Below are 56,862 nucleotides of genomic sequence, written 5' to 3'. Positions count from 1 at the left end.
CCCAGGTGCGCTTCGCCGGCACGGCGAGGGTGCGCATCCATGAACTGGGGCAGCAGCGCGCCATCCTCAGCCTGAAGAACCGTCGGCCGGTGCAGAACCACATAAAAGGTATCCATGCCGCGGCGATGGCCTTGCTCGCCGAGTCGGCCAGCGGCTTCCTGGTCGGAATGAACGTACCGGACGACAAGCTGCCGCTGATCAAGACCATGAAGATCGACTATCTCAAGCGCGCCCAGGGCGACCTGACCGCCATCGCGACGCTGGAGGCCGGACAGATCGAGCAGATCCGGCAACAGGACAAGGGCGAGGTCCGCGTGGCGGTGTTGGTCAGCGACGAGAACGGCAACCAGCCGATCGCCTGCGAAATGGTCTGGGCCTGGGTCGGCAAGAAACCCCGGGTCGCTACCGCAGCCCCCAGGTAGCGCACCTCCGGAGCGACTACATCTACGCTGCGAAGCGAACCGCCGCAAACCTTGCCCAGCGCCTTCGCATCCGTCACGAAGAACCGCGGGCGCAGCCCCAGGCGGCGCCGCAGCCGGGTTGCCATGGTGCGGAAAGAAGAAAAACCGCCATGCGCCCGGCCCGGAGAATATTCCCGGTTTAATGCAATAACGGATTGGGCGAGAGTAATTACCAATAAAAGGGTAAACAATAGTAACGCGGCGAAGAATATATGTAGCGAAGTTATACGGATGCGACATTGCAAACGATATTCATTATCGTTTGAAGCCTTGCAAAGAGCCCTCCACCACGCTTCGCGGCAATACGACCAAAAGCCAGCCAGGCCGCGCCATTTCTCGCAAAGACAGCATTCACGAGGGTTTCGGGGATTAACCAAAGCGCTGGAAAAAGCAGAGAAGCGTCTGTTTGTGTTAGAAAAATTTACTTGTCCGGCGCTTTGGGCATAAAATCGGAAAGATACATACAACCCTTAGCTCACTACGCAGCGGGTTGCACAAGAAGTCGGGCATTGCGCCCAGAACCCACGATCTTATATATCCGGTACAGAAGGAGTATCAGCATGCCAAACCCAGCTGAACTTGCAGCTCATCACTGGGGATTCGCTGCCTTCCTTCTAGGGGTCGTTGGCCTTCTCGCCTTCATGCTAGGGGTTTCGTCCCTGCTTGGCAGCAAGGCATTTGGTCGCAGCAAGAACGAACCCTTCGAATCCGGGATCGTCCCCACCGGAGGCGCACGCCTGCGTCTCTCGGCAAAATTCTATCTGGTCGCGATGCTCTTCGTGATCTTCGACGTCGAAGCCCTCTTCCTCTTCGCCTGGTCGGTGTCGGTTCGCGAAAGCGGCTGGGCCGGCCTGATCGAGGCAACCATTTTCATAGCAATTCTGTTGGCGGGTCTTGTCTATCTTTGGCGGATCGGTGCGCTCGATTGGGCTCCCGAAAGCCGTCGCAAGCGGCAGGCGAAGCTAAAACAATGAGGCTTTGGCGATGCAATACAAACTTACCCGGATCGATCCCGATGCGGCCAACGACCAATACCCGATAGGCGAACGGGAAACCGTAGCCGACCCGCTGGTCGAGGGCCAGGTTCACAAGAACATCTTCATGGGCAAGCTCGAGGATGTGCTGAACTCCACCGTCAACTGGGGTCGCAAGAACTCGCTCTGGCCCTATAACTTCGGGCTGTCGTGCTGCTACGTGGAGATGACCACCGCCTTCACCGCGCCGCACGATATCGCCCGCTTCGGCGCCGAAGTGATCCGGGCGTCGCCGCGCCAGGCCGACTTCATGGTCATCGCCGGCACCTGCTTCATCAAGATGGCCCCGGTCATCCAGCGCCTCTACGAGCAGATGCTCGAACCCAAGTGGGTCATCTCCATGGGCTCGTGCGCCAATTCCGGCGGCATGTACGACATCTATTCGGTGGTCCAGGGGGTCGACAAGTTCCTCCCCGTGGACGTCTACATCCCCGGCTGCCCGCCCCGTCCGGAGGCGTTCCTGCAAGGCCTGATGCTGTTGCAGGAATCCATCGGCCAGGAGCGCCGCCCGCTGTCCTGGGTCGTTGGTGACCAGGGGGTCTACCGCGCCGAAATGCCGGCCCAGAAAGACCTGAAACGCGAGCAGCGCATCCAGGTGACCAACCTGCGCAGCCCCGACGAAGTGTGATCCGGAACTCCCGGCCAGCCCCGCTGGCCGGCCGAGACCAGCCGCGTTCACCCCACCGTTGACCGAAAGCGACCGAGACCATGACTGCAGACTCCGCTCTGTACATCCCGCCTTACAAGGCAGACGACCAGGATATCGTCGTCGAACTGAATTCCCGCTTTGGCGCCGAGACCTTCACCGTCCAGCCCACCCGTACCGGCATGCCGGTGCTCTGGGTTCCGCGCGAAAGACTGATCGAAGTCCTGACCTTCCTCCGTCAGGTACCCAAGCCCTACGTGATGCTCTACGACCTGCACGGCGTCGACGAGCGGCTGCGCACCCATCGCCGCGGCCTGCCGAGCGCCGACTTCAGCGTGTTCTACCACCTGATGTCGCTGGAGCGTAATAGTGACGTGATGATCAAGGTCGCCTTGTCCGAGCGCGACCTCAACCTGCCCACCGCCACCCGTATCTGGCCCAACGCCAACTGGTACGAGCGCGAAGTGTGGGACATGTACGGCATCACCTTCACCGGCCACCCGCACCTGACCCGCATGCTGATGCCGCCGACCTGGCAGGGCCATCCGCTGCGCAAGGACTACCCGGCGCGCGCCACCGAGTTCGATCCCTACTCCCTGTCCGCCGCCAAGCAGGACCTGGAGCAGGAAGCCCTGCGCTTCAAGCCGGAAGACTGGGGCATGAAGCGCCACGGCGAGAACGAGGACTACATGTTCCTCAACCTCGGCCCGAACCACCCGTCCGCCCACGGCGCGTTCCGCATCATCCTGCAACTGGACGGCGAGGAGATCATCGACTGCGTCCCGGAGATCGGCTACCACCACCGCGGCGCCGAGAAGATGGCCGAGCGCCAGTCCTGGCACAGTTTCATCCCCTACACCGACCGCATCGACTACCTCGGCGGGGTGATGAACAACCTGCCCTACGTACTCTCGGTGGAGAAGCTCGCCGGGATCAAGGTGCCCCAGCGGGTCGACGTGATCCGGATCATGATGGCGGAGTTCTTCCGTATCCTGAACCACCTGCTGTACCTGGGCACCTATATCCAGGACGTCGGCGCCATGACCCCGGTGTTCTTCACCTTCACCGACCGCCAGCGCGCCTACAAGGTGGTCGAGGCCATCACCGGCTTCCGCCTGCACCCGGCCTGGTACCGCATCGGCGGCGTCGCCCACGACCTGCCGCGCGGCTGGGACAAGCTGGTCCGCGAGTTCCTCGACTGGATGCCCAAGCGCCTCGACGAGTACGAGACCGCGGCCCTGAAGAACAGCATCCTGCGCGGCCGGACCATCGGCGTCGCCCAGTACAACACCAAGGAAGCCCTCGAGTGGGGCACCACCGGCGCCGGCCTGCGCGCCACCGGTTGCGACTTCGACCTGCGCAAGGCCCGCCCCTACTCCGGCTACGAGAACTTCGAGTTCGAGGTACCGCTGGCCCACAACGGCGACGCCTACGACCGCTGCATGGTCAAGATGGGCGAGATGCGCCAGAGCCTGCGGATCATCGAACAGTGCCTGAAGAACATGCCGGAAGGCCCGTACAAGGCCGACCATCCGCTGACCACGCCGCCGCCGAAAGAACGCACGCTGCAACACATCGAAACCCTGATCACCCACTTCCTGCAGGTTTCCTGGGGCCCGGTCATGCCGGCCAACGAAGCCTTCCAGATGATCGAGGCGACCAAGGGTATCAACAGCTACTACCTGACCAGCGACGGCAGCACCATGAGCTACCGCACGCGTATCCGGACGCCCAGCTTCGCGCACCTGCAACAGATCCCCTCGGTGATCAACGGCAGCATGATCGCGGACCTGATCGCCTACCTGGGTAGCATCGATTTCGTTATGGCTGACGTGGACCGCTGACATGAGCCAGAGCAACCTGATTCAGACCGACCGTTTCGTCCTCAGCGAAACCGAGCGCTCGTCCATCGAGCATGAAATGCATCACTACGAGGACCCGCGCGCGGCGTCCATCGAAGCCCTGAAGATCGTCCAGAAACAGCGCGGCTGGGTGCCGGACGGCGCCATCCCGGCGATCGGCGAGGTGCTGGGGATCCCGGCCAGCGACGTCGAAGGCGTCGCCACCTTCTATAGTCAGATATTCCGCCAGCCGGTGGGCCGCCACATCATCCGCGTCTGCGACAGCATGGTCTGCTACATCGGCGGCCACGAGTCGGTGGTCGGCGAGATCCAGAAGCAACTCGGCATCGGTCTCGGCCAGACTACCGCCGACGGACGCTTCACCCTGCTCCCGGTCTGCTGCCTGGGCAACTGCGACAAGGCCCCGGCGCTGATGATCGACGACGACACCCATGGCGACGTGCGTCCCGACGGTGTCGCCAAACTGCTGGAGGCCTACGTATGACCCTTACCTCCATTGGTCCGGCCAACCGCATGGCGCGTTCGGCGGAAACCCATCCGCTGACCTGGCGCCTGCGCGAAGACGCCCAGCCCGTCTGGCTCGAGGAATACCAGAGCAAGGACGGCTATGCCGCGGCGCGCAAGGCGCTGACCCAGATGGCCCAGGACGACATCGTCCAGACCGTCAAGGACTCCGGCCTCAAGGGCCGCGGCGGCGCGGGCTTCCCCACCGGCGTGAAGTGGGGCCTGATGCCGAAGGACGAGTCGCTGAACATCCGCTACCTGCTGTGCAACGCGGACGAGATGGAGCCGAACACCTGGAAGGACCGCATGCTCATGGAGCAGCTGCCGCACCTGCTGGTGGAAGGCATGCTGATTTCCGCGCGCGCGCTGAAGGCCTACCGCGGCTACATCTTCCTCCGCGGCGAATACGTCGACGCGGCGCGCAACCTCAACCGCGCCATCGACGAAGCCAAGGCCGCCGGCCTGCTCGGCAAGAACATCCTCGGCAGCGGCTTCGATTTCGAGCTGTTCGTCCACACCGGTGCCGGCCGCTACATCTGCGGCGAAGAGACCGCGCTGATCAACTCGCTGGAAGGCCGCCGCGCCAACCCGCGTTCCAAACCGCCCTTCCCTGCCGCCGTCGGCGTCTGGGGCAAGCCGACCTGCGTGAACAACGTGGAGACGCTGTGCAACGTGCCGGCCATCGTCGGCAACGGCGTGGACTGGTACAAGACCCTGGCCCGCCCCGGCAGCGAAGACATGGGCACCAAGCTGATGGGCTTCTCCGGCAAGGTGAAGAACCCCGGCCTGTGGGAACTGCCGTTCGGCGTCAGCGCCCGCGAGCTGTTCGAGGACTACGCCGGCGGCATGCGCGACGGCTTCCAGCTCAAGGCCTGGCAGCCCGGCGGCGCCGGTACCGGCTTCCTGCTCCCGGAGCACCTGGATGCGCAGATGTTCGCCGGCGGCATCGCCAAGGTCGGCACCCGGATGGGCACCGGCCTGGCCATGGCGGTGGACGACAGCATCAACATGGTTTCCCTGCTGCGCAACATGGAAGAGTTCTTCGCCCGCGAGTCCTGCGGCTGGTGCACCCCCTGCCGCGATGGCCTGCCGTGGAGCGTGAAGCTGCTGCGTGCCCTGGAGCGGGGCGAAGGCCAGCCCGGCGACCTCGAGACCCTCGAGCAGCTGGTCAACTTCCTCGGCCCAGGCAAGACCTTCTGCGCCCACGCGCCGGGAGCCGTCGAGCCGCTGGGCAGCGCCCTCAAGTATTTCCGTGCCGAATTCGAGGCGGGCATCTCCCGCCAGCCTTCGGCCGCGCCGCGCCCGGCAACGGTCGGCGCCTGATGCTTTGCAGCCGGACGGCCAGCCGTCCGGCGATGTTTCGTCGTCGTGCCGCGGCCCGGCCGCAGGCCCGACGGAACCGTGAGTTTCTATTAGCCACGCCCGCTGACAACGGGCCAACGAAGACTTGAACCATGGCCACTATCCACGTAGACGGCAAGACGCTCGAAGTCGATGGTGCAGACAACCTCCTGCAGGCCTGTCTGTCCCTCGGTCTCGACATTCCCTACTTCTGCTGGCACCCGGCGCTCGGTAGCGTCGGCGCCTGCCGCCAGTGCGCGGTGAAGCAGTACACCGACGAGAACGACAAGCGTGGTCGCCTCGTCATGTCCTGCATGACCCCCGCCACCGACAACACCTGGATCTCCATCGAAGACGAAGAGGCCAAGCAGTTCCGCGCCAGCGTCGTCGAATGGCTGATGACCAACCACCCGCACGACTGCCCGGTGTGCGAGGAAGGCGGTCACTGCCACCTGCAGGACATGACGGTGATGACCGGCCACAACGAGCGCCGGTACCGCTTCACCAAGCGCACCCACCAGAACCAGGAACTCGGCCCGTTCATCGCCCATGAGATGAACCGCTGCATCGCCTGCTACCGCTGCGTGCGCTACTACAAGGACTACGCCGGCGGCACCGACCTCGGCGTCTACGGCGCCCACGACAACGTCTACTTCGGACGGGTCGAGGACGGCGTGCTGGAAAGCGAGTTCTCCGGCAACCTCACCGAGGTCTGCCCCACCGGCGTGTTCACCGACAAGACCCACTCCGAGCGCTACAACCGCAAGTGGGACATGCAGTTCGCCCCGAGCATCTGCCACGGCTGCTCCAGCGGCTGCAACATCAGCCCCGGCGAGCGCTACGGCGAGATCCGCCGCATCGAGAACCGCTACAACGGCTCGGTCAACCACTACTTCCTCTGCGACCGCGGTCGCTTCGGCTACGGCTACGTCAACCGCGAAGACCGTCCGCGCCAGCCGCTGCTGGTGCTGAGCAAGCAGAAGCTGAGCCTGGACGGCGCCCTCGACCAGGCCGCCGCCCTGCTGAAGGAGCGCAAGGTGGTCGGCATCGGTTCGCCGCGCGCCAGCCTGGAAAGCAACTTCGCCCTGCGCGAGCTGGTTGGCGAAGGCAACTTCTACAGCGGCATCAACGAAGGCGAGCTCGACCGCCTGCGCCTGATCCTGCAGGTCATGCAGGAAGGCCCGCTGCCGGTGCCGAGCATCCGCGACATCGAGGACCACGACGCGGTCTTCGTCCTCGGCGAGGACCTGACCCAGACCGCCGCCCGCATCGCCCTGGCCCTGCGCCAGTCGGTGAAGGGCAAGGCCGTCGAGATGGCTGCCGACATGAAGGTCCAGCCGTGGCTCGACGCCGCGGTGAAGAACATCGCCCAGCATGCGCAGAACCCGCTGTTCATCGCCAGCGTCAGCGCGACCCGCCTCGACGACGTGGCCGAGGAAACCGTTCACGCCGCGCCGGACGATCTCGCTCGCCTCGGCTTCGCCGTGGCCCACGCGATCGACCCAAGCGCCCCGTCCGTGGCCGACCTCGACCCTCAGGCCCAGGCCTTCGCCCAGCGCATCGCCGATGCCCTGCTGGCGGCCAAGCGTCCGCTGGTAGTGTCCGGCAACTCGCTGGGCAACAAGGCATTGATCGAAGCCGCGGCGAACATCGCCAAGGCCCTCAAGCAGCGCGAGAAGAACGGTTCCATCAGCCTGGTGGTCGGCGAAGCCAACAGCCTCGGCCTGGCGCTCTTCGGCGGCGACTCCGTGGAAGCCGCGCTCGAGCGACTGACCTCCGGACAGGCCGACGCCGTGGTGGTGCTGGAGAACGATCTCTATCGCCGCACCGACGCCGCCCGTGTCGACGCGGCCCTGGCGGCGGCCAAGGTGGTGATTGTCGCCGATCACCAGCAGACCGCCACCACCGCCAAGGCGCACCTGGTGCTGCCGGCGGCCAGCTTCGCCGAAGGCGACGGCACCCTGGTCAGCCAGGAAGGCCGCGCCCAGCGCTTCTTCCAGGTGTTCGACCCGACCTACTACGACGCCAGGAACATGGTCCGCGAGGGCTGGCGCTGGCTGCATGCGATCCACAGCACCCTGCAAGGCAAGCGCGTCGACTGGACCCAGTTGGACCACGTCACCGAAGCCGTGGCCGAGGCCAAGCCGATCCTGGCCGGCATCCGCGACGCCGCACCGGCCGCCTCGTTCCGCATCAAGGGCCTCAAGCTGGCCCGCGAACCGCACCGCTACAGCGGGCGTACCGCCATGCGCGCCAATATCAGCGTGCACGAGCCGCGCACCCCGCAGGACATCGACTCGGCGTTCGCCTTCTCCATGGAAGGCTACTCCGGCAGCCAGGAAGACCGTCAGCAGATCCCGTTCGCCTGGTCGCCGGGCTGGAACTCGCCGCAGGCCTGGAACAAGTTCCAGGACGAGGTCGGCGGCCACCTGCGCGCCGGCGACCCCGGCGTGCGCCTGATCGAACCGAAGGGCGAAGGCCTCGACTGGTTCCAGGCCGTGCCGGTGCCGTTCAGCGCCAAGGCCGACAGCTGGAAGGTAGTGCCGCTGTACCACCTGTTCGGCAGCGAGGAAAACAGCTCGCGGGCCGCGCCGATCCAGCAGCGCATCCCGGAGACCTACGTCGCCCTGTCCAAGGAAGACGCGGACCGCCTCGGCGTCAACGACGGCGCGACCCTCGGCTTCCAGCTCAAGGGCCAGGCCCTGCGCCTGCCGCTGCGTATCGATGAACAACTCGGCGCCGGCCTGATCGGCCTGCCGGTCGGCTTCGCCGGCATCCCGGCGGCGATCGCCGGCTGCTCCGTGGAAGGTCTGCAGGAGGCTGCACAATGAGTTGGCTGACTCCCGCTCTGGTCACCATCATCCTCACCGTGGTCAAGGCCATCGTGGTGCTGCTCGCCGTGGTCATCTGCGGCGCCCTGCTAAGCTGGGTCGAGCGCCGCCTGCTCGGCCTCTGGCAGGACCGCTACGGCCCCAACCGGGTCGGTCCGTTCGGTGCGTTCCAGCTCGGCGCGGACATGGTCAAGATGTTCTTCAAGGAGGACTGGACCCCGCCGTTCGCCGACAAGATGATCTTCACCCTGGCCCCGGTGATCGCGATGGGCGCCCTGCTCGTCGCCTTCGCCATCGTGCCGATCACCCCCACCTGGGGCGTGGCGGACCTGAACATCGGCATCCTGTTCTTCTTCGCCATGGCCGGCCTGACGGTGTACGCCGTGCTGTTCGCCGGCTGGTCGAGCAACAACAAGTTCGCCCTGCTCGGCAGCCTGCGCGCCTCGGCCCAGACCATCTCCTACGAGGTGTTCCTGGCCCTGTCGCTGATGGGCATCGTCGCCCAGGTCGGCTCGTTCAACATGCGCGACATCGTCCAGTACCAGATCGACAACGTCTGGTTCATCATTCCGCAGTTCTTCGGCTTCTGCACCTTCATCATCGCCGGCGTCGCCGTGACCCACCGTCACCCGTTCGACCAGCCGGAAGCGGAGCAGGAACTGGCGGACGGCTACCACATCGAGTACGCCGGGATGAAATGGGGCATGTTCTTCGTCGGCGAGTACATCGGCATCGTACTGGTCTCGGCGCTGCTGGCGACCCTGTTCTTCGGCGGCTGGCACGGTCCGTTCCTGGACACCCTGCCCTGGCTGTCGTTCTTCTACTTCGCCGCCAAGACCGGCTTCTTCATCATGCTCTTCATCCTGATCCGCGCCTCGCTGCCGCGTCCGCGCTATGACCAGGTGATGGCGTTCAGCTGGAAGGTGTGCCTGCCGCTGACCCTGATCAACCTGCTGGTGACCGGCGCGCTCGTGCTGGCCGCGGCCCAGTAAGGAGAACCACCGTGATCAAAGAAATCATCAACGTCGTGCATGGCACCTTCACCCAGCTTCGCAGCCTGGTGATGATCTTCGGCCATGCCTTCCGCAAGCGCGACACCCTGCAATACCCCGAAGAGCCGGTCTACCTGCCGCCGCGCTATCGTGGCCGGATCGTCCTGACCCGCGACCCCGACGGCGAGGAACGCTGCGTAGCCTGCAACCTGTGCGCCGTGGCCTGTCCGGTTGGCTGCATCTCCCTGCAGAAGGCCGAGACCGAGGACGGTCGCTGGTATCCGGAGTTCTTCCGCATCAACTTCTCGCGCTGCATCTTCTGCGGCCTGTGCGAGGAAGCCTGCCCGACCACCGCGATCCAGCTCACCCCGGACTTCGAGATGGGCGAGTTCAAGCGCCAGGACCTGGTCTACGAGAAGCACGACCTGCTGATCTCCGGGCCGGGCAAGAACCCGGACTACAACTACTACCGCGTTGCGGGGATGGCGATCGCCGGCAAGCCGAAAGGCGCCGCGCAGAACGAAGCCGAACCGATCAACGTGAAAAGCCTGCTGCCATAAGGAGACGTCGCGTGGAATTCGCTTTCTATTTCGCTGCCGGCGTCGCCGTACTGGCCACGCTGCGGGTCATCACCAACAGCAACCCAGTGCATGCCCTGCTCTACCTGATCATTTCCCTGCTGGCCATCTCGATGACCTTCTTCAGCCTCGGCGCACCCTTCGCCGGTGCCCTGGAGATCATCGTCTACGCTGGCGCCATCATGGTTCTGTTCGTCTTCGTGGTGATGATGCTCAACCTCGGCCCGGCCGTGGTCGAGCAGGAGCGCAAGTGGCTCACGCCCGGCATCTGGGTCGGGCCTTCGGCCCTGGCCCTGGTCCTGCTGGTGGAACTGCTGGTGGTCCTCGCCCGCACCCCGAGCGGTGCCGGCATCGGCCATACCACGGTAGACGCCAAGGCGGTCGGCATCAGCCTCTACGGCCCGTACCTGCTGGTGGTCGAACTGGCCTCCATGCTGTTGCTCGCGGCCCTGGTCGCTGCCTATCACCTGGGTCGTCAAGACGCCAAACAATAAAGGTTCGGCGGGCGCCCTGCGCCCGCCCCAAGGGAACGTAACGCTATGAACGCAATACCACTGGAACACGGCCTGGCCCTCGCCAGCGTCCTGTTCGCCCTCGGACTGGTCGGCTTGATGGTGCGACGCAACATCCTGTTCGTACTGATGAGCCTGGAAGTGATGATGAACGCCGCCGCCCTCGCCTTCGTGGTCGCCGGCAGCCGCTGGGGCCAACCCGACGGCCAGGTGATGTTCATCCTGGTGCTGAGCCTCGCGGCCGCCGAAGCGAGCATCGGCCTGGCGATCCTGCTGCAACTGTATCGCCGCTTCCACACCCTCGATATCGACGCTGCCAGCGAGATGCGCGGATGAACCTTCTACCTCTTACCTTCCTGTTCCCCCTGGTCGGCTTCCTGCTGCTGTCGTTCTCCCGCGGCAGGTGGTCGGAAAACCTTTCGGCGCTGGTCGGCGTCGGCTCGGTCGGCCTCTCCGCCCTGAGCGCGGCCTGGGCCATCTTCAGCTTCCACAGCAGTCCGCCGGAAGGCGGCGCCTACAGCCTGGTGCTGTGGCAGTGGATGGCGGCCGGCGACTTCAGCACCAACTTCACCCTGTACCTGGACGGCCTCTCGGTAACCATGCTCGGCGTGGTTACCGGCGTCGGCTTCCTGATCCACCTGTTCGCCTCCTGGTACATGCGTGGCGAAACCGGCTATTCGCGCTTCTTCGCCTACACCAACCTGTTCATCGCCAGCATGCTGTTCCTGGTGCTGGGCGACAACCTGCTGTTCCTCTACTTCGGCTGGGAAGGCGTGGGCCTGTGCAGCTACCTGCTGATCGGCTTCTACTACAGCAATCGCAACAACGGTAACGCGGCGCTCAAGGCATTCATCGTCACCCGCGTCGGCGACGTGTTCATGGCTTTCGGCCTGTTCATCCTGTTCCAGCAGTTCGGCACCCTGAACATCCAGGAGCTGCTGGTGCTGGCGCCGCAGAAGTTCCCGGAAGGCAACCTCTGGCTGACCCTGGCGACCCTGGCCCTGCTCGGCGGCGCGGTCGGCAAGTCCGCCCAGCTGCCGCTGCAGACCTGGCTGGCCGACGCCATGGCCGGCCCGACCCCGGTCTCCGCGCTGATCCACGCCGCCACCATGGTGACCGCCGGCGTCTACCTGATCGCCCGTTGCCACGGCCTGTTCACCCTGGCCCCGGACATCCTCGAACTGGTCGGCATCGTCGGCGCGGTGACCTTGGTCCTGGCCGGCTTCGCCGCCCTGGTACAGACCGATATCAAGCGCATCCTCGCCTACTCGACCATGAGCCAGATCGGCTACATGTTCCTCGCCCTCGGCGTCGGCGCCTGGGACGCGGCGATCTTCCACCTGATGACCCACGCCTTCTTCAAGGCCCTGCTGTTCCTTGCCTCGGGCGCGGTGATCGTCGCCTGCCATCACGAGCAGAACATCTTCAAGATGGGCGGCTTGTGGAAGAAGCTGCCGCTGGCCTACGCCAGCTTCGTGGTCGGCGGTGCGGCGCTGGCCGCCCTGCCCTTCCTCACCGCGGGCTTCTACTCCAAGGACGAGATCCTCTGGGAGGCCTTCGCCAGCGGCCATCGCGAACTGCTGATCGCCGGCCTGGTGGGTGCGTTCCTGACCTCGATCTACACCTTCCGCCTGATCTTCGTCGCCTTCCACGGCGAGCCGAAGACCGAAGCCCACGCCGGCCACGGGATTTCCCACTGGTTGCCGCTCAGCGTGCTGATCGTCCTGTCGACCTTCGTCGGCGCCCTGATCACCCCGCCGCTGGCTGGCGTCCTGCCGGAAAGCGTCGGCCACGCAGGTGGCGAAGCCAAGCACAGCCTGGAACTGGCCTCGGGTGCCATCGCCATCGCCGGTATCCTGCTGGCCGCCCTGCTCTTCCTCGGCCAGCGCCGCTTCGTCAGCGCCCTGGCGAAGAGCGCCTCGGGTCGCTTCTTCGGTACCTGGTGGTACCACGCCTGGGGCTTCGACTGGCTGTACGACAAGCTGTTCGTGAAACCCTACCTGCTGCTCTGCCAATTGCTGGGGCGCGACCCCATCGACCGTACCCTGGGCGTCGTTCCGTTCAGCGTGCGCGGCGGACACAACCTCCTCAGCCTCACCGAGAACGGCCGCCTGCGCTGGTACGCCGCTTCCCTGGTGGGTGGAGCCGCCATCCTGCTCGGCGCGCTGCTGCTGGCCTAACGAATTCACGGAGAGACTGAGCCTGTCATGATTCTGCCCTGGCTAATCCTGATCCCCTTCATCGGCGGTTTCCTCTGCTGGATCGCCGAACACAGCAGCAAGACCCTGCCCCGCTGGATCGCGCTGCTTTCGATGACCCTGGTCCTGATCCTGAGCCTTTGGATCTGGGCCACCGGCGACTTCCAGCTGGCGCCCGCGCCCGGCGGCGAGCCGGAATGGACCCTGCAATTCAAGGTGCTGTGGATCGAGCGTCTCGGCATCAGCATCCACCTGGCGATGGATGGCCTGTCGCTGCTGATGGTCGCCCTCACCGGCCTGCTCGGCGTGCTCTCGGTCCTCTGCTCCTGGAACGAGATCCAGCGCCGCATCGGCTTCTTCCATCTGAACCTGCTGTGGATCCTGGGCGGTGTGATCGGCGTGTTCCTCGCCATCGACCTGTTCCTGTTCTTCTTCTTCTGGGAAATGATGCTGGTGCCGATGTACTTCCTCATCGCGCTGTGGGGACACAGTTCCGATGACGGCAAGAAGACCCGCATCTACGCCGCCACCAAGTTCTTCATCTTCACCCAGGCCAGCGGCCTGGTGATGCTGGTGGCGATCCTCGGCCTGGTGTTCGTCAACTTCAATGCCACCGGCGTGATCACCTTCGACTACGCCACCCTGCTGAAGACCCAGCTGAGCCCCCACGTGGAATGGCTGCTGATGCTCGGCTTCTTCGTCGCCTTCGCGGTGAAGATGCCGGTGGTGCCGGTGCATTCCTGGCTGCCGGACGCCCACGCCCAGGCGCCCACCGCCGGCTCCGTGGACCTCGCCGGCATCCTCCTGAAGACCGCCGCCTACGGCCTGATCCGCTTCGCCCTGCCGCTGTTCCCCAACGCCTCGGCGGAATTCGCGCCGATCGCCATGTGGCTCGGCATCATCGGCATCTTCTACGGTGCCCTGCTGTCCTTCGCGCAGACCGACATCAAGCGCCTGGTCGCCTACTCCAGCGTTTCGCACATGGGCTTCGTGATGATCGGCATCTACTCCGGCAGCCAGGTCGCGCTGCAGGGCGTGGTGGTGCAGATGATCGCCCACGGCCTCTCCGCCGCGGCGCTGTTCATCCTCTGCGGCCAGCTCTACGAGCGCCTGCATACCCGCGACATGCGCAAGATGGGCGGCCTGTGGTCGCGCATGCCCTACCTGCCGGCGATCAGCCTGTTCTTCGCCTCGGCGTCGCTGGGCCTGCCCGGCACCGGCAACTTCGTCGGGGAGTTCCTGATCCTGATCGGCGCCTTCAAGGTGGTCCCGGTGATCATCGTGATCGCCACCTTCGGCCTGGTCTTCGCCTCGGTCTACTCGCTGATCATGATCCACCGCGCCTACTTCGGCCCCAGCCAGTCCGACGAGCCGATCCTCGGCCTCGATGCCCGCGAACTGAGCATGGTGCTCGGCCTGGCGGTCCTGCTGGTCCTGCTCGGGGTCTACCCGCAGCCAGTGCTGGACATCTCCGCGGCCAGCATGCACGGCGTGCAGCAATGGCTGGGCGCAGCCCTTTCCACCCTTGCAGGACGGTAGTCGCGAAATGACCTTTACGATCCAACACTTCATCGCGCTCCTGCCACTGCTGATCACCAGCGCCACCCTGGTGGTGGTGATGCTGGCGGTAGCCTGGAAACGCAATCACTCGTTCACCGCCACCCTCTCGGTGATCGGCCTCAACCTGGCCCTGCTGTCGCTGCTGCCGGTCCTCGGCGTCACCCCGATCGAGGTGACACCGCTGGTGCTGGTGGACAACTACGCCTGCTTCTACATGGCCCTGGTGCTGGTCTCCGCCCTGGCCTGCGTGACCCTCGCCCACGCCTACATGGAAAGCTATCCGGGTAACCGCGAAGAGCTGTACCTGCTCCTGCTGCTGGCCACCGCCGGCGGCCTGGTGCTGGTCAGCGCGCAGCACCTGGCCAGCCTGTTCATCGGCCTGGAGCTGCTCTCGGTCCCGGTCTACGGGATGGTCGCCTACGCCTTCTTCAACAAGCGCTCGCTGGAAGCCGGCATCAAGTACACCGTGCTCTCGGCCGCCGGCTCCGCCTTCCTGCTGTTCGGCATGGCCCTGCTCTACGCCGAGTCCGGTACCCTGGGCTTCGCCGGCCTTGGCGCCAAGGTCGCCGAGCACGTGCTGAGCGGTCCGCTGGTCAGCGTTGGCGTAGGCATGATGCTGGTCGGCCTGGGCTTCAAGCTGTCGCTGGTGCCCTTCCACCTGTGGACCCCGGATGTCTACGAAGGCGCCCCGGCGCCGGTCTCGGCGTTCCTCGCCACCGCCAGCAAGGTCGCGGTGTTCGCCGTGCTGCTGCGGCTGTTCCAGATCGCCCCTGCGGCCCTGGACAACCAACTGCTGAACATCTCCCTGAGCGTCATCGCGGTCGCCTCGATCCTCTTCGGCAACCTGCTGGCACTGACCCAGAGCAACATCAAGCGCCTGCTCGGCTACTCGTCCATCGCCCACCTGGGCTACCTGCTGGTCGCCCTGATCGCCAGCAAGGGCATGGCCGTGGAAGCGGTCGGCGTCTACCTGGCCACCTACGTACTGACCTCCCTCGGCGCGTTCGGCGTGATCACCCTGATGTCCACCCCGTACAGCGGCCGCGACGCCGATGCGCTGTTCGAGTACCGCGGCCTGTTCTGGCGCCGGCCGGTACTGACCGCGGTGATGACCGTGATGATGCTGTCGCTGGCAGGCATCCCGCTGACCGCCGGCTTCATCGGCAAGTTCTACGTGATCGCGGTCGGCGTCGAGTCGCACCTGTGGTGGCTGATCGGCGCCCTGGTGCTGGGCAGCGCCATCGGCCTGTACTACTACCTGCGGGTCATGGTCACCCTGTTCCTGGTCGAGCCCGGCATCCGCCAGCACGACGCACCGTTCAACTGGGGCCAGCGCGCCGGCGGCATCATGCTGGTGGCCATCGCCCTGCTGGCGTTCTTCCTCGGCGTCTACCCGCAGCCGCTGCTGGAAATCCTCCAGCGTTCCGGCCTGGCCCTCGCCGGCTGAGTCGCCCGCTCCACGAAAACCCCGCCTCGGCGGGGTTTTTCTTTGGCCCGCCCCACGCACCCTGCCCCGCTACCGTGGCATGCTCCGCGCTCCATGGATGAACCCGGAGGCCTCATGCCCACCTTCCACGATATCGACGTCCTGCGACACAACAGCGCCAGTTGGGACGCCCAGGCCGCCCGTGACTGCGAATGGTCGCGACCGGTCAGCGCCGAAGAGGTCGCCGCCGCACGCCGCGGCGACTGGGCGGTGAAGCTGACCCCGGGCGCGTTACCCGCTCACTGGCTGGGCGACGTACGCGGCCGCGAGATCCTCTGCCTGGCCTCGGCCGGCGGCCAGCAGGCGCCGATCCTTGCCGCCGCCGGCGCACGGGTCACGCTGTTCGACGCCTCGGCGGGACAGCTGGACAAGGACCGCCAGGTCGCCGCCCGCGACCGCCTCGAACTGGCCTGCGTGCAGGGCGACATGCGCGACCTCTCGACCTTCGCCGATGCCTCCTTCGACCTGGTCTTCAATCCCATCTCCAATCTCTACGTCGACGATGTCCTGCCGGTCTGGCGCGAATGCGCGCGGGTGCTGCGGCCGGGCGGCAAGCTGCTGGCGAGCTTCTACAACCCGGCGCTGTTCATCGAGGACCGCTCGCCGGAACTGGCAGAGCAGGGCCTGATCCGGCCGCGACATCGCCTGCCCTACTCCGACCTGGAAAGCCTCTCCGCCGAAGCCCTCGCGGCAAAGCGCGAGAAAGGCGAAGCCCTGGTGTTCGGCCATAGCCTGACCCAGCAGATCGCCGGCCAGCTCGCCGCCGGCCTGCTGCTGCAGGATTTCTACGAAGACTGGCAACCGCACCCGCGCTTCGTCATCGACCGCTTCATGCCGACCTTCCTCGCCACCTGCGCGCTCAAGCCGAGGTCCGCCGCCGGTTGACAGCGGCGCGCGCGGACCTTAGAGTCCGCGCTCCCTTCCCGCCTGTGCTGCTGAGCGGAAAGACGCCAGCCTCCGGTTTCCACCGGACGGCTTCGCATTGTCTGTAGAGCGGCACTGTCATGTCCAAACATTCCCGGCTTGAAAAAGCCTTCCTGCGCAGCGGCATCCTCGTCGACCGCCAGCAGGACATCGTCACCCTCACCCGTCGTCACGACGGTACTTCGGCCCAGGTCCTGCTGCCCGCCAGCTTCGCGCTGGAGGAAAAGGCCGTGCGCCAGTTGCTCGACTTCGCCTCGGTCCAGGCACCCGGCGACACCGGGCACGTCTGCAAGGCCTGCGCCACGCCGGACTTCCATCCCGGCAGCATCGCCCCGGTCGGCTCCATCGTCGCCAGTACGGCGGACTTCGTCATTCCCGCTGCCATCGGCACCGACATCAATTGCGGCATGCGCCTGCTGCGTACCGGCCTGACCCTGTCCAGCGCCGAGGAGCACAGGCAAGCCCTGGTCGCCGGCCTGACCCACGTCCTGCTGCGTAACGGTCGCGACGTACCATTGCGGGTCCAGGCGTTCGAAGCGCTGTTCGCCGAAAGCCCCGGGCACTGCCTGGAGCGTCTCAGCGAAGACGGCCTGTGGGCCGAGGTCGACCAGGCGCGGCTGTTCCGCGAGTTACAGGGCTGCATCGGCCTGGATGAATTCGGCGGGCGTCTCGAGTATGCCCCCGAGGCCTTGCGCGATCGCCGCCGCAGCCTGATCCGCGATCCCGGCCTGGGTACCACCGGTTCCGGCAATCACTTCGTCGAGTTGCAGGTGGTGGACCGCCTGCTCGACCGCCACCAGGCCTTCGCCCTGGGCCTCAGGGCCGACGAACTGGTGGTGATGATCCACAGCGGCTCGCGCGATGTCGGCTTTCACGTCGGCCAGCGCTGGATGGACCGTGCCCGCACCGCCTGGCCGCGCGGCCGGCGCCACCCCGCGTCCGGCCTCTACGCGCTGGGCGGCGAGCTGGCCGGAGAATACCTCCAGGCCATGGGTGGCGCTGCGCGCTATGCCTGGCTGAACCGGGTGGTGCTGGCGGAGCTGGTGCGCAAGGTCTTGCGCGAGACCTTCCAGCGCGACGACAGCGCCCTGCTGGTGGACGTCCCGCACAACGTGGTGCTCCAGGAACAGGGCCTGAATCTCCACCGCAAGGGCGCCACGCCGGCCCGCCAGGGCGATCTGCTGCTGATTCCCGGCTCGATGGGCGATTACTCGTACATCGCCAGCGGCCTGGGCCACCCGGACTGGCTATGGTCCTGCAGCCATGGGGCCGGCCGCAGCATCCGCCGGCAGGCGCTACGAGCGCTGAAAGGCCCGGGCGACAGCGCGCTGCCCTGGCACTGCGTGACCCTCCGTGAGGAGCGCCGCATCGAAGAGGCCCCGGGCGCCTACAAGCCGGTGGGGCCGGTGATCGATGCCCAGGAGCGTGCCGGGCTGATCCGGCCGCTGGCACGCTTGCGTCCGTGGCTGACCTTCAAGGCCTGAAACGAACAAGCCCCGCATTCGCGGGGCGCGTCTGCCACGGGCGCGACTCAGGCCTGCGGTTCTTCCTCGCGGCCAGTGAACAGGTCCCAGCTGGCCATGAACAGCGCAGCGATCAGCGGGCCGATGACGAAGCCGTTGAGACCGAACAGGGCCATGCCGCCGAGGGTGGAGATCAGCACCACGTAGTCCGGCATCTTGGTGTCCTTGCCGACCAGGATCGGGCGCAGGATGTTGTCCACCAGGCCGATCACCACCACGCAGAACAGGATCAGCACTACACCCTGCCAGATCGCCCCGGTGAGCAGGAAGTAGGCCGCCACCGGCGCCCAGATCAGCGCCGCACCGATGGCCGGCAGCAGCGACAGGAAGGCCATCAGGGTGCCCCAGAGCAAGGCGCCCTCGATGCCCAGCAGCCAGAAGATCAGACCGCCGAGAGCGCCCTGGGTGGCAGCCACGGCGATGTTGCCCTTCACCGTGGCGCGGATCACCGTGGTGAACTTGGCGAACAGGTGGTGCTTGTGTTCCTGGCTCAGCGGCACCGCCTGCTTGATCCGCCGGCCGAGCACGCGACCGTCGCGGAGGAGGAAGAACAGCAGGTAGAGCATGATGCCGAAGCTGATGACGAAGTCGAGGGTGTTCTGGCCGATGCTGAACGCCTTGGTCGCCACCACCTGGCTGGCCTGCATCGCCACCGAGGAGAGCTTCTCCTGCAGGCTCGAGAGATTGGCCAGGTCGAAGCGCTCCAGCCACTGGTGCACCGATGGCGGCAAGGCAGCCACCGCCTGCTGCAGGTAGGCGGCGAAGTTCAGTTCGCCGGACTTGACCCGCTGGTAGACGCTCGCGCCTTCCTGCACCAGCGAACCGGCGATGAAGATCACCGGGATGATCACGATCAGCACGCAGATCAGCAGGGTGATCAGCGCGGCGAGGTTCTTCCGATCCCTCAGGCGCACCTGCAGGCGGCGTTGCACCGGGGCGAAGATGATCGCCAAGATGGTGCCCCAGAACACCGCGCCGTAGAACGGCAGCAAGAGCCAGCCGAAGGCGAGCGTGACCACCGCCAGCAACAGGAGAAAAGTCCGGGATTCCAGTTTCGTGTCGAGCATGTCCAATCCATCTGGCAGTGGGAAGCAAAGCATTAGTCAGCCGGCGGACGTGGATCGTTCACGACTGCCGGCCGACTCCGCCGAATAATGACAGGAAGGCTCTGTGGCGCACCACTGCCGGCTGGCTCTTTTGCCGGCAGCGGTCGCGCGGGGGAAGGGTCAGATGCGGAACTGACCGACCAGCCGGCCCAGGCCCTGGCCCAGTTGCGCCAGGCTGCGGGCGGTCTGCGCGCCCTGCTGGGCCTCGTCGGCGACGCTGTCCACCGCGCCGGCGATCTGGTGCACGCTGCGGTTGATCTCCTCGGCCACCGCGGTCTGCTCCTCGGCGGCGCTGGCGATCTGCGCGTTCATCGCGTTGATGGTGGCGATCAGCTGGGCGATGGCATCCAGCGAATCGCCGGCCTGGTTGGCCTGGTTGCTGGTGCCCTCGCCGGCCTCGCCGGAACGGCGCATGGCGTCGACCGCGGCGTTGGTGCCCTGCTGCAGGCGATCGATCATGCCCTGGATTTCCTGGGTACTCTGCTGGGTGCGGCTGGCCAGCGCCCGCACTTCGTCGGCGACCACCGCAAAGCCACGTCCGGCCTCGCCGGCACGGGCCGCCTCGATGGCCGCGTTGAGCGCCAGCAGGTTGGTCTGTTCGGCAATGGAGCGGATCACCCCGAGCACACTGACGATGGATTGCACGTCCTGCTGTAGGCTATCCAGAGAAGTCCCGCTGTCGCGGATCTCGTCCACCAGCGCGTGGATGCGCTCGATGCTGCCGTCCACCACGCGCTTGGCCGCCTGGCCTTCGTGGTCGGTCTGCTGCGCGGCCTCGGCGGCGCGCTGGGCGCTCTGCGCCACTTCATGGGCGGCGGCGGACATCTCGTTGATCGCGGTGGCGACCTGGTCGGTCTCGTGGCGCTGGCGCTCCATGGCCTGCTCGGAACGCTCGGCCTGGGCCGACATCTGCTCCACCAGTTGCTTGAGGTCGCCGGTCATCCCGGCGATCTGCCGCACCAGACCGTGGATCTTCTCGACGAAGCGGTTGAAGGAACCGGCCAGCTCGCCCAGCTCGTCGTGGCTGGTCACCGGTAGGCGACGGGTCAGGTCGCCTTCGCCGGCGGCGATGTCATCGAGGTTCTGGCGGATCTGGTGCAACGGCCGCAGCATCGCGTTGGCCACCGCCAGGCCGATCACCAGCAGGACCACCAGAAGGACGCCGGCGATCCCCACGATACTGGCGATCAGGGTGCCGATACGCTCGTCGATGTCCTGCTTGATTTCCACCAACTGGGCCTCGACGCCGTCGAGGTTGATCGCCGAGCCGATAACCATGTCCCACTTCGGCAGGTACAGGGTGTAGGACAGCTTGGGCACCATGACGCTCTCGTTGCCCGGCAGCGGCGAGGTATAGGTCACGTAGTGGCTGCCGTTGCGGCCGGCCTCCACCAGTTCGCGGTTGAGGTAGACGCCGCTGGGATCGCGGCGGTCGCGGAAGCTCTTGCCGACGTCCACCGGGCTGTCGCCGCGAAACAGGCGCACCACCTGGGAGTCGTAGCCGAAGATATAGCCGTCCTTGCCGTACTTGATCTTCGACAGGCGCGCGATGGCCTCGGCGCGGGCATTCAGGTCGCCGTTGGCCGAGCGGTCGTACTCGGCCTGGATACTGCCCATGGCGATCTGCACGTAGTGCTCGAGTTCGGCACGACGGTCGCCGAGCAGGCGCTCGCGGGTATCCTTGACTTCGGCATCAGCCTGTTTTTTCAGGATCAGCACCGCTCCGCCGCTGAGCACCAGGGCGAAGAGCAGCACCGGCACCATGGCCAGCAGGAGGACTTTGGATTTCAGGGTCAGACGCATCATCAACTCCTAGCATGACGCCCAATAAAAAACGGGATTCCCGTTTCATCGGCAATCCCGTCGGAAGCTTAAGCGGCCGGCCCGACATTCCGTCAGGCGACCGCCCGAGATGGAACTCAGAGCAACATCGCGGCGGCCCAGCCGAACACCAGCAACGGCAGGTTGTAGTGCAGGAAGGTCGGCACCACGGTGTCCCAGATGTGATTGTGTTGGCCGTCGACGTTGAGCCCGGAGGTCGGCCCAAGGGTCGAGTCCGACGCCGGAGAACCTGCATCCCCCAGCGCGCCGGCGGTGCCGACGATGCTGACGATGGCCAGCGGGCTGAAGCCCAGTTGCACCGCCAGCGGGACGAAGATCGCGGCGATGATCGGCACGGTGGAGAACGACGAGCCGATGCCCATGGTGACCAGCAGGCCGACCAGCAGCATCAGCATGGCGCCGACCGCCTTGCTGTTGCCGATCCAGGCCACCGAGGCGTCGACCAGGCTCTGCACCTCGCCGGTGGCCTTCATCACCTCGGCGAAACCGGCCGCGGCGATCATGATGAAACCGATGGTGGCCATCATCTTCATGCCTTCGGTGAACAGGTCGTCGGTCTCCTTCCAGCGCACCACGCCGGACAGCGAGAAGACCACGAAACCGACCAGCGCGCCGATGATCATCGAGTCCAGCCACAGCTGTGCGACGAACGCGGCGACGATGGATACCCCGGCCACCGCCAGGCTCTTCGGGTTGTAGCTGACATCGACGCGTTCGGCCTGCTCGATCCGCTGCAAGTCGTAGACGCGCTTGCGGCGGTAGCTGAACAGCACCGCGATGAGCAACCCGGCGAGCATGCCCAGGGCTGGGATGAACATGGCGTGGGTGACGTTGATCCCGCTGACGTCGACGCCGTTGCGCGCCACGTTGGCCAGCAGGATTTCATTGAGGAAGATGTTGCCGAAGCCCACCGGCAGGAACATGTACGGGGTGATCAGGCCGAAGGTGATGACGCAGGCGATCAATCGCCGGTCGATCTGCAGCTTGCTCAGCACATAGAGCAGCGGCGGCACCAGCAGCGGGATGAAGGCGATATGGATCGGCAGGATATTCTGCGAGGATACCGCCACGCAGAGCAGCAGGCCGACCAGGATCCACTTGAACGCACCGGCGCCCTTGCCCTGCTCGTCGTGCCGGCCGAGCAGCGCCAGGACCTTGTCGGCCAGCGCATGGGCCACGCCGGAGCGGGCGATGGCCACGGCGAAGGCGCCGAGCATGGCGTACGACAGGGCCACCGTGGCACCCCCGCCGAGGCCGCCGTTGAAGGCCTTGAGAGTCCCCTCCAGGCCTAGGCCACCGAACAGTCCGCCGACCACCGCGCCGATGATCAGCGCCAGCACGACATGCACACGGCAAAGGCTGAGGACGAGCATCAGCCCCACCGCCAGCACCACTGCGTTCATCGTTGAACTCCTTGCAAATGAAACGAACTCGACCGTCTGCGGCCGAAAAAAGGGGCGTACTCTGCTACAGCCATCCCCGCCTGTCAAAGCCGCGCATGCGCGAATGTCGCCTGGCTATAAACCGTTGTGCACGGTTCTTGCGTGCGATTCGCCGAACGACGGCAATCCGGCGCCAGCGAACGGACCGTCGTCAAGAATGGGCGAGCCCTGCCGATAAGCCTTGGGCCCCCGCAGTTTCTTCGTACAAGGACCCCTCCCATGTTCCTTCGCCGCCTGTCCATCCAATGGAAGATCACCCTGCTGGCAGGGCTCTGCCTGCTCGGCGTGGTCGCCTTGCTGGTCGGCCTTTCGGTCTACCGCATGCAGCACAGCAGCGTGCTGGTGAAAAGCGCCAGTACGCAGATGCTCGACGAATCGGCGCGCCTGCGCCTGGAAGCCCGCGGGGAATTGCAGGCGTTACGCATCCAGCGCTATTTCATGGATGCCTTCCAGTACGGCAAGGGCTTCTCCCGGCAGATCCTGTTCCTCCGCGACCAGGCGCAGAAGCGCTTCCTCGATGCCTACGACCTGCGCGAAGACCTGACCCGCCAGGTGCGCACCGCGCTCGCCGCCAATCCCGAGGTGCTCGGCCTGTACGTGGTCTTCGAACCCAATGCGCTGGACGGCAAGGACGAACTGTTCGTCGACCAGCCCGCCTTGGGCAGCAACGACAAGGGACGCTTCTCCCTGTACTGGGCGCAGGCCACGCCGGGACAGCTGGAATCCGAGTCGATGATCGAGTCCGAACTCGCCGACACCAGCAGCGGGCCCAGCGGCGCGGCCTACAACGCCTGGTACACCTGCCCGAAGGAAAGCGGGCAACCCTGCGTGCTCGATCCTTACTTCGACAAGGTCGGCGAACGCCAACTGCTGATGACCAGCATCGCCTTTCCCCTCGAACTGGATGGCAAGGTGATCGGCGTGATGGGCCTGGACATCAACCTGAGCAACCTGCAGGCGCTCAGCGAACAGGGCAACCGCGAACTCTACGACGGCGTCGGCCAGGTCGGCATCCTCAGCCCGGCCGGGCTGTTCGCCGGCAACAGCCGCGACGCCGGCCTGCTCGGCAAGAACCTGGCCAAGGCGGATCCGCAGCACGCCGGCGAACTCCTGCAACTGCTGGCCGCCGGCAAGAGCCGGTTGTTCAACGAGAACGACGACCTCAAGGTGCTGCAACCGTTGCAGCCGATTCCCGGCGCCAAGCCCTGGGGCGTGCTCCTCGAAGTGCCGAAGAGCGCCCTGCTCGGCCCGGCCCTGGCGCTGGAGCGGCAACTGGACGACATGCGTCGCGAAGGCACCTGGGTCGAACTGGGCCTCGGCCTCGGCGCCGCGGTGCTCGGCCTGCTGGTGCTGTGGCTGAGCGCCCGCGGCGTGACCCGGCCGATCCTCGGCGTCGCCCACATGCTGCGCGACATCGCCAGCGGCGAAGGCGACCTGACCCAGCGTCTGCCGCACACCGGGCGCGACGAGCTGGGCGAACTGGCCGGTTGGTTCAACCGTTTTCTCGACAAGCTGCAGCCGATCATCCGCGACGTGAAGGTCTCGGTGCGCGATGCGCGCAGTACCGCCGACCAGTCGGCGGCGATTTCCAGCCAGACCAGCGCCGGCATGCAGCAGCAGTTCCGCGAGATCGACCAGGTCGCCACCGCATCCCACGAGATGACCGCCACTGCCCAGGACGTCGCCCGTAGCGCCGCCCAGGCCGCCGACGCCGCGCGCGGTGCCGACCAGGCGACCCGCGACGGCCTGGCGCTGATCGACCGCACCACACAGAGCATCGACAGCCTGGCCGCCAACCTGACCAGCGCCATGGGCCAGGTCGAGCAACTGGCCAGCAGCAGCGAGGAAATCGGTTCGGTGCTGGAAGTGATCCGCGCCATCGCCGAGCAGACCAACCTGCTGGCGCTCAACGCGGCCATCGAGGCGGCCCGCGCCGGCGACGCCGGCCGCGGCTTCGCGGTGGTCGCCGACGAAGTGCGCAACCTCGCCCGGCGCACCCAGGACTCGGTGGAACAGATCCGCGGGGTGATCGAAGGCCTGCAACAGGGCACCCGCGACGTGGTCGACGCCATGCATGGCAGCCATCGCCAGGCCCAGGGCAGCGTCGAGCAGGTGGATGAAGCGGTGGCCGCGCTGCAACGGATCGGCGAGGCGGTGACGGTGATCAACGACATGAACCTGCAGATTGCCAGCGCCGCCGAGGAACAGAGCTCGGTAGCCGAGGAGATCAACCGCAATGTCGCGGCGATCCGTGACGTCACCGAGTCGCTGTCGAGCCAGGCCGAGGAATCGGCCCAGGTCAGTCAGTCGCTGAACCGCCTGGCCAACCACCAGCAGGGCCTGATGGAACAGTTCAAGGCCTGACCGTTCACGGCCTGAATAGCGCCGGGGGGCCGTAGGTCCCCCAGATCGCCAGGCGGGCCAGCGAGCGCAGCCAGCCACGCAGACGCGCCGGGGCTCCCGCCTCGGCCACCTTCGCTGCCGCTGTCCCGGCCTGTCGCGGCTCGCCGCGCTCGCTGCGCAACGCGTTTTCCACGGCCTGCTCGTAGCGAGCCTGCGCGGGTAACCGCGGCGACCGCCCCTCCTCTCGCTGTCCACTGGACTCGCCCAACAGGAACACCAGCACCGGCAGCATCAGCGCCCAGCGCCAGCGGCCCGTACCCGTCCGCCGTTTCATCGTCCAAGACCTCCTTGCAAGAAGCCCGGGATGCTAGGGAAAGCGCAGGAGGAAATCTTGCCGGGACTGTCGGCAAATGGTGAAGAACTGTTAAGCCCTGGCGGCGCGGCCGCTCTTCTGCAACGGCAACTCGACGCTCACCCGCAGGCCGCCCAGCGGGCTGTCCTCGAGACTCAGGCGGCCACCGCAGGCCTCGGCGATGTCGCGCGCGATGCCCAGGCCCAGGCCATGGCCGCTGACCTGCTCGTCGAGCCGGGTACCCCGCTCGAGCACCGCCTGGCGCTGGTCGGGGAGGATGCCGGGGCCGTCATCGTCGACCTTCAGGCGGACCATGCCCTCGCCCTGCGCGACAGTCAGGCGGACTTCGCTATCGGCCCACTTGCAGGCGTTGTCCAGCAGATTGCCGAGCATCTCCAGCAGGTCCTCGCGGTCCCATGGCAGGCGCAGCCCCGGTGGCGCGCTCCAGCTCACCTGCAGGTGCGGGCCGTGGATCAGGCGCAGGGTGTCGCACAGCGACGGCAACTCCTCGGCGCAATCGAAATGTGCGCCAGGCAGCGCTTCGCCGACCAGGCGGGCCTTGCCCAACTCGCGACCGAGGCGCTGCTGGATCTGTTCCAGCTGTTCGCGCAGGACCTGTTGCAACTCCGGCTGGCGCGCCATCTCCTCGCGCTCGGCGAGGCTGACCAGCACCGCCAGCGGCGTCTTCAGGGCGTGACCGAGGTTGCCCAGGGCGTTGCGCGAACGCTTCAGGGTCTCCTCGGTGTGCGCCAGCAGGTGGTTGATCTGCTCCACCAGCGGCTCCAGTTCCTCGGGAGCCTGGTTGTCCAGTTGGCTACGCTGGCCCTGCTGCAGCTGGGCGATCTGCAGGCGCACCTCCTCCAGCGGACGCAGCGAACGACGCACGGTCAGGCGCTGCAACAGCAATACCAGGAGCAGCGCCAGGGCGCCGGCGCCCAGACCCATCCACTGCACACGGGCGAAGCTTTCCAGGATCGGCGTATAGTCCTGCGCCACCACGATCCGCAGCTTCTGGCCCATGCGCTTGTAGTGGCCGCGGAACACCAGCAGTCGCTGCTCCTCGGGCCCATCGACCAGGCCCTGCACCAGCCCTTTCTTGTGCGGCACTTCCATCTCGCTGTCCCACAGGGAGCGTGAGCGCCAGGTGTCCTTTTCCAGCTCGATGACGAAATAGCGCCCGGAATACGGGCGCTGGAACGCCGGGTTGAGGCGTTGCTCGTCCAGTTGCATGCCGTTCGGCCCGCGCACCATGGCCACCAGCAGGTTCTCCGCCTCCTCGCGCAGATTGCCGGCGAAATAGCGCCGCAGGCCCTGGTCGAACAGCCACAGGCCGGTCTGCGCGAGGACCAGCCCGACCACCAGCAGCACCGCGAACAGGCCGACGCTCAGGCGCCGCTGGATCGACCTCATCCGGCGGCCACCCCGGCGTAGCGGTAGCCCTGGCCACGGCGGGTCTCGATCACCTCGCGGCCGAGCTTGCGCCGCAGGTGGTTGACGTGGACCTCGATGACGTTGGAATCGCGTTCGGTCTCGCCGTCGTACAGATGCTCGGCCAGGTGCCCCTTGGACAGGACCTGGCCGGGGTGCAGCATGAAATAGCGCAGCAGGCGGAATTCGGCGGCGGTCAGGTCAACGTCGGCGCCGTTCAGGCACACGCACTGGCGCTGCTCGTCCAGGCGCAGCCCGGCGGCCTCCAGCTGGCTCTGGTTGGCCAGCCCATGGGCGCGGCGCAACAGGGCCTGGATGCGCAAGGCCAGCTCTTCCGGATGGAACGGCTTGGTCAGGTAGTCGTCGGCACCGGCCTTGAGCCCATCGATGCGTTCGGCCCAGGAACCGCGCGCGGTGAGGATCAGCACCGGAGTCGCGAGTCCCAGCCCACGCCACTCCTGGAGTATCTCCAGGCCGGGACGCCCGGGCAGGCCGAGGTCGAGGATGATCAGGTCGTAGGGTTCGCTGGCGCCCTGCACCGCCGCGTCGCGGCCGTCGGCCAGCCAGTCCACCGCGTAGCCCTGGCGGGTCAGGCTGGCCATCAGTTCGTCGGCCAGGGGAACGTGATCCTCAACCAGCAGCAACCGCATCAGTCGTCTTCCTCGTCCTTCAGGATGCGGCCGTTGCGGGCATCCAGTTCCAGTTCACGCACGACGCCGTCGCGGGTGAGCAGCTCCACCTCGTAGACATACACGTCGTCTTCCTCTTCCAGCTCGACCTCCAGCAGGCGCGCCCCGGGGTAACGCCCCAGGGCTTCCTGCATGAGGGATTCGAGCGGCTGTATCACACCGTCCTGGCGCAGGCGCAGGACCTCGTCCTGGTCCAGGTCGCGCGCCATCGCTTCGAGGCTGATGACCGCCAGGACCAGTGCGACGATCCCGGCGTAGCGCATGAGCCACTTCATCAGTCGTCCTGGTGGTCCTTGAGCACGGCGCCGGTAGCGGCATCCAGCTCCAGGTCCCATTTCACGCCCTGCGGGTCGCGCAACTCGACCTGGTAGATGTAGCGGCCGTATTCCTCTTCCAGCTCGGTATCGTGGACGCTCGAGCCGGGATGCTTGGCGATGGCGTTCTTGTTCAGCTCTTCGAAGGACTTGATGGTCCCGGCGTCACGCAGCTTCAGCGCCTCGTCCGGGCCGAGGTCGCGGGCCTGGGCCAGGCCGGCAGTCAGGGCGATGGCGGTGGCGGCGAACAGGGCAGTCAGTTTCTTCATGGGAATCTCTCCGTGGGAATCAATCGTGTTGCTTTCGACGGTTTGCAGATTAACCGGGCGCTCTTAATTGAAGCTGAATTTGCCGCAAGGACATGGCCGGGGCGCGCCATAGGGTAACGGAAAGCCTCTGCGATGGGGCTCGCCGGCGTTCGAAAGCGCTTGGTCCTGCGACAACTCGTCCTATAATCGCCGGTCCGCAAGGGAGAAGACCAGCATGCCAGCCATCCAGATCAAGTCCCCCGCACTGACCCTCAAGGCCGGTCGCCGCGCCCTCGCCCGCATCCGCGAGCGCGGCCTGCAGCCGGCCGACGTCGGCATCGTCCCCGGTGCCGCCGGCGGGCCAAAGGCGCTGGGCATCCAGGGACTGGACCTGGCGATCTTCGGCGAGTGGCTGCCGCGCGCCCCGCGTGAACGCTCGCTGATCGGCGCCTCCATCGGTTCCTGGCGCTTCGCCAGTGCCTGCCTGCCCGACGCCGTGGCCGGCCTCACCCGCCTCGGCGAGCTGTACACCCGGCAGCGTTTTCCCAAGGGCGTGAGCATCGCCGAAGTCTCGCGCAAGTGCGCGGCGATGCTCGACGACCTGCTCGCCGGCCAGGACGCGCGGATCCTCGACAACCCGCTGTACCGCCTCAACGTGGTGGTGGTGAAGAGCCACGGGCGCCTCGCCCACGACCACAAGGCCAGCCTCGGCCTGGGGCTGTCCTCGGTGATCCGCGACAACCTGATCGGCCGCCGCCATCTGCACCGCCACTTCGAACGGGTGATCCTGCATGACGCCCGCCAGGCGCCGCCGCTGGCCGCGCTGACCGACTTCCCGTCGCGCTACCTGCACCTGGACGGCGGCAACCTGCGCCAGGCGCTGCTCGCCTCCGGCTCGATCCCGATGGTCATGGAAGGCGTCCGCGACCTGCCTGGCGCCGGCCCCGGCACCTACCGCGACGGCGGCCTGCTCGACTACCATCTCGACCTGCCCTACGAGGACCGCGGCGTGGTGCTCTACCCGCACTTCACCGACAAGGTGATCCCCGGCTGGTTCGACAAGGGCTTGCCCTGGCGCCGTGGCGACGCCGGGCGCCTGCAGGACGTGTTGCTGCTGGCGCCGTCGCGCGAGTACCTGGCGCGCCTGCCGCACGCCAAGCTGCCGGACCGCAAGGACTTCACCCGCTACCTCGGCGACGACGACGGCCGCGAGCGCTACTGGCGCCAGGCGATGGCGGAAAGCCGCAGGCTCGGCGACGAATTCCTCGAACTGGTCGACGGTGGCCGGCTCGGCGAACGCCTGCAAGCGCTGGACTGAGCCGCCACCGACGAGAAGGATCCTGCATGAAACTGGCCGTAGCGCTGATCCACGGCATCGGCGACCAGCCCGATAGCCGCGACGAGGACGGTCTGCACAGCTACGCCCGCGAACTGGTGGCGGCGCTGCGCCGACGTCTCGGCGCGGAAGCCGGCGAGGTGGCCTTCCAGAGCCTGTACTGGGCCAGCGTACTGGACGCCCGCGAGCTGGCCTACCTCAAGCGCATCGAGCGCGAGCCGCTGGGCTGGCGCTGGCTGCGCCGGGCGGTGACGCTATTCCTCGGCGACGCCAGCGGCTACCGCAAGGTCAGCGCCGCCTACGACACCACCTACCAGCAGGTCCACCAGCACGTGCGCAGCGGGATCATGGCCCTGCGCGCGAAGGTCGGGCCGCAGACGCCGCTGGTGATCCTCGCCCACTCCCTGGGCGGGCACATCGTATCCAACTTCATCTGGGACCAGCAGAAACTCAACCGCACGCCGAGTTGCTCGATCGACCCCTTCCTCGGCCTGGAAACCCTGGCCGGGCTGGTCACCTTCGGTTGTAACATCCCGCTGTTCACCTTCGCCTACGAGAAGGTCTGTCCGATCCGCTTTCCCGGCCACTGCCTGACCCCGGCGATCCGCCAGCAGGCACGCTGGCTGAACGTCTACGCGCCGGCCGATCCGCTCGGCTATCCGCTGCGGCCGTTGCAGAACTACGCCGTGGTCGTCCACGAGGACCTCGCCCTGCCGGTCGGTCCCTGGTACAAGCGGCACACCCCGTTGAGCCACATGGAGTACTGGAACGATGCGCGCTTTCACGATTACCTGGCGGACTACCTGCGCCGCCTGTTGGCTGCTGGCCTCGAGCCTGCCGGCGCTGGCCACGCCCTCCCCGCAGGCGAGCCAGGAGATCGGCCGCTTGCTGAGCTTTGTTGAAGACAGCGGCTGCACCTTCATCCGCAACGGCAGCGAATACCCGGCCGCGGAGGCCCGCGCCCACCTGCAGAAGAAGCTCGACTACCTGGAGCGCAAGGATCTGGTCGCCAGCAGCGAGGACTTCATCGAGCGCGCCGCGACCCAGAGCAGCCTCAGCGGCAAGCCCTACCAGGTGCGCTGCGCCGGGCAGACGCGCAACTCCGCCGACTGGCTGAACCAGGAGCTGCGGCGTCTGCGGCAAGCCCCCTGATCAACCGGGATGGCCGTCGACCCGCGGACGACACAGCATCGGCGCGTAGCACCAGGCGAATAGCAGGAACGCCAAAGCCCACAGTCCGCCTGCCAGGGGCAGCGCCCAGTTCGCCGGCAACAGGCTGGGCAGGAACACCCGCGCCGCGCAGCCGAGATTGAGCAGGGCGAAAGCCCAGGGCATCGCTGCCGGCGGTTGCAGCGCGCGACCGGTATGGCCGAGAGTGACCCGTGCCAGCATCGCCAGGATCAACCCGCCCATGCCGCCCACCGCCAGCGCGTGCAGCGCCTGGCTCGGCACCAGCGCCAGGCCCAGGCTCCAGAGCGCCATGCCGAGCGGCGCCACAGCGATCCAGAAATACGCCAGGTGCAGTGACCAGAGCAGCGGCACCTGCCAGATGCCGCGATCGCGCCAACGCCACAGGCGCCAGAGTTGCGCACCGCCGAGGGCGGCGAACAGTCCTGCAAGCCAGGGCGTCGGCTGCGCCGTGACGCCCGCGGCGGTGAGCAGCGCCACCAGCACGCAGCCCAGCAGGATGCCATTGTCCAGCCAGGCGATCGCCGGCACCTGCTGCTGACGGCCGAGACCGCGCTGGGTGAAGAACGGGATCACCCGCCCGCCGATCAGGTTCATCATTCCGGCGATCAGCCATAGCGCGGCGATGGAGGCACGCCGTTGCCAGTCGTCGTTGCCCTCGAACAGGCCGAGCAGGACCAGGGCGTCGGCCAGGGTCAACAGCAGCAACAGGCCCACCACCGGGTAATTGCGCTTCTGCCGCACCCGCCACAGGCTGCGACCGATAGCCCAGGCCAATAGCGGCAGGAAGCTCAGTTGCAGCACCAGCAGCAGCGCCAGCGGCGCATCGAATAGCCAGGCCAGGCGCGCCGCCAGCCAGAGCCCGGCGAGCAGGGCCAGGGGTTTGCCCTGCAGGCCGGGTACGCCGGTCCAGGTCTGCACGGCGGTCAACAGGAAGCCGGCGATGATCGCCACGCCGAAACCGAAGAGCATTTCGTGACGATGCCAGGCCAGCCAGCCACCGACCGGTTGCCAGCCGCTCCAGAGCCCGGCCAGCGCCGCTAGCCAAAGCGCGATGGCGAGGACCGCGAACAGCGCGCCGCCGAGGAAGAACGGGCGGAAGCCCAGGCGCCAGATCGGCGGTATGGCCATCAGCCTGGAACGATCAAGCACTTGCACAGCAAACCTCCCAACCGGGTCGACGCATGCGGAACAGCGCGCTCAGGCGCATCACGTAGCCGATCTTCAACAGGGTCGGGCCGAGGATCACCAGGGCATGGGAAAACACCAGCGCCGGCATGTTCAGGTAGCGGTCGAGGAAATAGGCGGCGATCACGCCGGCGACGAGCAGCGCCAGGCCGGCCGCCAGCAGCCCGTGACCGATCCGCAGCACCCGCCGTGGACAATCGAACAGAGCGTTCATCTCGATCTCCTTTTTCCGAAAAGGGCCGACGCATTTCGCGCCGGCCCGTCGCTTCAGGCGTCCAGCGCGGCGGCCGGACCGAAGAACTCGTAGTGGCATTGCTGCGAGGGTACGCCGAGGTCGGCCAGGTGGCGCTTGACCTGCGCCATGAAAGGCCGGGGTCCGAGGAAGTAGGCGTCCAGGTCGCGCTCCTGCGGCAACCAGTCGGCCAGTTTCTCGCGGCTCAGCAATCCCTCGGCGTCGGGACTGTCGCCGGCACGCGGTTCGCTGTAGCAGAAGAAGTGCTCGACCTGCTCGTGCTGCGCCGACACGTCTTCGATCCAGTCGCGGAAGGCATGCACGCCGCCATGCCGGGCGCAATGGATGAAGCGGATCGGCCGCGCCTGCGGCAGCGCTTCCTGCAACATGGCCAGGGCCGGGGTGATGCCGACGCCGGCGGTGATCAGCACCAGCGGCTTGTCGCTGTCACGCAGGACGAAATCGCCAGCCGGGGGGAACAGATCCAGCTCGTCGCCCTCGGCGACCCGGTCATGCAGGTGATTGGAGACCCGTCCACCCGCCTCGCGCTTGACGCTGATGCGGTATTCGCGGCCGTTGCTGGCAGCGGAAAGCGAGTAGTTGCGGCGCACTTCCTCGCCGTCGATGTCCAGCCGCAGGCCGATGTACTGTCCCGGCTGGAACGCCAGCAGCGGCTGGCCGTCCACCGGCTCCAGGTAGAACGAGGTGATTTCCTCGCTCTCCGCCTGCTTGCGTGCCACGCGGAAGCGCCGCACGCCGCGCCAGCCGCCATCGGCCTGGGCGCTGGCGGCATACACCGACTCCTCGGCCTCGATCAGCAGGTCGGCCAGTTGCTGGTAGGCCGCGCCCCAGGCTTCGAGGACTTCGTCGGTGGCGATCTGTTCGCCGAGGACCTCGCGGATCGCCCGCAACAGGCAAGTGCCGACGATCGGATAGTGTTCGGGCAGCACCTGCAGGGAGACATGCTTGTTCACCACCTTGGCCACCAGCGGGCCGAGTTCCTGCAACTGGTCGATGTGCCTGGCGTACATCAGCACGCCATTGGCCAGCGCCCGCGGCTGGTCGCCGCTGGCCTGGTGGGCCTGGTTGAACAGCGGGCGCACCTCGGGGTACTCACCGAGCATGGTGCGGTAGAAATGGGTGATCAGCGCTTCACCGCCGGTCTCCAGCAGCGGTACGGTGGCTTTGATGAGGGCACGTTGGGCATTGGACAACATAGATGACTCCTGACGCATGCAAGGTTTTGTTTCACCTCGAAGCATTTCAGGAAGCGTGCCAAGGCAAACTACCAGAATTCACGGGCCTTGCAGGCCGACATAGGTCATAATGACTGCAACCATTCAGAGTCATTAGGACTGCAAAGAGGTCGAAATGACCACCAACCCCTTGCTTGCCACCCTGATCCCGCTGGTTGCCGACCTGTCCCGCGACCTGCCGGAAGACGAACGCTACCGCCGACTGCTCCAGGCCCTGCGCGACCTGCTGCCCTGCGACGCCACCGCGCTGCTGCGCCTGGACGGCGAATACCTGATCCCGCTGGCGGTGGACGGCCTCAGCCCGGACACCCTCGGCCGGCGCTTCCGGGTCGGCGAACATCCGCGCCTCGAGGCCCTCCTGGAGCGCCGCGGGCCGACCCGCTTCCCCGCCGACTGCGGCCTGCCCGATCCCTACGACGGTCTGGTGGAAGGCCTCCACGGCCACCTGGAAATCCATGATTGCCTGGGCTGTCCGCTGTACCTCGACGACCAGCCCTGGGGCTTGCTGACCCTGGATACCCTCGATCCGTCGCGCTTCGCCAGCGCCGACCTGGATACCCTGGAGGCCTTCGCCAGCCTCGCCGCCGCCACGGTCAAGGCCAGCGAGCGGATGCGCGACCTGACCCGCCGCGCCGAGGACGAGCACCAGCGCGCCGAGGCCTATCTCGAAGCCGCTGGCGAGCGGCCACGGGAAATGATCGGCCAGAGCGCCGCGCACAAGGCGCTGCTGGAAGAAATCCGCCTGGTCGCCAACAGCGACCTGAGCGTACTGATCACCGGCGAGACCGGGGTCGGCAAGGAACTGGTGGCGCAATCCATCCACCGGCATTCCATGCGCAGCGGCAAGCCGATGATCAGTCTCAACTGCGCCGCGCTGCCCGAGACCCTGGTGGAAAGCGAATTGTTCGGCCATGTGCGCGGCGCCTTCTCCGGCGCGGTCAACGAACGGCGCGGCAAGTTCGAACTGGCCGACGGCGGCAGCCTGTTCCTCGACGAGGTCGGCGAGTTGCCGCTGGCGGTGCAGGCCAAGCTGCTCCGCGTGCTGCAGAGCGGGCAGTTGCAGCGGGTCGGCTCCGATCGCGAGCACCGCGTCGACGTACGCCTGATCGCAGCCACCAACCGCGACCTGGCCGAGGAAGTACGTGCCGGGCGCTTCCGCGCCGATCTCTACCATCGCCTCAGCGTCTATCCCTTGCGCGTGCCGCCGCTGCGCGAGCGCGGCCGCGATATCCTCCTGCTGGCCGGCTACTTCCTCGAGGAAAACCGACCGCGCCTGGGACTGCGCAGCCTGCGCCTGGACCACGAGGCCCAGGCCGCGCTCCTCGACTATCGCTGGCCGGGCAACGTGCGCGAACTCGAGCACCTGGTCGGCCGCGCCTCGCTCAAGGCCCTCGGCCACAATCCGGAGCGGTCGCGGATCGTCACCCTGCATCGGCAGGATCTCGACCTGCCCGCGGAAACCCCCGCGCCACCTCGCAGCGTGGTCGAGCCCGCGCCCGCCGCGCCAACGACCGGTCACTCGTTGCGCGCGGCCACCGACGCCTACCAACGCCACCTGATCCAGGACTGCCTGGCCCGTCACCAGGGAAGCTGGGCCTCGGCTGCACGCGAGCTGGGCCTGGATCGCGCCAACCTGGCGCGCCTGGCGCGCCGCCTGCAACTCAGGTGAACGACCGCCCGGTCGGAGCAGACCGGGTCCGGCGCGCAAACCTGCTACCATGGCGCCCCCATTCCGGTTGTCCGATAACCCCGATCCAGAGCGCACTACAGTGGAACTCTTCAAAGAATTCACCTTCGAATCCGCCCATCGCCTGCCCCACGTCCCCGAAGGCCACAAATGCGGGCGCCTGCACGGCCACTCGTTCCGTGTCGCCATCCACATCGAAGGCGAGGTCGATCCGCATACCGGCTGGATCCGCGACTTCGCGGAAATCAAGGCGATCTTCAAGCCGATCTACGAGCAACTCGACCACAATTATCTGAACGATATTCCAGGCTTGGAAAACCCCACCAGCGAAAACCTCTGCCGCTGGATCTGGCAACAACTCAAGCCGCTGTTGCCGGAACTCTCCAAGGTCCGCGTCCACGAAACTTGCACCAGCGGTTGCGAATATCGGGGCGATTGATTCGCCCGACTCTCCCCTGGCGCTTCGCCATCTGCTCTAAAACGGGCTTCCACACAACGGGCCCGTTCTGCCATCTCTCTCCCATGGGTTGTACGAAGCATTATCCCCACGGACATAAAGGTTTCATATTCTTCCGGGAAACATCCGGCAAGCTGTCCCCACAGTCCGTTAGTCAATAAAACCGTGCAACTATATTGTTCTTCCAGTAGATAAAGACTTATCCTTTGCCGCGGACACGGAAAGTCCGTAAAGCCACTATAAATGCACCAAAACCCAGCACCATATTTTTAGAACGGGAGTGAAACGAATGTCCAAACTTGCCGAGTTCCGCGAGGCAGAGCGCAAACTTCAGGAGCAACTGGCCCTGCTGGAAAAGCTGAAAAGCGACAGCAGCCTGAAGCAGGAACTGGAATTCAAGGACAAGTTGCAGGCGTTGATGGACAAGTACGGCATGACCCTGCACAACATCATCGCCATCCTCGACCCCAAGGCTCCGGTCACCGTCAGCGCCGCTCCGCAGCGCCGTGCCCGCGCCCTGAAGGTCTACAAGAACCCGAACAACGGTGAAGTCGTCGAAACCAAGGGCGGCAACCACAAGGTTCTGAAAGCCTGGAAAGAACAGTACGGTTCCGAAACCGTCGAATCCTGGCTGCAACGCTAAGCCGGTTTTCCCGACGGCATCCTGCCGATGCCGTCGGAAACCCCACTGGCTACTTTCGCTCCCCTCCTCGCCAGATCAATTCTGCGACTTCGATTCGCAAGCGCTCCTGATCTTCTGCGCCGCCAGGTTGTTCTCCACCCCCGGCAGGTTCTCCAGCAGACACTCGTAATAAGCCTTTTCCCGCGACAGCAGGAAGGAGCCGTCGTTATACAACTTGTCGCAGGCCTGGGTGATGAAGTGAACCGCCACCCCGCTCTTCGCCGTGCGTTGGTAGTCGAGTATGCATTGGTCGTAGTCCTTGTCGTCGGCGAGAGTGGAAAGCGGGAATAACAGCAGCAGGGGCAGCAGGAACTTCATGGCAATGGTATCCATGGGAAAGTTGTGCTCCAGCATGGACGAGCCGGCTCGGAGTGCCAAGCCGACCATGAAGTAAAATTTTGCACTTGTTTACAGGCCGGACCAGACTGGCCGTTCTTCGCTGCGCGAATGCGACAATGGCGGGCCGGGGAGCCGAATCGCAGGCGTCCCGAGCGGATTCGGTTTCCCGGCCGCCTGGCGGCAACTCGCTCCATCGACGGGCACCGCCCTCCGCCGAACTCTTCCGGCAAACGGGTGCTGCCCGATCCGCATCCGCTTCAATAGGCCGCTACGAACAGGAACGACAACTGTAGATTGAGCATGGGCGACAACATATTGTTCAGTTCCAGAAACTCCACCGATACTTGCCGCTGCTCCGCTTCTATATCCTGCAACAACCGACTGAACGAGGCTGGCTCCAACTGCCCGCGAACCTGGGCCTCGATACGCGCGATCGTCCCTTGCTTCTCGAAGCCGCGAGGAAGCAGTACGCTCACTTCCGCGTCAGGGACGCCCGCCAGGCGAACCCGCTCGGTCAGCCAGGCCTGCACATCGGCCCTCGCCTGCGACGCATTCGGCGCCTGCCAGAAGCGCTCTCGCTGAAGGTTCAGGACCTGCTCCGCCTGCATCGCCCGCTCCGGCCAGGCGGTCTGCCGGGAAACGTCCTGGAGCTTGAGCCATTCCCCGGCCAGACGACGATATTCCTCCCCTCGTTCCTCCCTCCAATCCATGCTGAGCATGACCAGATGCACAACCAGCAGCAGGCACAGGCTCCAGATGGCCATGCGCAAGAGAGGTTTTTCCTGCCATTGTCGTTGCAGGTTCCGCCCCTGGAACTGCAGTGTTCGCTGGAAGTCCGACATCAGGCACCCTCCCCCGGCGTACGCAGGACCAGGCTCAGCGATAGCCCCTCGCTCTGCGAAGGTTCCACCCTGACATCTTCGAAACTCCCCGATTCCATGAAACGCCGCACATAGAGACGCGGGTCGACACTGTCGGTGCCAATCCGCAACTCCAGCTCGGAGCCTCGATAGCGCCAGGCGAGCAACCGACTGTCCTTCGGCAACAGTTCCGCTACCTGTCCCAGCAGCGCCACCTGCGAGCGATGCTGCAAAGCGCGCCCCAGCTCCGTGGCCATCCGATTGGTCTGCAAGGCCTGGTTGCGTGCGCTGAGGATCGGCGAGACCTGGTCGCTCAGCTGGTCGTACTGCGTTCGCAGCGCACGCTCGGCCCACCACCAGGACAAACCTTCCCCCAGATTGAATCCGCATCCCAGCAACAGGGTGGCTATGAGCCCATGCGGCAACCAACGCTCCCATCGCAGCAGCGTTGCTTCCGCCGCCGGAACGGCCCAGGGACGGCCCAGCGACTCTCCAGGCTCGGCAACCAGGCTCTCCGGGATGCGTATTCCCGCCAGCCCCCGGAGCAACCGAACCCATTGTTCTGGCTGGGGTGGGCTGGGAAAGAAATGGCTCAGGACAAGGCAGTCATCTCTCCAGACCTGGAGATCCAGCCCGGAGCGAACCCGAAGCAGCCGAACCGTCTCGCCTTCCGCGACCGACCGAGGGGGAGCCTGCAGGAGGGATTCGGGGATACAGCGATAACGCCGAGGTTGGTCGACGCAGTCTTCGGCAACGGCCTCCCGGACCTCCTCATCCCAGAACCAGACCAGAGCATGGCCACCCCGCCAGGCTACGTAATGGCCTGCGCGGCGAAAAGGCGCCAGGGCGGCAAGCTTCAACGCCAGTGCCTGATACCGGTCAGAGCGCGGCACATGATTGAGATCGAGACAGCGATAGACACACCACGCCCGATCCACGATCCACTGCGCTGGGGCGCGCCGCGCCAACCCTGTACCTCTACGTACCCACTCAAGCTGCGCCCGGCCATCCTTACCACGGCCTTGCCACAAGCGGGGCGGCAAGAACCCCGGGGGCGATATCGGGATGCAGCGGAGGATTCGAGTAGCGATCATTTATCTTCACGGACCTCTTCGAGAGAAGCTGCCAGGGTGGCAGCAGGCGGTGCTCTGAGTTGAAGCGGACCTCGTATTCCGTCCCCTGCTCGGCTCCTGGCGGGTAGAGCCGAATCGACAGGGCCGGACTGGCCAGGCGCGCCCAGCCATCCTCGGGAACCAGCCTCGCATGACCCCCGAGGAGGTCATGCAGGTCCGACATCCGGGTGAACGGACGCTGCCAGCGGGCTTGCAGCAGTCGGCCGACAGCGTCCTCCGGTAGTCCCCAGGCAAGAGACAGGATTCGGGCATCCGCGGTGTTGATGTTCAGCGCCGCCTCGTCCGCCGCAACCAGATCGCGCCAACCGGCGTCGAGCAAATGCGCTTCCCAGGGGCGCCAGGCCTCCAGCCGGAAGACTTCCATCACCGAGCGCAACGGACGGCGCCGGGCCTGGCCCGGAGAGGACCTGTCGCTGGCTTGCGCGGCGCTACCCAGTCGTGGAGCGGCGCCGGGATAGAGATAGCTGAACCATTGGGTGACCATGACCTGCACCTGCTCGGCGGGAACCCCCAACCCCGCCAGCAGCCTGGACAGTACCCGCGGATCGATGCCGGAAAGACTGAGGCGCGCGGAGCGATCGAGCAGCGCAATGCACCAGCCATTGGCCATGCAGAACTCCCGGCCATCCAGAGGCAGCTCCCCGCCAATGGGCAGGATCGAAGTGTCCATGTCCACCTTGCTCGGCGCGGCGCCAGCATTTCCCGGTACGCTCAGGCCCGCGACGGTATAGCGCTGGGTAGCCACCAGCCATTGGACCCGCGCCAGCAAGGCATGCTCCTCCAGCTCACGAAGCAGCGCCTTGCGCCGGTTTTCCGTGGCATCCAGCGAGCGCCCGACCCAGAGTACAGCGGCACTGGCCAGCAGGGTCATGATGGCCAGGAACCAGACCACTCCGACCAGAACGAAGCCAGACGAGCGGGCAGACGCCGCATGTCGGCATGCGCCATCAGAAATCATGTTCGGCGGGCCTCGCTCTGGGCAGCGCGACCGCGACAAGGACAAACAGGCGCTCCTCGGGAGCCGTCAGTGCCATCGCCTCGGGAAGGGTATCGGCCAGTTGCGCGCTCGGCGGCCAGTCCCGGTGCCACTGGCCGTGACCGTCCAGATAGCGGAAGCGAGCTTCGCCGCGCAGATGCAGGAGGGGCCAGCGACTGTCCTCCAGCCTTCGCACATAGATCAACTCGGTCCGGTCCTCTCCTGCCCGCCGCTCAAGCCGGAAGGCCAAGGGCGTCGGGATGCCCGCACGGCGATCCAGGGCCGCGGCAGACATGGCCTCGAAACTGAGCTCGTCCCCTCGCAGACGCCAGCGGACCTCGCCAGCCTCGGGAGCGACCAGGTTCTCCACCGCATCACGGAACCAATCGAAGGTCAGCGCCCGGACCTGTCCGCGCCCCAGGCTCTGGTGCAAGGACTGGTTGGCCTTGCTGGCATAGCTCAACCCTTGCATGAGCAACGTGCCGATGAAGGAAACGACCAGCAGCACCACGATCATCTCGAGCAGGGTGAATGCACCCTGTTTTCGTCGCGAGCGGATCATGGTCCATCACCCAGTCGCGCTGGGATGACCACGTATCCGGGAAGCTCCAGTTGCAGCGTCTGCGGCGTTCCATCGCCGGCCCGGATGCTGGCGACGACCCTGAACAAGGTCACGTCGTAGATGCCCGGACTGCCGCTATGGCGGCCCACCGCCGCTTTCGACGCGGACAGCGGCGAACTTCGCCACTCCAGCCGGTAATGCCCCAGCCGGACCCTGCCTGCGGGTTCGAGCGCAGGGTTCATGCGCTCCAGATAGGCCATCGCCACCCAAGCCGTCTCGATGCGCAGCTCGGCCGCCTCGACCCGCTGCATGCTCCGAAAGGCACTGTTGAGCCAGGCGAAAAGCGCACCGCCGACCACTGCCAGGAGCGTCAGCGCAACCACCGCCTCCAGGAGCGTGAAGCCTTCCTGCCGCGCCGGCATCAGCGGATCGTCCCGGGCGCGCAGAGGGGGGGCTGAAGCAGCAGCGTATGTGTCGCGCGCCCATGATGGACCTGCAACTTTCCGCCCAGGCAAACTCCGTTTGCCATGTAACGTATCGGCGGCCGAGCAGTAACCGTCCAGCCATCGGGCAGTCGCAGCAACTGCTCGGGAACCGCCCCGCTCTCACCAATGAGCAGCTCCCGCCCATCGCTGCGCACGCGATAGCCCAAGGTCTGCAATTGATTGAACAGATCGTCCAGCGCGGTCCTGCGCGCCCAGGTCTCCTGCATCCTCACCAGGCCGGGCAACGCCACCGCAGCAATGGCCCCGACGATCACCAGCACCACCAGCAGTTCGAGCAAGGTGAACGCGGCCTGGTCAACGTTTGGGCGCGTAACCGACATCGGCATCCAGGCCTTTCCCACCGGGCTGCCCATCCGCGCCCTGACTGTAGAGAGTGAAGGGTTGTTCGGCACTCGGCCTGTCGCTGTACAGGTAAGGCCGGTTCCAGGGGTCCAGCGGTACGCCGCCCTCGAGGTAGGGCCCGTGCCAGAAGGCCCCGAGACGTTCATCGGAAGGCGGCGTGTTGAGTAGCGCCAGGCCTTCTTCTTCGGTCGGCAGCCGGCCGATGTCCAGGCGCATGGTGAGCAACGCGCCCTTGAGCATCTTCACCTGGGTATCCGCCGTCTGCGCCTTCGCCTTGTCGGCCTGATTGAACAGTCGCGGCCCGACGAGCCCCATCAGCATGCCGATAATCACCAACACCACAATCATCTCGAGCAGGGTGAAGCCCTGTTGTGCAGCTCTGTTCATACGGTTTCCACTTCACGTCTCATCCAACCAGCCGCGGCATCGATACCCGGCATTCAAAGCACCATGTCGTTGGCGCTGGTAATCGCCAGTACCACGCCGGTAATGATCAGGCCGAACACAGAGCCGATCAGCAGGATCGCCAAAGGCTCGATCAGTACCAGGGCCTTTTTCATTCGCGCCTGCCCGGCCTCTCCATAGAGCGTCGCCAGGCTCTGCAGCATCTCCGCGAGCTGCCCGGAGGCCTCTCCAACCCGCACCAGGCTCGAACCGATGGACGTGACCGCCTGGCGCTCCTCCAACGCTGCCGACAAGGCGATGCCGGCCCGCACATCCTGGGTGACTCGCTCCAGGGTCCGGCGCTGCCGGGCAATGCGGACGCCAGCGGCGGAAAGCAGCAGGGCCTCCACCAGCGGCACACGATTTCCCAGCAGGGTTCCAAGCACCTTCGACCATTGCGCTATTTCCGCCTGCATCAACCATTCCCCGACTACGGGCAGGCGCACCAACTGGTCGAGCGCATGGGCGCGGAGCGCCGGATTGCGCAGCGCCACGGCGATGCCGCCAGCAAGCAGCAGGACGGCGAACGCCAGCAAGCCGGAACTCTCGTTGCTCCATACCCCGATGCTCAGCACTGCCCAGGCAAGCCACGGGAGCTGGGCAGTCTCGTTCAGGAGATTGGCGAATTTCGGAACGACGAAGACGAACAGGGTCGCCACGGCGAGCACCCCGCTGAGCACCAGAATCGCAGGGTAGATCAGCGCCCCTTGCAACTCGGCGCGGGTTCGCCGTTCGTATTCCATCTGCGTGGCACAGTCCCTCAGGGCTCCTGCGAGGTTTCCGGTCATCTCGCCGGCCGCCACCAGTTGATATACATAGCGCGGCAGGTCGAGGCCGGCGCTCTCCAGCACCACGGGAAAGGATTGCCCCTGGCGCAGGCCATTGGCCATCGCCTGCAGGGCGGTAATCAACTTCGGGTGGCGCGCGCCTCGCTCCTGAGCCTCCACCGCGTCGGCCATGCTCACTCCCGCCGCGAGCATGGTGGCCAGCTCGTGGATGGCCATGTTCAATTCCTCGGCCTTGAGCCGACGTCGCGAGCCCAGGTTGCGGCGTTTCACCTCCAGGCTGAGCGGGGTGAGCCCCTGGCGCTGCAACTGCCGCAGCGCATCCTGGCGCGTTGGGAGGCAGAGTTCGCCACGAACGCGCCTGCCCTTGCGATCGACGGCCTGGTAGATGAAATTCATGGGCTTAGCCGCTGGTCACGCGATGCACCTCGTCAAGACTGGTCATACCCAACCAGGCCTTGATCAAGCCATCTTCACGCAGATTGCGCTGTCCCTGGCTGGCGGCAAGCCGATGCATCTGTTCGAGGGAAGCTCTCTGCACGATCAGGTCGCGCATCTCGGAAGACAGATCGACGAGTTCGTAGATGCCCACACGGCCGCTGTAGCCGGTACCTTCGCAGCGGCCGCAGCCTCGCGCCACGCGCCATTGCGCTGCCTGCCCCGGGAACAGCCGCGCGGTGGCCGCCTGGGTCGCTGCCAGATCGGCCGCAGCAAGGGTTGGCTCGCAAGGTTCCGCGCAGTGGGCGCACAACCTGCGCACCAGTCGCTGGGCCTGGACACCGCGCACCGGCGAAGCCACCAGGAAGGGTTCCACGCCCATGTCGATCAAACGCGTGAAGGCGCTCACCGCATCGTTGGTATGCAGGGTCGAAAGCACCAGGTGACCGGTGAGCGAGGACTGTACGGCGATCTCCGCCGTCTCCAGGTCGCGTATCTCCCCGATCATGATCACATCGGGATCCTGCCGCAGGATCGAGCGCAAGGCGGCAGCGAAGGTCAGGCCGATGTCGGCATGGACCTGGACCTGGGTGATGTTGGGCACCTGGTATTCCACGGGATCTTCCACGCTGATGAGCTTGCGCACGCCATCATTGATTTCCTCCAGCGCGCCATAGAGCGTGGTGGACTTGCCCGATCCGGTGGGGCCGGTCACCAGGATGATGCCGTGGGGTTCCGCTACCCATGCACGCATCCTCCGCAAGTGGTCCGGGAGCATCCCGAGCCGGTCCAGGCGCAACCCCTCGCGCTCCTTCGGCAACAGGCGCATGACCACCGATTCGCCATGCCCCCCTGGCAAGGTGGAGACCCGCACGTCGAGCTCCGTACCGCTGACCCGGATGCTCATGCGTCCATCCTGCGGCAACCGTCGCTCCGCGATGTCGATGGCGGAGATCAGCTTGATCCGCGAGACGACCGCCGCGAATCGCTCGCGGGGAAGGCTCAGTTGGTCGTGCAGGACGCCGTCGACGCGGAAGCGGATACGGAAGTCGAACTCCCGGGGTTCGATGTGAATATCCGAAGAACGCTTTTCCATGGCCTGGCTCATCACGTTGTTGACGAGTTCGACTACCGGCGCCTCCTCCGCCAACTCCCGCAGGTAGCGGATGTCTTCGCTGCCGTAGGCGTGCCGATCCGCACCTTGCCGGGCCAGGTCCAGGGAGTGCTCCAACCAGCCGTCCAGATCCTGGGAGCGGCACAGCACTGCTTGAATCGAGCGCTCCGGATAGAAATAGCCCAGGGTTTCGCGTATCGAAGGAGATAACGGATCACGCGCCGCGAACAGCAGTTGCTCGCCCTCCTCCCAGACCACCAGTTGCTCTTCGACGAACCAGTCGGTATTGATCGGGGTACTGAGCAGGAATGCGGCGATGGACTCTTCGCTCGGCTTCCGCAGGTCGTCCCCCACCAGCGGCAACCGCAGTTGCTCCGCCAGCACCTGCATGAGGGTATTTTCCGAGATGGCTCCGGAACGCACGAGAATGCCTCCCAGACGGCCGCCAAGCCGGCGTTGCAGGTCGAGCGCCCGCTCGAGTTCCTGGCCGCTCACCAACCCGCGTTCGAGCAAACGCTGCCCCAGCGGTATCCACTCGGCCGTCATCTGCGGGCCCGGGGAAACGGCCTCAGAGGACATCTGCAAAACCTTCCTGTACCCGACGGAACCAGAGGAAGCCCGATGAACAGACCAGCAGCGACGCAACGCAATAAACGCTGAAGACCCCAAGGGTCGGATAGGGAGCATCGAAAAGGATCGCCCTGACCATTTCCACCGGGATCGTCAGCGGATTGAGGTACAGGTAGGGCTGCATTACCGGTGGCAAGGAAGACAGCGGATAGAACACCGGGCTGATGAATAGCAGAAGCACCAGGAGAAACTGGACGAACTGCCCTATGTCGCGAACATAGACGCCGAGCCCCGCGAGGAACCACGCCAGCCCCGTCACGCAGAGCAGGAAGGGGAGCAGGGCAAGCGGTAGCAGGACCAGTTGCCAGCCCGGCTCGACGCCGCTGAAGAGAAGAAAGATACAGAGCACCAGGTAGCCGAGCATGGCGTTGAAGAAAGCGGCCAGCAGCGGTGTGAGGGGGAGTATCTCCAGGGGAAAAACCAGCTTCTTCACGTAGTTGGCGTTGGCCTGGATGATAGTCGGGGCCCTGGACAGGCTTTCAGCGAGGATCCCGTTCAGCAGGAGTCCGGAAAACAGGGTCAAGGCGAAGGAAAGCGTGCTCTGGCTTCCGCCCCAGCGCGACTTCAGCACGAAGCCGAAGACAAACGTATAGATCAGCAAGAGCAGGAACGGCGAGACGATGATCCAGATGCGGCCCAACATGGCGTCGCGATAACGCAGTTCGACCTCGCGCCGGGTCATGACCAGCAGGAGCCTGATGCGACTGGCGAGACTGGCCGGTACCAAGAGGGAACCACTCACAGAAAAACTCTCCACGGCGAAGAAGAACAGAACCCGCTAACCATGAAGGATCGAAGCGAGCGGGGCCATCAGCCCCCACTACTTCTGGCGTAAGGTTTTTCTGATTCAAGAAGAGCCTTCAGAAGGCCGGAGCAAGCCGGCACTCTCGCCAACTCGATCTCCCATCGGCTCCGTACCTGCTGGAAAGCACGTGGGTAACCCCGACAATGGCAACGGCTCTCAAGGTGAGGGGCCGGACTGCGCGGAGTGCACCCTCGATTCAGCAGCCAGCGGCAGGGAAACCGGGACGAAAGCAAGACTCATCCTGCAATCGGGGCGATTTCTTCATAGCGCTGGAAAACCTCGCTCAGTGAAACGAAAGCACGCACTGAGCGCCCCGTACGCCAGGGACTGGCAACCTGCACGCCGACCCGGCCTGGGGCGGCATGGCGAGTTCGACGAATACGACTCGGCGCACCACCTGCCCCCTGCCCGCGCTCAAGCGACGCCGCGGCTGCCAGGGGGTTGCAGCGACCTGCGTAGACGGCAGGCGGACGCGATCGGCGCTCTCCCCGCCGTCATGGTTGAGTTTCGGATTGCGTCCGATGGCTCAGCGGATCACCCCGGCGCGCACCGTCAGCGGCCAACTGACCCGATAGCGCGTCTGCGGGTCGCCCCAGGCTTCGCGCAGCTCATCGACGAACGCGGCGCCCGGATCCTGGCCAAGGGCCTTGCCGGCCTCCTTCACCGCCGACCAGGTACCGACATAGCCCAGCAGTTCGTCCAGGGTCCAGGCCACCTCGATGGCCAGGTCCGGCAGGCGACGCTCCTCGAAGGGGAACGGCAGACTGCGGTAGCCCTCCTCCACGTGGCGCCGCTCGGCAGGCCAGTAGGGGCCGACGACCTGGTGGTAGAAGTGCTGGACCAGCGGTTCCATGGGTCCGTCGACATGCAATACGCCATAGGTAACCAGGGCCAGGATGGCGTCCGCGCGGGCCACACGCCGGACTTCCTCGTAGAAGCGCGGCAGGTCCAGCCAGTGGGCGGCCTGGGCGACCGTCACCAGGTCGGCGCTGGCCGCCGCCAGTCCGCTGTCCTCGGCCAGGGCCACGCGATACTCGACCCGCTCGCGAGCCTGCGCCTTGTCGATCTGCGCGGCGCTGGCGTCGGTACCGACCACCCGTTCGAAACGCTCGGCCAACAGCACCGTGAGCTGTCCGGTGCCGCAGCCGCAGTCCAGGGCCAGGCGGGTGCCGGGGCAGAGCGCGGCCAGCTCGTCGACCAACTGCGCCGGGTAGGTCGGACGATGTGCGGCGTAGTTCGCCGAACCCGTGGAGAAATGATCCTTGAAAGGTGCCGTCATGGGACTCTCCCGAAATGATCCCGGCGACCACAGGGACCATGGCCGTCCAGGCTGCCGCCTTACACTAGGCGAATCCTGTCGATACGGAAACACGACTTTCGGTCACCTTGGAGCACCGTCTCACTACTGCATGCGGTGCAGCAATAAACTGCAAAGAACCTACCTGGTCATCCCCGGATGCTTCATTAGACTGCCGGAACGACGAACGCAGCCAAGGAGACCGCCATGCCCAGTCGCATCACCCTCAACGCAAACGGAGGCCCCGAGGTCCTGCGCCTGGAGCAAGTCCAGGCGCAGCAACCGGGCCCCGGCGAGGTCTGGCTGGAGCAGGCCGCCATCGGCGTCAATCCGCTGGACCTCGGCCAGCGCTCGGGAGCGGTACCGATTCCGCTGCCGTCCGGCCTCGGCCTGGAAGGCGCCGGAGTGGTCGCCGCGCTGGGTCCGGGAGTCTCCGGACTGGCGCCGGGCGACCGCGTCGCCTATGCCACCGGCCCGCTGGGCGCCTATGCCAGCGCCCGGCTCTACCCCGCCGAGCGCTTGCTGAAGCTGCCCGACACACTCGCTTTCGAGGACGCGGCGGCGCTGCTGTTCAAGGGCATCACCGCGCACTACCTGCTGCACGCCACCTACCCCGTCGGGCCCGGCACACGCATCCTGCTGTACGGCGCGGCGGGCGCCGTCGGCCAGTTGATGGCGGCCTGGGCCCGGCACCTGGGCGCCTGGGTGATCGGCGTGGTGTCGAAGGCGGAAAGCGTCGAGCGGGCCAGGGCTGCCGGCTGCGACGAGGTGCTGGTGTTCGACGCGGCCAGTCTCGCCGCCCAGGTCGCCGAGCTGACCGCCGGGCGCAAGGTCGATGTGGTCTACGACCCCATCGGTCGCGCTACCTTCGAGGCATCCCTGAACAGCTTGCGTCCGCGCGGCCTGCTGGTGTCCTTCGGCGCTACCTCCGGCGTGCCGCCAGCCGTCGAAGTCGCCACCCTCAACGCCAAGGGTTCGCTGTTCCTCACCCGTCCCTCGCTCGCCGCCCACACCGCCAACCCGGAGGAATACCGGCTACGCGCGCAGGCTGTGCTGCGCGCCCATGCAGACGGTGTCATCCAGCCCCGGGTCTGGCGGCGCTACCCGCTGGCCGAGGCGGCCGTGGCGCATACCGATCTGCTGGAGGGACGCTCGCAAGGCGCGCTGGTACTCTTGCCCTGACCCACTCGCAAGAGGCGCATGCATGCAACCGTTCGACAGCCGGCAGGCCGATGAAGTCGCCACGCTCCTGGCCCTGGCCGAGCACGGTTCGTTCGCCGCCGCCGGCCGCGCCCTGCAACGACATCCCTCGGTGCTCTCGAAGCGGCTCGGCGCACTGGAGCGTCGCCTCGGCATCCGCCTGGTCGAACGCACCACCCGGCAACTGCGCTTCACCGATGAAGGCGAGCGCCTGGCGAGCCGCTTCCGCCAGGCCGTCGACCTGCTCGACGAGGCCGAGCACGAAGCCAGCCTGGGCGCCGCGCAACTGCGCGGACGCCTGCGCATCGCCCTGCCGTCGGCGATGGGCCGGCTCTGGCTCGGTCCGCTGCTGGCGGAGTTCGCCCTGGCGCATCCGCAGGTGGTGCTGGAAACCGACTATTCGGAGCGCTTCGTCGACATCATCGCGGAAGGCTTCGACCTCGCGATCCGGGTCGGCGAACTGGCCGACAGCCGCCTGGTGGCCAGGCGGCTGTGCGCCCATCGGCGCATCCTCGGTGCCGCTCCCGACTACCTGGAGCGGCATGGGGTACCGCGTATCCCGGCCGACCTGGCGGCACACAACTGCCTCGGCTTCAGCGGACTGCACTCGTACCCGGAATGGAAGCTGACCCGCCAGGACGAACAGCGGCCCGTGCGGGTACGCGGCTCGATGGTCAGCAACGACAACGAAGCCCTGCTCTGCGCCGCACGCCAGGGCCTGGGCATCTTCGCCGCCGGCGAGTGGCTGATGAGCCGCGACCTCGAAGCCGGCAGGCTGGTACGGGTGCTGCCGGAGTGGCAACTGGACGCCGACGCCGGCGTCTACCTGGTGCGCCCCTCGGCGCGCTACGCCACGGCGGCGGCCAGCGCGTTCCGCCAATGGGTGGAAGCGCGGTTCGCCGCTGGCCCGCCCTGGCAGCGCCAGCGGGCCTGAGCGGTATCCGCGAGCGGCTCGCCGAGGAGCGCGCCGCCTCCCGCCCCTCGCTCCCGGACAATCCGGATACCCTCCCGCCAGCATGCGGATAGCCAATGACCCGCCGACCGGTTCCTACTAGGCTGGTTCGCTTCGCTTTCCCGTTTTCCCACTCCAACAACAACCCGATGAGGAATCCAGGCATGGGACAGTACGTCAGCATCGCCGCGTCCGACGGCAGCGGCCGGTTCGACGCGTATCTCGCGCTCCCCGCCAGCGGCAAGGGGCCGGGCGTGGTGATCGGTCAGGAAATCTTCGGCGTCAACGCGAACATGCGCGCGGTGGCCGACCTGTACGCCGAAGAGGGCTACGTGGCCCTGGTCCCCGACCTGTTCTGGCGGCTGCAGCCGGGGGTCGACCTGGGCTACGACGAAGCGGCCTTCGCCAAGGCCATCGAGCTGTTCCAGCGCATCGACCTGGACGCCGCGGTGGACGACATCGCCGCCTGTATCGAGCACCTGCGCCAACGCGAGGAGGTGGTCCACGCCGGGATCGGCTTCGTCGGCTTCTGCATGGGCGGCAAGCTGGCCTACCTCGCCGCGACGCGCACCGACGTCTCCTGCTCGGTGGGCTACTACGGCATGGGCATCGAGGCGCTGCTCGACGAGGCGAAACAGATCAAGGGCCGGCTGGTGCTGCATTTCGCCGAACAGGACGCCTACTGCCCGCAGCAGGCCCGCGACGCGATCCTGCCCTGCCTGCGCAACCTGCCCAAGACCGAGTTGTACCTCTACCCCGGCGTCGATCACGCCTTCGCCCGCGTCGGCGGCATGCACTTCGACAAACCGGCCTACCTGATGGCTCACGAACGCAGCATCGCCGCCCTGAAGCGGGAGATCGGGCCGAACTTCGACCTCTCCGCGCTGTGGGACGAGCATGTGCGCCACGAGTTCGATACCCGCGACGTAGCCGCGACCATGGCGACCATGGTCGCCGAGCCCTACGTCAACCATGTCCCGACCCTCACCGGCGGCGTCGGCCAGCGCGAACTGAGCCGCTTCTACCGCCATCACTTCATCCACGGCAACCCGCCGGACATGACCCTCACGCCGATTTCGCGGACGGTGGGGGCGCTGCAGGTGGTCGACGAGTTCGTCATGCGCTTCACCCACAGCTGCGAGATCGACTGGCTGCTGCCCGGCGTCCCACCCACCGGGCGCTTCGTGGAAATCCCCATGCTCGGCGTGGTGCGCTTTCGCGGCGACCGCCTTTACCACGAGCACATCTATTGGGACCAGGCCGGCGTGCTGGTGCAGATCGGCCTGCTCGACCCGCAGGGCCTGCCGGTCGCGGGGGTGGAAAGCGCGCGCAAGCTGCTCGACGAAAGCCTGCCGTCGAACCGCCTGATGGCGCGCTGGGCAGCCAGCGAAGGACTCGGCCTCTAGCGGCCGGCTAGCCGCCGAGCAAGGCGCAGAAACGCGCCAGGTCGACGTTACCGCCGCTGAGCAGGATCCCGACCCGCTTGCCGCGCAATTCGTCCTTGCGCTGGCGGGCGGCGGCCAGGCCGAGGCAACCGGTGGGCTCGACCAGCAGCTTCATCCGCGCGGCGAGGAAGCGCATGCCATCCACCAGTTCGGCGTCGCTGGCGGTGAGGATGTCATCGACGTTGCGCTGGATCAGCGGGAAGGTGAGATTGCCCAAATGCTGGGTCTGGGCGCCATCGGCGAGGGTCTGCGGCGTATCGATATGCACGATGGCGCCGCTGCGCAGCGAACGCTGGCCATCGTTGCCGGCCTCCGGCTCCACCCCGTAGATCCGGCAGGCCGGCGCCAGCGCGCGGATCGCCAGGGCGCAGCCGGAGAGCAAGCCGCCGCCGCCGAGGGGCGCGAAGAAGGCGTCCAGCGGACCGACTTCTTCGAACAGTTCCTTGGCCGCGGTGCCCTGCCCGGCCAGCACGTCGGGGTGATCGTAGGGCGGGATCAGGGTCAGGCCATGGCGCTGCGCCAGGTCGCGGCCGATCTGCTCGCGATCTTCCGTATAGCGGTCATAGAGCACTACCTGCCCGCCGTAGCCACGGGTCGCCTCGATCTTCACCGCCGGCGCGTCGGCCGGCATCACGATGGTCGCCGGGATCCCCAGCAAGCGCGCCGAGAGGGCGATGGCCTGGGCGTGGTTGCCGGAGGAGAACGCCACCACCCCGGCGGCACGCTGCTCGGCGGAAAACCGCGACAGCGCGTTGAAGGCGCCGCGGAACTTGAACGCTCCCATGCGCTGCAGGTTTTCGCATTTGAAGAAGACTTCCGCGCCGAGTTCTTCGTCAAGGGTACGCGAGGACATCACCGGCGTGCGGTTGGCATGCCCGGCGATCCGCGCGGCGGCGGCGATCACATCGTCGTAGGTAGGCAGGTCGTGCATGGTCGGCTCCTCGGACCTTGGCAAAGAAGACAGGCAGGTCGCCAGGTTACCAGGCGAACGCCGCCAGCAGCGCCTGCGCGACAGCATCGGCGGCGGAAGACTGGCGGAGCCATTGACGAAGAGGCCCTGCATGGGTCGATGCTCCGCGATGCCGGGTCGGCCTCACTCGTCCAGGTAGCCGTCCCTGATGCCCTTCGAGCGGCGGTAGAGGTAGAGCCCGAGGCGCAGCACGACGAGCACGCCGAAGAACACCCCGACGGTCACCCAGGTGTTGCCGAAGAACCATTCCAGGCAGACGTAGAGCAACGCCAGCGGTATGCAGACGAGGGTCATCAGCAGGTAATGCTTGATCATTGCGGCGGACACTCCTCTTCTTCGTCCTTCAGTGGGCATTTGACGATCTGCTTGCCCGTCTGCCAGGCGGCCTGGGTGGCCACGGCCTTCTTGATGGTATCGGCATGGGCGGCCTTGCGCGCGGCCAGCTTGGCCGCGCGGTTGGCGGTGTTGGCCGCCTGTCCGGAAAGGGTCCTGATCGCCTTGGCGGACTGCACCACGGTCTTGCCGGTGCTGAGCATGCCCGGCGCCACGGTGCCGATGGCCGCCGAGGCGCCGACGTGTTTCCAGTTGATGTCGATGCACTTCCACTTGATATCGGTGAGGTCGCGATCGCTGTCCCAGTTGTCCTTCATCTGCCCCAGCACCTGCTTGCCGGTCTGCATCCCCAGCTCGATGCCGGCGCCCAGCGCCGCTCCGATCGCGGCGCGGGCGGCGAAGGCGCCGATCACCACCAGCGGGATGATCAGGCCGGTGGGATCGTAGGCCAGCGTGGGCGCGTTCAGCGCGTAGGCATAGGGGTTGGGGCCACCGCCCAGGCCGAGCGGGTCCTGGCTGGCATAGCGCCCGGCTTCCGGCAGGTAGTAACGGTAGCGGTTGTAGTAGAGGCCGCTTTCCTCATCGTGGTACTGCCCCTGGAAGCGGATCGGCTGCGCACCCGGCTGTCGTTCCGGCGCTACCGCCCGCCAGTCGTCCGGAACGCCCTGCCAACGCAGTTGGCCACGTTCGTCGCTCAGCTGCAGGGGGGTACCGAGGTGATCGGTGTGGAAGAAAGCGATCCGCGCCTCGCCCAGCGCCGGCACGCATTGCGCCGGCAGCGGCTGGCCTTCGGCGGCGAACGCCTGGCGCAGTTGCAGCAGCTCCGGGGGATCGGGCTCGCAGGCCTGCTCCAGGCGCAGCAACGGGACGAAACCGCCCGGTTCGTGAACGGTGGTGCGCAGTTCCCGCGCAAAGGCTTCGGCGCATTGGCGATCGCCGTCCCAACCGAAGCGCACCTGCTGCTCGACACCGTCGCGCAGCACCACCTTGGCGATCCGTCGCGACAGCGCGTCGTAGCGGTAGCGCGCCTCCAGCCGCGTGCCGTCGGCGTAATCGCGCGTCAGATGGACCAGGCGCTGCGCGCCGTCGTAGGCCAGGCGCAGGCGCTCGCCGTCGGCGCCGATACGCTCGACCAGGTTGCCCAGCGCATCGAAGCGATAGCGGTTGCCGGCGATCCTCTCCACGCGGTTGCCGGCCCAGCGCGCCGGGCCTTCGCCGGCCTGGCTCGCGCGCGCCTCGGAGCGACTGAAACCGGAGCGGTACAGTTCGTTCTCGGCGAATGCCTGGCGAGCGTCCTCGCGCGCGTACTCGCCGACGCCCTCCAGGCGGTTGCCGGCGGCATCGTAGCGGTAGGTGCTGGCCGCCGCGCCAGCGCGCCGGCTGGCCAGCAGGCGACCGCCGAGGTCGTATTCGTAGCGCACCGACGGATACTGGTTGTCGTCGATGCCGACCAGTTGTCCAAGTCCGTCGTAGCGATAGCCGCGCTGCCAGTCGAAACCGCCGGCCAGACGCAGGCGGCTGCGCTGCAGGCGTCCCAGCGGCGCGTGCTGGCGCTCCTGGGTGAACAACGCGTCATCCTGCCCGTCGCGGCGGGCGTCGCGACGCACCTCACGGTGCAGGGCATCGCGCTCGAAGGCCAGCTCGACCGCACCGACCAGCGCGCCGTGCAGATGACCCGGGCCATAGGTCAGCCAGGCGACCGGCGGCGCGTCGCCGTAGCGGCTGGTCTGGCGCACGCCTAGCGCGTCGTGGCTGTGCTCGACGCTGTAGACCCAACCGTCGGCATGTACCTGGCTTTCCAGGCGCAGGTTACCGACCTCGTCGTACGTGTAGCGCACCTCGCAATCCGCCCCGCCGGCGCTGGCCAGGCGGCCGTCGGCCAACCAGCGGTAACGCTCGACCAGGGCCGGTGCGTGCTCGGTGGCGGGAACCCGGATGCTCGCCAGGCGGCCGTCGCGGTCGTAGGCATAGGTGGTCTCGCGACCGTCGGCATCCTCGCGGGCGATCAGTTCGTCAGCGGCGTTGTAGCGATAGCGTTGGCGACGACCGTCGAAGCCGGTCTCTTCCACCAGACGGTCCAGCAGGTCGTAGCGGAACTGCGCCTGGACGCCGTTCTCGTTGGTCAGGGCGACCAGCCTGCCGGCTTCGTCGTGCAGGTAGGACAATTCGCCGCCGCCGGCGTCGGAAACCCGCGCCAGCAGATCGCCGTGCCCCCAGGAAAACAGCGTGGCGTGCCCCTCGGCATCGGCGATACGGGTCTGCCGCCCAAGGGCGTCGTATTCATAGCTCAGGGCGCTGCCGTCGGCCAATTCCAGGCCGATCAGTTGCCCCAGCGGGTCGTAGCGGCGCCGGGTCAGTTGTCCCAGCGGGTCGCTGCTGGCGACCAAACGTCCTTCGTTGTCGTAGTCGTAACGCCAGACCTGGCCGGAACAATCGGTCAACGCGGCCAACAGGCCGAAGCGGTTCCACTCCAGGCGCCGCTCGCCGCCGCGCGGGTCGACGATTCGCGTCGGCCGGTCGGGCAGGCGCGGGTCTTCGTAGGCGTAGCGGGTGCTGCCGGCCGGGCCGCGCACCGTCGTCGCATTGCCCCGTTCGTCGCGCTCGAAGGTCCAGCGGCGCTGCATCGCGTCCTCCAGCTCGACCAGCAGCCCGGTCTCTTCGTCGACGCGCTTGCGATAGCGCGCCTTGCCCGGCGACTCCTCCTCGAGCATCCGCCCCTGGCCATCGCGCCGGCGCCGCGTCTCCCGTCCCAGCGGATCGCGCATGGCGACCAGGCGGCCGAACAGGTCGTAGTCGAACTCGCTACGGCTGCCGTCGGCCCTGACCAGCGCGGTCCAGCGCCGCTGCCCGCCCTCGCCGGCGAACTCGTAGCGTTCGACGCGGCCGAGGCTGTCGCTGACCTCGGTGGCATCGCGCAGGTAGCGGAAGGTACGGGTCAGGCCGCCCGCCTCGATCTGCTTCACGACCCGCCCGTGCGGAGCATGGACATCCCACTCGTAGCGAACCTCCAGCCCGCCCGGTTCGCCGTGGGCGACCAGCATGTGCTCGCGCCAGGCGAATACCCGGACCACCTGGCCAAGACGGTCGCGCACGGCGATCAGATCGCCGCTGTCGCTGAACTGGTAGCGCACCAGCCAGTCGAGCCCCGGGCTCTGCGGATCGATGTAGTCCGGAGGCGGTCCGTCGTGGCTGGCCAGGATCACGCCGAACAGACGCAGGCCGTCGTCGCCCTCGCTCGGCTCGCAGGCTTGCTGGTAGACCAGCGCATAGCTGCGCCCGGCGCTGTCGCGCACGCCGGTGAGCAGGCCACGTCCGCTCCAGCGGAACTCGGTGCGGTAGCCGGCGCGGCCGAAGCTGGCCTGCAGGCGCCAGATACCGTCGGGGCAACGCTGGAAATGCAGGTAGCTGTGGCCGGACAGCACCAGCACGGAGCCCTCCTGCGTCTGCAGTTCGGCCGGCACCGCCGCCCAGCGCCCGCGCCAGGCCTGCGCTTCGCCGCCGCTCGAACCGCCGCGGCGCAGCCACAGCTCCTCGCTGCCGGAATAATGCTGGGCGCCGGGAGCCAGCGCAGGAAAGCCGATCCGGCGGCCCTGGGCGTCGACCAGCACGCAGGCGTCTTCGCTCAGTTCCAGGTGCATGCTCTCGCCCGGCAGCCACCAGCCCCGGCCGAGCCGGCCGATACGGGGGTTGCTCGACAGGTAGCCACGGGCGAAGGTGAAGGTGTCCGGCGCCGCCAGGGCGAAATCGACCTCTTCCGGCAGCAGCTTGCTGCCGAGCATCGGGTTGACCGGCTTGCCCACCAACGGCACGCAGGCGGACACCCGGTCGGCCAGGCCGACCGCGCTGCTGCCGACGTGCACGGTGGGCGAGCCGGTGGAGATAACCCCTCCCGAGACTTTCTCGCCGACATGGGAAACCGGTAGGCCGCTCATCTATCCATCCTTCCTTGGGAAAAGCCGCGACAGGACATCCGCCCGCCGCTCAACAGTTGATATCGACATTGGGCGAGAGGATCTCGATCTCCCCCGGCGTCAGGCGGATCGTGCTCTGGCCGCAGCGCAAGAGGATCTCGCGGTCGGCGGTCAGCTCGATGCGCTGGCTGCCGAGGGTGATGCTCTGACCGTCCAGGGTGATCTTAGAGCCATCGTCGCTGCCGCCCACGCTCACTTCGTAGCTATCGCCCACCGACAAGGTCTTCTTCTTCATCACCTGGGTGCTCTGGTTCAGCCCGACCACGGTGTTCATCATCATGCCGACGTTCAGGCTGTAGCCGAGCCCGACGTTTTCCATGCGCCCCATGCCGACGTTCTGCAACGAGGCCATGAGGATGGTTTCCGTCTTGTTCATGCCGATCCTGACCGTCTCGTTGCGGTCGACCGTCTTGCTGCGGTTGGCATGCACGGTGATGGTCTCGTTGTTGTCCACGGTCTCGGTGCGATCGTGCTTCACATGCACCGTCTCGTCGTGGTCGATGGTCTTGGTCCGGTCGTGGCCGACCCAGTGGCTCTCGTCGTTCTCGACCTCGATGTCCTGGTTCCTCTCGGCATGGATGAACAACTGCTCGGCGCCCTTCTTGTCCTCCATGCGGATCTCGTTGAAGTTGGCCGGCGTGCCGCCCTTGCTCGAACGGCTCTTGGTGCCGCTCTGGGTAGCGTTCGCCGGCAGCTCGTAGGGCACCGTCTGCTCGGCGTTGTAGACCCGCCCGGTGATGATCGGCCGGTCCGGGTCGCCTTCGAGGAAGCTGACGATCACTTCCTGGCCGATCCGCGGGATCTGGATCGAGCCCCAGTTCTTCCCGGCCCAGGCCTGCGAGACGCGCATCCAGCAGGAGCTGTTCTCGTTGGACTGGTCGTGGCGGTCCCAGTGGAAATGCACCTTGACCCGGCCATACTGGTCGGTCCAGATCTCCTCGCCCTTGGGCCCGACCACCACCGCGGTCTGCGGGCCACGCACCACCGGCACCGGGGTCGACGGCAAGGGGCGGAAAGCCTGGCCGGCGTCGATACAGTCCAGCTCGCTCTCGAACTGCGCGCCGCCCCCGCCATTACCGGTCTCGTAGAGTTCCTGGACTACCCGGTACTCGGCGCCAACCACCAGGTATTCGCGGTTCTGGTCCAGGCGCGGGTAGTTGCTCAGGTGGAACAGATGGCCCGCCCCAATACCCCTGGCGCATCCCCGCAGGCGAACTCGCTCGTACTGGGTCTGGATCGCCTCGATGCGGGTCCGTGCATAGTGTTCGCCGTCCTGACTCTGCACATACTCGCCAGGGTAGTCGTAGAGCGGGTAGTCGGCCGCGGCATGGGCGCGCCCGACATTGGAGCGCACTTCCAGGCGGGTGCCGGGACGCTGGAAGTCGTAGTCGTTGAGGCTCAGCGAGCCGGGCTGGACCTCGCGCGCCATGTGCCAGTCGAAGAAGTGGTCGCGCTCGCGGTGGCCGAGGCTCGGCGGGTAATAGGGCACGCTGGTGTAGCCGGCCGGGCTGTGGTGCG

At 66.5% G+C, this 56,862-nt stretch carries 53 protein-coding genes (2 of these 53 running past the window's edge); 26 read left to right on the top strand and 27 right to left on the bottom strand.

The annotated features are described in order from the left end of the window. From FHW81_RS26600 to FHW81_RS26525, 16 genes are all read left to right on the top strand, one after another. On the top strand, positions 1–422 hold the 3' portion of the coding sequence (locus FHW81_RS26600; protein WP_073657688.1) for a DUF4442 domain-containing protein. Its footprint begins 133 nt before the window's first position; 422 of the gene's 555 nt are visible here — the last part of the coding sequence; its start codon lies off the left edge, out of view; the stop codon is at positions 420–422. Between the two features lie 599 nt (positions 423–1,021). Continuing rightward, entirely contained in the window at positions 1,022–1,435 is a 414-nt protein-coding gene (locus FHW81_RS26595) for an NADH-quinone oxidoreductase subunit A (protein ID WP_003090452.1), read from the top strand. Positions 1,436–1,445: 10 nt separating this feature from the next. Then, positions 1,446–2,123 carry a NuoB/complex I 20 kDa subunit family protein gene (locus FHW81_RS26590; protein WP_003090455.1) on the top strand — a complete coding sequence of 226 codons (678 nt, stop codon included), beginning with the start codon at positions 1,446–1,448 and terminating at the stop codon, positions 2,121–2,123. A gap of 80 nt (positions 2,124–2,203) precedes the next feature. Continuing rightward, on the top strand, positions 2,204–3,985 hold the full coding sequence (nuoC, locus tag FHW81_RS26585; protein ID WP_003090458.1) for an NADH-quinone oxidoreductase subunit C/D: 1,782 nt from the start codon (positions 2,204–2,206) through the stop codon (positions 3,983–3,985). Position 3,986: 1 nt separating this feature from the next. Further along, complete coding sequence (gene nuoE / locus FHW81_RS26580) at positions 3,987–4,487, top strand: NADH-quinone oxidoreductase subunit NuoE (RefSeq protein ID WP_003090460.1); 501 nt, start codon at positions 3,987–3,989, stop codon at positions 4,485–4,487. Further along, positions 4,484–5,830, top strand: coding sequence for an NADH-quinone oxidoreductase subunit NuoF (nuoF, locus tag FHW81_RS26575; protein WP_003097674.1), 1,347 nt, complete (start codon positions 4,484–4,486; stop codon positions 5,828–5,830). The genes nuoE and nuoF overlap by 4 nt, the downstream gene beginning before the upstream one ends. Positions 5,831–5,961: 131 nt before the next feature. Next, complete coding sequence (gene nuoG / locus FHW81_RS26570; protein WP_003122603.1) at positions 5,962–8,679, top strand: NADH-quinone oxidoreductase subunit NuoG; 2,718 nt, start codon at positions 5,962–5,964, stop codon at positions 8,677–8,679. Continuing rightward, positions 8,676–9,671 carry an NADH-quinone oxidoreductase subunit NuoH gene (nuoH, locus tag FHW81_RS26565; protein ID WP_003090465.1) on the top strand — a complete coding sequence of 332 codons (996 nt, stop codon included), beginning with the start codon at positions 8,676–8,678 and terminating at the stop codon, positions 9,669–9,671. The genes nuoG and nuoH overlap by 4 nt, the downstream gene beginning before the upstream one ends. 11 nt (positions 9,672–9,682) lie before the next feature. Continuing rightward, positions 9,683–10,231: an NADH-quinone oxidoreductase subunit NuoI gene (nuoI, locus tag FHW81_RS26560; RefSeq protein ID WP_003090467.1), complete on the top strand. Its 549-nt coding sequence runs from the start codon at positions 9,683–9,685 to the stop codon at positions 10,229–10,231. 11 nt (positions 10,232–10,242) lie between these two features. Continuing rightward, a complete protein-coding gene (nuoJ, locus tag FHW81_RS26555; protein WP_003090473.1) occupies positions 10,243–10,743 on the top strand; it encodes an NADH-quinone oxidoreductase subunit J in 501 nt (166 codons plus the stop codon). A gap of 45 nt (positions 10,744–10,788) precedes the next feature. After that, positions 10,789–11,097 (top strand): NADH-quinone oxidoreductase subunit NuoK, encoded by a 309-nt coding sequence (gene nuoK, locus FHW81_RS26550; protein WP_003090475.1) that lies wholly within the window; start codon positions 10,789–10,791, stop codon positions 11,095–11,097. Then, positions 11,094–12,941 carry an NADH-quinone oxidoreductase subunit L gene (gene nuoL / locus FHW81_RS26545; protein ID WP_023091233.1) on the top strand — a complete coding sequence of 616 codons (1,848 nt, stop codon included), beginning with the start codon at positions 11,094–11,096 and terminating at the stop codon, positions 12,939–12,941. Before nuoK ends, nuoL begins: the two co-directional genes overlap by 4 nt. 27 nt (positions 12,942–12,968) lie before the next feature. Further along, a complete protein-coding gene (nuoM, locus tag FHW81_RS26540; RefSeq protein WP_003097684.1) occupies positions 12,969–14,498 on the top strand; it encodes an NADH-quinone oxidoreductase subunit M in 1,530 nt (509 codons plus the stop codon). Positions 14,499–14,505: 7 nt separating this feature from the next. Next, the gene (gene nuoN / locus FHW81_RS26535) at positions 14,506–15,966 is read left to right on the top strand and encodes an NADH-quinone oxidoreductase subunit NuoN (protein WP_023091232.1); all 1,461 of its coding nucleotides are present in this window, start codon (positions 14,506–14,508) and stop codon (positions 15,964–15,966) included. Positions 15,967–16,080: 114 nt separating this feature from the next. Further along, a complete protein-coding gene (locus FHW81_RS26530; RefSeq protein ID WP_003138925.1) occupies positions 16,081–16,890 on the top strand; it encodes a class I SAM-dependent methyltransferase in 810 nt (269 codons plus the stop codon). A gap of 119 nt (positions 16,891–17,009) precedes the next feature. Then, entirely contained in the window at positions 17,010–18,413 is a 1,404-nt protein-coding gene (locus tag FHW81_RS26525) for an RtcB family protein (RefSeq protein WP_003116715.1), read from the top strand. Between the two features lie 47 nt (positions 18,414–18,460). Here FHW81_RS26525 and FHW81_RS26520 read toward each other — a convergent pair whose 3' ends face one another. From FHW81_RS26520 to FHW81_RS26510, 3 genes are all read right to left on the bottom strand, one after another. Then, entirely contained in the window at positions 18,461–19,519 is a 1,059-nt protein-coding gene (locus FHW81_RS26520; RefSeq protein ID WP_003113380.1) for an AI-2E family transporter, read from the bottom strand. 159 nt (positions 19,520–19,678) lie between these two features. Beyond that, positions 19,679–21,364 carry a methyl-accepting chemotaxis protein gene (locus tag FHW81_RS26515; RefSeq protein ID WP_003143814.1) on the bottom strand — a complete coding sequence of 562 codons (1,686 nt, stop codon included), beginning with the start codon at positions 21,362–21,364 and terminating at the stop codon, positions 19,679–19,681. A 113-nt stretch (positions 21,365–21,477) separates the two neighbouring features. Beyond that, positions 21,478–22,803 carry a Na+/H+ antiporter family protein gene (locus tag FHW81_RS26510; protein ID WP_003113382.1) on the bottom strand — a complete coding sequence of 442 codons (1,326 nt, stop codon included), beginning with the start codon at positions 22,801–22,803 and terminating at the stop codon, positions 21,478–21,480. 258 nt (positions 22,804–23,061) lie between these two features. Here FHW81_RS26510 and FHW81_RS26505 point away from each other — a divergent pair, with 258 nt between their 5' ends. Then, positions 23,062–25,206: a methyl-accepting chemotaxis protein gene (locus tag FHW81_RS26505; RefSeq protein ID WP_003113383.1), complete on the top strand. Its 2,145-nt coding sequence runs from the start codon at positions 23,062–23,064 to the stop codon at positions 25,204–25,206. A 4-nt stretch (positions 25,207–25,210) separates the two neighbouring features. On the opposite strand, the gene FHW81_RS26500 is transcribed toward FHW81_RS26505, so the two are convergent. From FHW81_RS26500 to FHW81_RS26480, 5 genes are all read right to left on the bottom strand, one after another. After that, positions 25,211–25,519 (bottom strand): hypothetical protein, encoded by a 309-nt coding sequence (locus FHW81_RS26500; RefSeq protein WP_003097699.1) that lies wholly within the window; start codon positions 25,517–25,519, stop codon positions 25,211–25,213. 90 nt (positions 25,520–25,609) lie between these two features. Next, complete coding sequence (gene carS / locus FHW81_RS26495; protein ID WP_023091231.1) at positions 25,610–26,947, bottom strand: two-component system sensor histidine kinase CarS; 1,338 nt, start codon at positions 26,945–26,947, stop codon at positions 25,610–25,612. Then, a complete protein-coding gene (gene carR / locus FHW81_RS26490; protein ID WP_003090494.1) occupies positions 26,944–27,615 on the bottom strand; it encodes a two-component system response regulator CarR in 672 nt (223 codons plus the stop codon). Before carR ends, carS begins: the two co-directional genes overlap by 4 nt. Further along, on the bottom strand, positions 27,615–27,929 hold the full coding sequence (locus tag FHW81_RS26485) for a PepSY domain-containing protein (protein ID WP_003097704.1): 315 nt from the start codon (positions 27,927–27,929) through the stop codon (positions 27,615–27,617). The genes carR and FHW81_RS26485 overlap by 1 nt, the downstream gene beginning before the upstream one ends. Further along, complete coding sequence (locus tag FHW81_RS26480; protein WP_003090497.1) at positions 27,929–28,237, bottom strand: PepSY domain-containing protein; 309 nt, start codon at positions 28,235–28,237, stop codon at positions 27,929–27,931. Before FHW81_RS26480 ends, FHW81_RS26485 begins: the two co-directional genes overlap by 1 nt. 214 nt (positions 28,238–28,451) lie before the next feature. Between FHW81_RS26480 and FHW81_RS26475 the strand changes: the two genes are divergently transcribed. Genes FHW81_RS26475 through FHW81_RS26465 form a run of 3 tightly spaced genes read left to right on the top strand, consistent with a single transcriptional unit; the run spans position 28,452 to position 30,704 of the window. Beyond that, on the top strand, positions 28,452–29,534 hold the full coding sequence (locus FHW81_RS26475; protein WP_003113385.1) for a hypothetical protein: 1,083 nt from the start codon (positions 28,452–28,454) through the stop codon (positions 29,532–29,534). A gap of 26 nt (positions 29,535–29,560) precedes the next feature. Beyond that, positions 29,561–30,454 carry a hypothetical protein gene (locus tag FHW81_RS26470; protein WP_023091230.1) on the top strand — a complete coding sequence of 298 codons (894 nt, stop codon included), beginning with the start codon at positions 29,561–29,563 and terminating at the stop codon, positions 30,452–30,454. Continuing rightward, on the top strand, positions 30,438–30,704 hold the full coding sequence (locus tag FHW81_RS26465) for a DUF5329 domain-containing protein (RefSeq protein WP_003090500.1): 267 nt from the start codon (positions 30,438–30,440) through the stop codon (positions 30,702–30,704). Before FHW81_RS26470 ends, FHW81_RS26465 begins: the two co-directional genes overlap by 17 nt. Here FHW81_RS26465 and FHW81_RS26460 read toward each other — a convergent pair whose 3' ends face one another. The 3 genes from FHW81_RS26460 to hmpA are packed head-to-tail and all read right to left on the bottom strand — an operon-like array spanning position 30,705 to position 33,377. Continuing rightward, positions 30,705–31,898 carry an NnrS family protein gene (locus tag FHW81_RS26460; protein ID WP_023091229.1) on the bottom strand — a complete coding sequence of 398 codons (1,194 nt, stop codon included), beginning with the start codon at positions 31,896–31,898 and terminating at the stop codon, positions 30,705–30,707. Beyond that, positions 31,885–32,142 carry a psl/pyoverdine operon transcriptional regulator PpyR gene (gene ppyR / locus FHW81_RS26455; RefSeq protein ID WP_003090502.1) on the bottom strand — a complete coding sequence of 86 codons (258 nt, stop codon included), beginning with the start codon at positions 32,140–32,142 and terminating at the stop codon, positions 31,885–31,887. The genes FHW81_RS26460 and ppyR overlap by 14 nt, the downstream gene beginning before the upstream one ends. Positions 32,143–32,195: 53 nt before the next feature. After that, entirely contained in the window at positions 32,196–33,377 is a 1,182-nt protein-coding gene (hmpA, locus tag FHW81_RS26450; RefSeq protein WP_003110082.1) for an NO-inducible flavohemoprotein, read from the bottom strand. A 154-nt stretch (positions 33,378–33,531) separates the two neighbouring features. On the opposite strand from hmpA, the gene norR reads away from it, so the two are divergent. The 3 genes from norR to mvaU all read left to right on the top strand — a co-directional run bounded on the left by norR (position 33,532) and on the right by mvaU (position 36,203). Next, positions 33,532–35,085, top strand: a complete 1,554-nt coding sequence (norR, locus tag FHW81_RS26445) for a nitric oxide reductase transcriptional regulator NorR (protein ID WP_003090504.1) — start codon at positions 33,532–33,534, stop codon at positions 35,083–35,085. A 100-nt stretch (positions 35,086–35,185) separates the two neighbouring features. Continuing rightward, positions 35,186–35,542, top strand: a complete 357-nt coding sequence (queD, locus tag FHW81_RS26440) for a 6-carboxytetrahydropterin synthase QueD (RefSeq protein ID WP_003090505.1) — start codon at positions 35,186–35,188, stop codon at positions 35,540–35,542. A 307-nt stretch (positions 35,543–35,849) separates the two neighbouring features. Beyond that, entirely contained in the window at positions 35,850–36,203 is a 354-nt protein-coding gene (gene mvaU, locus FHW81_RS26435; protein WP_003090506.1) for a histone-like nucleoid-structuring protein MvaU, read from the top strand. Between the two features lie 75 nt (positions 36,204–36,278). Here mvaU and FHW81_RS26430 read toward each other — a convergent pair whose 3' ends face one another. The 12 genes from FHW81_RS26430 to FHW81_RS26375 form a co-directional block, all read right to left on the bottom strand. Then, a complete protein-coding gene (locus tag FHW81_RS26430) occupies positions 36,279–36,575 on the bottom strand; it encodes a VF_A0006 family four-cysteine protein (protein ID WP_009877656.1) in 297 nt (98 codons plus the stop codon). A gap of 263 nt (positions 36,576–36,838) precedes the next feature. Beyond that, positions 36,839–37,423: a GspMb/PilO family protein gene (locus tag FHW81_RS26425; RefSeq protein WP_106120637.1), complete on the bottom strand. Its 585-nt coding sequence runs from the start codon at positions 37,421–37,423 to the stop codon at positions 36,839–36,841. Next, a complete protein-coding gene (locus tag FHW81_RS26420) occupies positions 37,423–37,806 on the bottom strand; it encodes a hypothetical protein (protein ID WP_065426587.1) in 384 nt (127 codons plus the stop codon). Before FHW81_RS26420 ends, FHW81_RS26425 begins: the two co-directional genes overlap by 1 nt. Before the next feature lie 646 nt (positions 37,807–38,452). Beyond that, positions 38,453–39,532 carry a general secretion pathway protein GspK gene (locus FHW81_RS26415; RefSeq protein ID WP_106120636.1) on the bottom strand — a complete coding sequence of 360 codons (1,080 nt, stop codon included), beginning with the start codon at positions 39,530–39,532 and terminating at the stop codon, positions 38,453–38,455. After that, positions 39,522–40,112: a PulJ/GspJ family protein gene (locus tag FHW81_RS26410; RefSeq protein WP_016852732.1), complete on the bottom strand. Its 591-nt coding sequence runs from the start codon at positions 40,110–40,112 to the stop codon at positions 39,522–39,524. Before FHW81_RS26410 ends, FHW81_RS26415 begins: the two co-directional genes overlap by 11 nt. Then, the gene (locus FHW81_RS26405) at positions 40,109–40,534 is read right to left on the bottom strand and encodes a PulJ/GspJ family protein (RefSeq protein WP_003097721.1); all 426 of its coding nucleotides are present in this window, start codon (positions 40,532–40,534) and stop codon (positions 40,109–40,111) included. Before FHW81_RS26405 ends, FHW81_RS26410 begins: the two co-directional genes overlap by 4 nt. Beyond that, complete coding sequence (locus tag FHW81_RS26400; protein ID WP_003097723.1) at positions 40,534–40,944, bottom strand: prepilin-type N-terminal cleavage/methylation domain-containing protein; 411 nt, start codon at positions 40,942–40,944, stop codon at positions 40,534–40,536. Before FHW81_RS26400 ends, FHW81_RS26405 begins: the two co-directional genes overlap by 1 nt. Further along, on the bottom strand, positions 40,913–41,347 hold the full coding sequence (gene gspG, locus FHW81_RS26395; RefSeq protein WP_003110089.1) for a type II secretion system major pseudopilin GspG: 435 nt from the start codon (positions 41,345–41,347) through the stop codon (positions 40,913–40,915). Before gspG ends, FHW81_RS26400 begins: the two co-directional genes overlap by 32 nt. A gap of 53 nt (positions 41,348–41,400) precedes the next feature. Continuing rightward, entirely contained in the window at positions 41,401–42,588 is a 1,188-nt protein-coding gene (locus FHW81_RS26390; RefSeq protein ID WP_003097729.1) for a type II secretion system F family protein, read from the bottom strand. Between the two features lie 4 nt (positions 42,589–42,592). After that, positions 42,593–44,320: a GspE/PulE family protein gene (locus tag FHW81_RS26385; protein WP_106120635.1), complete on the bottom strand. Its 1,728-nt coding sequence runs from the start codon at positions 44,318–44,320 to the stop codon at positions 42,593–42,595. Next, on the bottom strand, positions 44,310–45,113 hold the full coding sequence (locus tag FHW81_RS26380; protein ID WP_003097732.1) for an ABC transporter permease: 804 nt from the start codon (positions 45,111–45,113) through the stop codon (positions 44,310–44,312). The genes FHW81_RS26385 and FHW81_RS26380 overlap by 11 nt, the downstream gene beginning before the upstream one ends. A gap of 589 nt (positions 45,114–45,702) precedes the next feature. Further along, positions 45,703–46,455, bottom strand: a complete 753-nt coding sequence (locus tag FHW81_RS26375) for a class I SAM-dependent methyltransferase (protein WP_003160456.1) — start codon at positions 46,453–46,455, stop codon at positions 45,703–45,705. A gap of 225 nt (positions 46,456–46,680) precedes the next feature. On the opposite strand from FHW81_RS26375, the gene FHW81_RS26370 reads away from it, so the two are divergent. The 3 genes from FHW81_RS26370 to FHW81_RS26360 all read left to right on the top strand — a co-directional run bounded on the left by FHW81_RS26370 (position 46,681) and on the right by FHW81_RS26360 (position 50,031). Next, positions 46,681–47,655, top strand: a complete 975-nt coding sequence (locus FHW81_RS26370) for a quinone oxidoreductase family protein (RefSeq protein ID WP_003097735.1) — start codon at positions 46,681–46,683, stop codon at positions 47,653–47,655. A 22-nt stretch (positions 47,656–47,677) separates the two neighbouring features. Continuing rightward, positions 47,678–48,607: a LysR family transcriptional regulator gene (locus FHW81_RS26365; RefSeq protein WP_023087236.1), complete on the top strand. Its 930-nt coding sequence runs from the start codon at positions 47,678–47,680 to the stop codon at positions 48,605–48,607. Positions 48,608–48,789: 182 nt separating this feature from the next. Continuing rightward, entirely contained in the window at positions 48,790–50,031 is a 1,242-nt protein-coding gene (locus tag FHW81_RS26360) for a dienelactone hydrolase family protein (RefSeq protein WP_003113399.1), read from the top strand. Between the two features lie 7 nt (positions 50,032–50,038). Here FHW81_RS26360 and FHW81_RS26355 read toward each other — a convergent pair whose 3' ends face one another. The 4 genes from FHW81_RS26355 to tssI all read right to left on the bottom strand — a co-directional run. Continuing rightward, positions 50,039–51,001, bottom strand: coding sequence for a threo-3-hydroxy-L-aspartate ammonia-lyase (locus FHW81_RS26355; protein WP_003090528.1), 963 nt, complete (start codon positions 50,999–51,001; stop codon positions 50,039–50,041). A gap of 162 nt (positions 51,002–51,163) precedes the next feature. Continuing rightward, positions 51,164–51,355, bottom strand: coding sequence for a hypothetical protein (locus FHW81_RS26350; RefSeq protein WP_003090543.1), 192 nt, complete (start codon positions 51,353–51,355; stop codon positions 51,164–51,166). Then, complete coding sequence (tse5, locus tag FHW81_RS26345; RefSeq protein ID WP_023087235.1) at positions 51,352–55,305, bottom strand: type VI secretion system effector Tse5; 3,954 nt, start codon at positions 55,303–55,305, stop codon at positions 51,352–51,354. Before tse5 ends, FHW81_RS26350 begins: the two co-directional genes overlap by 4 nt. Before the next feature lie 49 nt (positions 55,306–55,354). After that, positions 55,355–56,862 carry the 3' portion of a type VI secretion system tip protein TssI/VgrG gene (tssI, locus tag FHW81_RS26340; protein WP_003113401.1) on the bottom strand. The gene runs 562 nt beyond the window's last position, so the window shows 1,508 of its 2,070 coding nt (coding positions 563–2,070); the start codon falls outside the window, past its right edge; it ends in the stop codon at positions 55,355–55,357.

It is taken from the genome of Pseudomonas sp. RC10-4-2 (assembly GCF_050433085.1).
Taxonomy (GTDB): Bacteria; Pseudomonadota; Gammaproteobacteria; order Pseudomonadales; family Pseudomonadaceae; genus Pseudomonas; species Pseudomonas aeruginosa.
This window is presented reverse-complemented; position numbering and strand designations above follow the sequence as displayed.

Coding starts and splice junctions, on each gene's coding strand:
- hmpA (WP_003110082.1), bottom strand. CDS start 33,377: ATGTTGTCCAATGCCCAACGTGCCCTCATCAAAGCCACCGTACCGCTG.
- FHW81_RS26360 (WP_003113399.1), top strand. CDS start 48,790: ATGGGACAGTACGTCAGCATCGCCGCGTCCGACGGCAGCGGCCGGTTC.
- carS (WP_023091231.1), bottom strand. CDS start 26,947: ATGAGGTCGATCCAGCGGCGCCTGAGCGTCGGCCTGTTCGCGGTGCTG.
- FHW81_RS26590 (WP_003090455.1), top strand. CDS start 1,446: ATGCAATACAAACTTACCCGGATCGATCCCGATGCGGCCAACGACCAA.
- ppyR (WP_003090502.1), bottom strand. CDS start 32,142: ATGAACGCTCTGTTCGATTGTCCACGGCGGGTGCTGCGGATCGGTCAC.
- FHW81_RS26475 (WP_003113385.1), top strand. CDS start 28,452: ATGCCAGCCATCCAGATCAAGTCCCCCGCACTGACCCTCAAGGCCGGT.
- FHW81_RS26375 (WP_003160456.1), bottom strand. CDS start 46,455: ATGACGGCACCTTTCAAGGATCATTTCTCCACGGGTTCGGCGAACTAC.
- nuoH (WP_003090465.1), top strand. CDS start 8,676: ATGAGTTGGCTGACTCCCGCTCTGGTCACCATCATCCTCACCGTGGTC.
- nuoN (WP_023091232.1), top strand. CDS start 14,506: ATGACCTTTACGATCCAACACTTCATCGCGCTCCTGCCACTGCTGATC.
- FHW81_RS26515 (WP_003143814.1), bottom strand. CDS start 21,364: ATGATGCGTCTGACCCTGAAATCCAAAGTCCTCCTGCTGGCCATGGTG.
- tse5 (WP_023087235.1), bottom strand. CDS start 55,305: ATGAGCGGCCTACCGGTTTCCCATGTCGGCGAGAAAGTCTCGGGAGGG.
- nuoM (WP_003097684.1), top strand. CDS start 12,969: ATGATTCTGCCCTGGCTAATCCTGATCCCCTTCATCGGCGGTTTCCTC.
- FHW81_RS26505 (WP_003113383.1), top strand. CDS start 23,062: ATGTTCCTTCGCCGCCTGTCCATCCAATGGAAGATCACCCTGCTGGCA.
- FHW81_RS26485 (WP_003097704.1), bottom strand. CDS start 27,929: ATGAAGTGGCTCATGCGCTACGCCGGGATCGTCGCACTGGTCCTGGCG.
- nuoF (WP_003097674.1), top strand. CDS start 4,484: ATGACCCTTACCTCCATTGGTCCGGCCAACCGCATGGCGCGTTCGGCG.
- nuoG (WP_003122603.1), top strand. CDS start 5,962: ATGGCCACTATCCACGTAGACGGCAAGACGCTCGAAGTCGATGGTGCA.
- FHW81_RS26400 (WP_003097723.1), bottom strand. CDS start 40,944: ATGCCGATGTCGGTTACGCGCCCAAACGTTGACCAGGCCGCGTTCACC.
- FHW81_RS26350 (WP_003090543.1), bottom strand. CDS start 51,355: ATGATCAAGCATTACCTGCTGATGACCCTCGTCTGCATACCGCTGGCG.
- FHW81_RS26470 (WP_023091230.1), top strand. CDS start 29,561: ATGAAACTGGCCGTAGCGCTGATCCACGGCATCGGCGACCAGCCCGAT.
- FHW81_RS26355 (WP_003090528.1), bottom strand. CDS start 51,001: ATGCACGACCTGCCTACCTACGACGATGTGATCGCCGCCGCCGCGCGG.
- nuoL (WP_023091233.1), top strand. CDS start 11,094: ATGAACCTTCTACCTCTTACCTTCCTGTTCCCCCTGGTCGGCTTCCTG.
- carR (WP_003090494.1), bottom strand. CDS start 27,615: ATGCGGTTGCTGCTGGTTGAGGATCACGTTCCCCTGGCCGACGAACTG.
- FHW81_RS26530 (WP_003138925.1), top strand. CDS start 16,081: ATGCCCACCTTCCACGATATCGACGTCCTGCGACACAACAGCGCCAGT.
- norR (WP_003090504.1), top strand. CDS start 33,532: ATGACCACCAACCCCTTGCTTGCCACCCTGATCCCGCTGGTTGCCGAC.
- nuoK (WP_003090475.1), top strand. CDS start 10,789: ATGAACGCAATACCACTGGAACACGGCCTGGCCCTCGCCAGCGTCCTG.
- nuoE (WP_003090460.1), top strand. CDS start 3,987: ATGAGCCAGAGCAACCTGATTCAGACCGACCGTTTCGTCCTCAGCGAA.
- FHW81_RS26525 (WP_003116715.1), top strand. CDS start 17,010: ATGTCCAAACATTCCCGGCTTGAAAAAGCCTTCCTGCGCAGCGGCATC.
- FHW81_RS26595 (WP_003090452.1), top strand. CDS start 1,022: ATGCCAAACCCAGCTGAACTTGCAGCTCATCACTGGGGATTCGCTGCC.
- FHW81_RS26405 (WP_003097721.1), bottom strand. CDS start 40,534: ATGCCGGCGCGGCAGGAAGGCTTCACGCTCCTGGAGGCGGTGGTTGCG.
- FHW81_RS26410 (WP_016852732.1), bottom strand. CDS start 40,112: ATGATCCGCTCGCGACGAAAACAGGGTGCATTCACCCTGCTCGAGATG.
- FHW81_RS26480 (WP_003090497.1), bottom strand. CDS start 28,237: ATGAAGAAACTGACTGCCCTGTTCGCCGCCACCGCCATCGCCCTGACT.
- mvaU (WP_003090506.1), top strand. CDS start 35,850: ATGTCCAAACTTGCCGAGTTCCGCGAGGCAGAGCGCAAACTTCAGGAG.
- nuoC (WP_003090458.1), top strand. CDS start 2,204: ATGACTGCAGACTCCGCTCTGTACATCCCGCCTTACAAGGCAGACGAC.
- FHW81_RS26415 (WP_106120636.1), bottom strand. CDS start 39,532: ATGATTTCTGATGGCGCATGCCGACATGCGGCGTCTGCCCGCTCGTCT.
- FHW81_RS26425 (WP_106120637.1), bottom strand. CDS start 37,423: ATGTCGGACTTCCAGCGAACACTGCAGTTCCAGGGGCGGAACCTGCAA.
- FHW81_RS26370 (WP_003097735.1), top strand. CDS start 46,681: ATGCCCAGTCGCATCACCCTCAACGCAAACGGAGGCCCCGAGGTCCTG.
- FHW81_RS26500 (WP_003097699.1), bottom strand. CDS start 25,519: ATGAAACGGCGGACGGGTACGGGCCGCTGGCGCTGGGCGCTGATGCTG.
- FHW81_RS26510 (WP_003113382.1), bottom strand. CDS start 22,803: ATGAACGCAGTGGTGCTGGCGGTGGGGCTGATGCTCGTCCTCAGCCTT.
- FHW81_RS26365 (WP_023087236.1), top strand. CDS start 47,678: ATGCAACCGTTCGACAGCCGGCAGGCCGATGAAGTCGCCACGCTCCTG.
- FHW81_RS26385 (WP_106120635.1), bottom strand. CDS start 44,320: ATGTCCTCTGAGGCCGTTTCCCCGGGCCCGCAGATGACGGCCGAGTGG.
- FHW81_RS26520 (WP_003113380.1), bottom strand. CDS start 19,519: ATGCTCGACACGAAACTGGAATCCCGGACTTTTCTCCTGTTGCTGGCG.
- FHW81_RS26430 (WP_009877656.1), bottom strand. CDS start 36,575: ATGGATACCATTGCCATGAAGTTCCTGCTGCCCCTGCTGCTGTTATTC.
- gspG (WP_003110089.1), bottom strand. CDS start 41,347: ATGAACAGAGCTGCACAACAGGGCTTCACCCTGCTCGAGATGATTGTG.
- FHW81_RS26390 (WP_003097729.1), bottom strand. CDS start 42,588: ATGAATTTCATCTACCAGGCCGTCGATCGCAAGGGCAGGCGCGTTCGT.